42 protein-coding genes are annotated in these 48,157 nt (G+C 72.3%); 22 read left to right on the top strand and 20 right to left on the bottom strand.

Translation table 11 applies throughout. The features are described 5' to 3' along the window. Positions 1-247 precede the first annotated feature (247 nt). Positions 248-1,855 (bottom strand): FadD3 family acyl-CoA ligase, encoded by a 1,608-nt coding sequence (locus ACFWPS_RS43555; protein ID WP_383716844.1) that lies wholly within the window; start codon positions 1,853-1,855, stop codon positions 248-250. 108 nt (positions 1,856-1,963) lie between these two features. On the opposite strand from ACFWPS_RS43555, the gene ACFWPS_RS43550 reads away from it, so the two are divergent. From ACFWPS_RS43550 to ACFWPS_RS43540, 3 genes are read left to right on the top strand one after another with little or no spacing between them, the layout of a single operon-like run. Beyond that, positions 1,964-3,127 carry a lipid-transfer protein gene (locus ACFWPS_RS43550; RefSeq protein ID WP_383716833.1) on the top strand — a complete coding sequence of 388 codons (1,164 nt, stop codon included), beginning with the start codon at positions 1,964-1,966 and terminating at the stop codon, positions 3,125-3,127. Between the two features lies 1 nt (position 3,128). Continuing rightward, on the top strand, positions 3,129-3,542 hold the full coding sequence (locus tag ACFWPS_RS43545; RefSeq protein ID WP_383716830.1) for a Zn-ribbon domain-containing OB-fold protein: 414 nt from the start codon (positions 3,129-3,131) through the stop codon (positions 3,540-3,542). After that, the gene (locus tag ACFWPS_RS43540) at positions 3,539-4,312 is read left to right on the top strand and encodes an enoyl-CoA hydratase/isomerase family protein (RefSeq protein WP_383716827.1); all 774 of its coding nucleotides are present in this window, start codon (positions 3,539-3,541) and stop codon (positions 4,310-4,312) included. Before ACFWPS_RS43545 ends, ACFWPS_RS43540 begins: the two co-directional genes overlap by 4 nt. 302 nt (positions 4,313-4,614) lie before the next feature. Here ACFWPS_RS43540 and ACFWPS_RS43535 read toward each other — a convergent pair whose 3' ends face one another. After that, on the bottom strand, positions 4,615-6,963 hold the full coding sequence (locus ACFWPS_RS43535; RefSeq protein ID WP_383716824.1) for a PQQ-binding-like beta-propeller repeat protein: 2,349 nt from the start codon (positions 6,961-6,963) through the stop codon (positions 4,615-4,617). A gap of 199 nt (positions 6,964-7,162) precedes the next feature. Beyond that, positions 7,163-7,885 carry a VOC family protein gene (locus tag ACFWPS_RS43530; RefSeq protein WP_383716821.1) on the bottom strand — a complete coding sequence of 241 codons (723 nt, stop codon included), beginning with the start codon at positions 7,883-7,885 and terminating at the stop codon, positions 7,163-7,165. Between the two features lie 168 nt (positions 7,886-8,053). Here ACFWPS_RS43530 and ACFWPS_RS43525 point away from each other — a divergent pair, with 168 nt between their 5' ends. Next, complete coding sequence (locus ACFWPS_RS43525) at positions 8,054-8,701, top strand: TetR family transcriptional regulator (protein ID WP_383716818.1); 648 nt, start codon at positions 8,054-8,056, stop codon at positions 8,699-8,701. A gap of 88 nt (positions 8,702-8,789) precedes the next feature. On the opposite strand, the gene ACFWPS_RS43520 is transcribed toward ACFWPS_RS43525, so the two are convergent. After that, a complete protein-coding gene (locus ACFWPS_RS43520) occupies positions 8,790-9,242 on the bottom strand; it encodes an Lrp/AsnC family transcriptional regulator (protein ID WP_093501654.1) in 453 nt (150 codons plus the stop codon). Between the two features lie 82 nt (positions 9,243-9,324). Here ACFWPS_RS43520 and ACFWPS_RS43515 point away from each other — a divergent pair, with 82 nt between their 5' ends. Beyond that, positions 9,325-9,927, top strand: coding sequence for a LysE family translocator (locus ACFWPS_RS43515; protein ID WP_383716815.1), 603 nt, complete (start codon positions 9,325-9,327; stop codon positions 9,925-9,927). A gap of 13 nt (positions 9,928-9,940) precedes the next feature. Here the strand turns inward: ACFWPS_RS43515 and ACFWPS_RS43510 are convergent, their stop codons facing one another. Then, positions 9,941-10,405 (bottom strand): nitroreductase/quinone reductase family protein, encoded by a 465-nt coding sequence (locus tag ACFWPS_RS43510; RefSeq protein WP_383716813.1) that lies wholly within the window; start codon positions 10,403-10,405, stop codon positions 9,941-9,943. Continuing rightward, the gene (locus tag ACFWPS_RS43505; RefSeq protein WP_383716810.1) at positions 10,402-11,589 is read right to left on the bottom strand and encodes an acyl-CoA dehydrogenase family protein; all 1,188 of its coding nucleotides are present in this window, start codon (positions 11,587-11,589) and stop codon (positions 10,402-10,404) included. The genes ACFWPS_RS43510 and ACFWPS_RS43505 overlap by 4 nt, the downstream gene beginning before the upstream one ends. Positions 11,590-11,688: 99 nt before the next feature. Here ACFWPS_RS43505 and ACFWPS_RS43500 point away from each other — a divergent pair, with 99 nt between their 5' ends. Next, positions 11,689-12,858, top strand: a complete 1,170-nt coding sequence (locus ACFWPS_RS43500) for an acetyl-CoA acetyltransferase (protein ID WP_383716807.1) — start codon at positions 11,689-11,691, stop codon at positions 12,856-12,858. Positions 12,859-12,988: 130 nt separating this feature from the next. Next, positions 12,989-13,978 (top strand): expansin EXLX1 family cellulose-binding protein, encoded by a 990-nt coding sequence (locus tag ACFWPS_RS43495; RefSeq protein ID WP_383716804.1) that lies wholly within the window; start codon positions 12,989-12,991, stop codon positions 13,976-13,978. Positions 13,979-14,063: 85 nt separating this feature from the next. Here the strand turns inward: ACFWPS_RS43495 and ACFWPS_RS43490 are convergent, their stop codons facing one another. Next, on the bottom strand, positions 14,064-14,531 hold the full coding sequence (locus tag ACFWPS_RS43490) for a hypothetical protein (protein WP_383716802.1): 468 nt from the start codon (positions 14,529-14,531) through the stop codon (positions 14,064-14,066). 141 nt (positions 14,532-14,672) lie between these two features. Here ACFWPS_RS43490 and ACFWPS_RS43485 point away from each other — a divergent pair, with 141 nt between their 5' ends. Next, on the top strand, positions 14,673-15,344 hold the full coding sequence (locus ACFWPS_RS43485; protein ID WP_383716799.1) for a pyridoxal 5'-phosphate synthase: 672 nt from the start codon (positions 14,673-14,675) through the stop codon (positions 15,342-15,344). Further along, positions 15,335-15,967 (top strand): aminotransferase class IV, encoded by a 633-nt coding sequence (locus tag ACFWPS_RS43480; protein WP_383716796.1) that lies wholly within the window; start codon positions 15,335-15,337, stop codon positions 15,965-15,967. The genes ACFWPS_RS43485 and ACFWPS_RS43480 overlap by 10 nt, the downstream gene beginning before the upstream one ends. Here the strand turns inward: ACFWPS_RS43480 and ACFWPS_RS43475 are convergent. Then, positions 15,964-16,563 (bottom strand): GNAT family N-acetyltransferase, encoded by a 600-nt coding sequence (locus ACFWPS_RS43475; RefSeq protein ID WP_383716793.1) that lies wholly within the window; start codon positions 16,561-16,563, stop codon positions 15,964-15,966. The two genes, ACFWPS_RS43480 and ACFWPS_RS43475, sit on opposite strands and share 4 nt — an antisense overlap. Before the next feature lie 233 nt (positions 16,564-16,796). Next, positions 16,797-17,228 carry a Zn-ribbon domain-containing OB-fold protein gene (locus tag ACFWPS_RS43470; protein ID WP_383716790.1) on the bottom strand — a complete coding sequence of 144 codons (432 nt, stop codon included), beginning with the start codon at positions 17,226-17,228 and terminating at the stop codon, positions 16,797-16,799. 215 nt (positions 17,229-17,443) lie between these two features. On the opposite strand from ACFWPS_RS43470, the gene ACFWPS_RS43465 reads away from it, so the two are divergent. The 6 genes from ACFWPS_RS43465 to ACFWPS_RS43440 all read left to right on the top strand — a co-directional run bounded on the left by ACFWPS_RS43465 (position 17,444) and on the right by ACFWPS_RS43440 (position 26,065). Continuing rightward, complete coding sequence (locus tag ACFWPS_RS43465; RefSeq protein ID WP_383716841.1) at positions 17,444-19,048, top strand: subtype B tannase; 1,605 nt, start codon at positions 17,444-17,446, stop codon at positions 19,046-19,048. Between the two features lie 339 nt (positions 19,049-19,387). Beyond that, entirely contained in the window at positions 19,388-20,545 is a 1,158-nt protein-coding gene (locus ACFWPS_RS43460; protein WP_383716787.1) for a flavin-containing monooxygenase, read from the top strand. Positions 20,546-20,729: 184 nt separating this feature from the next. Continuing rightward, positions 20,730-22,229, top strand: a complete 1,500-nt coding sequence (locus ACFWPS_RS43455) for a flavin monoamine oxidase family protein (protein ID WP_383716784.1) — start codon at positions 20,730-20,732, stop codon at positions 22,227-22,229. A gap of 140 nt (positions 22,230-22,369) precedes the next feature. Next, positions 22,370-24,598 carry an acetate--CoA ligase family protein gene (locus tag ACFWPS_RS43450; protein WP_383716781.1) on the top strand — a complete coding sequence of 743 codons (2,229 nt, stop codon included), beginning with the start codon at positions 22,370-22,372 and terminating at the stop codon, positions 24,596-24,598. Beyond that, positions 24,598-25,380: an enoyl-CoA hydratase/isomerase family protein gene (locus tag ACFWPS_RS43445; protein WP_383716779.1), complete on the top strand. Its 783-nt coding sequence runs from the start codon at positions 24,598-24,600 to the stop codon at positions 25,378-25,380. The genes ACFWPS_RS43450 and ACFWPS_RS43445 overlap by 1 nt, the downstream gene beginning before the upstream one ends. A gap of 85 nt (positions 25,381-25,465) precedes the next feature. Then, entirely contained in the window at positions 25,466-26,065 is a 600-nt protein-coding gene (locus ACFWPS_RS43440) for a flavin reductase family protein (protein ID WP_383716776.1), read from the top strand. A 4-nt stretch (positions 26,066-26,069) separates the two neighbouring features. Here the strand turns inward: ACFWPS_RS43440 and pglX are convergent, their stop codons facing one another. After that, complete coding sequence (gene pglX, locus ACFWPS_RS43435; RefSeq protein ID WP_383716774.1) at positions 26,070-29,567, bottom strand: BREX-2 system adenine-specific DNA-methyltransferase PglX; 3,498 nt, start codon at positions 29,565-29,567, stop codon at positions 26,070-26,072. 206 nt (positions 29,568-29,773) lie between these two features. Between pglX and ACFWPS_RS43430 the strand changes: the two genes are divergently transcribed. Continuing rightward, complete coding sequence (locus ACFWPS_RS43430) at positions 29,774-29,953, top strand: hypothetical protein (RefSeq protein WP_383716772.1); 180 nt, start codon at positions 29,774-29,776, stop codon at positions 29,951-29,953. A 72-nt stretch (positions 29,954-30,025) separates the two neighbouring features. Continuing rightward, positions 30,026-31,555 carry an ATP-binding protein gene (locus ACFWPS_RS43425; RefSeq protein WP_383716769.1) on the top strand — a complete coding sequence of 510 codons (1,530 nt, stop codon included), beginning with the start codon at positions 30,026-30,028 and terminating at the stop codon, positions 31,553-31,555. On the opposite strand, the gene ACFWPS_RS43420 is transcribed toward ACFWPS_RS43425, so the two are convergent. After that, positions 31,552-32,886, bottom strand: coding sequence for an MFS transporter (locus tag ACFWPS_RS43420; protein ID WP_383716766.1), 1,335 nt, complete (start codon positions 32,884-32,886; stop codon positions 31,552-31,554). The two genes, ACFWPS_RS43425 and ACFWPS_RS43420, sit on opposite strands and share 4 nt — an antisense overlap. A gap of 71 nt (positions 32,887-32,957) precedes the next feature. Between ACFWPS_RS43420 and ACFWPS_RS43415 the strand changes: the two genes are divergently transcribed. Beyond that, positions 32,958-33,986 carry a GlxA family transcriptional regulator gene (locus tag ACFWPS_RS43415; protein ID WP_383716763.1) on the top strand — a complete coding sequence of 343 codons (1,029 nt, stop codon included), beginning with the start codon at positions 32,958-32,960 and terminating at the stop codon, positions 33,984-33,986. A gap of 146 nt (positions 33,987-34,132) precedes the next feature. On the opposite strand, the gene ACFWPS_RS43410 is transcribed toward ACFWPS_RS43415, so the two are convergent. From ACFWPS_RS43410 to ACFWPS_RS43395, 4 genes are all read right to left on the bottom strand, one after another. Continuing rightward, on the bottom strand, positions 34,133-35,044 hold the full coding sequence (locus ACFWPS_RS43410; protein WP_383716760.1) for an aminoglycoside phosphotransferase family protein: 912 nt from the start codon (positions 35,042-35,044) through the stop codon (positions 34,133-34,135). Positions 35,045-35,183: 139 nt separating this feature from the next. Then, a complete protein-coding gene (locus tag ACFWPS_RS43405; protein ID WP_383716757.1) occupies positions 35,184-36,233 on the bottom strand; it encodes a Zn-dependent alcohol dehydrogenase in 1,050 nt (349 codons plus the stop codon). Continuing rightward, a complete protein-coding gene (locus ACFWPS_RS43400) occupies positions 36,233-37,387 on the bottom strand; it encodes an acyl-CoA dehydrogenase family protein (protein WP_383716838.1) in 1,155 nt (384 codons plus the stop codon). Before ACFWPS_RS43400 ends, ACFWPS_RS43405 begins: the two co-directional genes overlap by 1 nt. 331 nt (positions 37,388-37,718) lie before the next feature. Next, a complete protein-coding gene (locus ACFWPS_RS43395) occupies positions 37,719-38,633 on the bottom strand; it encodes an SDR family NAD(P)-dependent oxidoreductase (protein ID WP_383716753.1) in 915 nt (304 codons plus the stop codon). Positions 38,634-38,719: 86 nt separating this feature from the next. On the opposite strand from ACFWPS_RS43395, the gene ACFWPS_RS43390 reads away from it, so the two are divergent. Further along, a complete protein-coding gene (locus ACFWPS_RS43390) occupies positions 38,720-39,655 on the top strand; it encodes a cyclase family protein (RefSeq protein WP_383716751.1) in 936 nt (311 codons plus the stop codon). A gap of 333 nt (positions 39,656-39,988) precedes the next feature. On the opposite strand, the gene ACFWPS_RS43385 is transcribed toward ACFWPS_RS43390, so the two are convergent. From ACFWPS_RS43385 to ACFWPS_RS43375, 3 genes are all read right to left on the bottom strand, one after another. After that, positions 39,989-40,465 (bottom strand): ATP-binding protein, encoded by a 477-nt coding sequence (locus ACFWPS_RS43385; protein ID WP_383716835.1) that lies wholly within the window; start codon positions 40,463-40,465, stop codon positions 39,989-39,991. A gap of 553 nt (positions 40,466-41,018) precedes the next feature. Next, positions 41,019-41,891: an acyl-CoA dehydrogenase family protein gene (locus tag ACFWPS_RS43380; protein ID WP_383716748.1), complete on the bottom strand. Its 873-nt coding sequence runs from the start codon at positions 41,889-41,891 to the stop codon at positions 41,019-41,021. A 6-nt stretch (positions 41,892-41,897) separates the two neighbouring features. Continuing rightward, positions 41,898-43,028, bottom strand: a complete 1,131-nt coding sequence (locus ACFWPS_RS43375) for an acyl-CoA dehydrogenase family protein (protein WP_383716745.1) — start codon at positions 43,026-43,028, stop codon at positions 41,898-41,900. 145 nt (positions 43,029-43,173) lie between these two features. Here ACFWPS_RS43375 and ACFWPS_RS43370 point away from each other — a divergent pair, with 145 nt between their 5' ends. Further along, positions 43,174-44,727, top strand: coding sequence for a class I adenylate-forming enzyme family protein (locus ACFWPS_RS43370; protein WP_383716742.1), 1,554 nt, complete (start codon positions 43,174-43,176; stop codon positions 44,725-44,727). Here the strand turns inward: ACFWPS_RS43370 and ACFWPS_RS43365 are convergent. Together ACFWPS_RS43365 and ACFWPS_RS43360 are read right to left on the bottom strand one after the other, a co-directional pair. Beyond that, positions 44,711-45,223 (bottom strand): EF-hand domain-containing protein, encoded by a 513-nt coding sequence (locus ACFWPS_RS43365; protein ID WP_383716739.1) that lies wholly within the window; start codon positions 45,221-45,223, stop codon positions 44,711-44,713. The genes ACFWPS_RS43370 and ACFWPS_RS43365 overlap by 17 nt on opposite strands. Before the next feature lie 175 nt (positions 45,224-45,398). After that, positions 45,399-45,773, bottom strand: a complete 375-nt coding sequence (locus ACFWPS_RS43360; RefSeq protein WP_089101928.1) for an STAS domain-containing protein — start codon at positions 45,771-45,773, stop codon at positions 45,399-45,401. 390 nt (positions 45,774-46,163) lie between these two features. Here ACFWPS_RS43360 and ACFWPS_RS43355 point away from each other — a divergent pair, with 390 nt between their 5' ends. Next, positions 46,164-46,745, top strand: a complete 582-nt coding sequence (locus ACFWPS_RS43355) for an RNA polymerase sigma factor (RefSeq protein WP_383716738.1) — start codon at positions 46,164-46,166, stop codon at positions 46,743-46,745. Continuing rightward, a complete protein-coding gene (locus tag ACFWPS_RS43350; RefSeq protein WP_383716735.1) occupies positions 46,742-48,022 on the top strand; it encodes a maleylpyruvate isomerase N-terminal domain-containing protein in 1,281 nt (426 codons plus the stop codon). The genes ACFWPS_RS43355 and ACFWPS_RS43350 overlap by 4 nt, the downstream gene beginning before the upstream one ends. Positions 48,023-48,157 lie beyond the last annotated feature (135 nt).

The raw sequence follows: 48,157 nt of genomic DNA, 5'->3' as shown, positions 1-48,157 counted from the left end.
ACGCTGAACAGCCACGCCACCAGCGAGCCGCTCAGCGCCACGATCCTCAAGGCGGACGACGAGGACACCACGGTCACGCCGGACAACTCGCACGCCACGGACGAGACCGCCTGACCGGACCACACCGAGACGGGGAAGGCCGCGGCGGCGCGGAGGGGGAGCCGCCGCGGCCTGGTGCGTCCGGCGAAGGAGTGGGGACCACCGGTGTTCGCGGCGGCATGTTCCACCCGCCGGCCCGCCCGATGGGCTACGGCCTGGGGCCGCCGGCCCGCAGCTCCCCCTTCACCACCTTCCCGCTCGCGTTCCGCGGTAGTTCCGTCACGAAGTCCACCGTCCGCGGGACCTTGTAGTTCGCCATCTCCCGGCGGGACCAGGCGATGAGGTCGTCGGCCGTCAGCACCGCCCCCGGCCGCCGCACCACGAACGCCTTGCCGACCTCGCCCAGCCGCCCGTCCGGTACGCCGATCACCGCCACGTCGGCCACGTCGGGGTGCAGGCCGAGGAGTTGCTCTATCTCCGCCGGGTAGGCGTTGAAGCCGCCGACGATGAACATGTCCTTCAGGCGGTCGGTGATGCGGAGGTTGCCGGCCGGGTCGAGGACGCCGATGTCGCCGGTGCGCAGCCAGCCGTCCTCCGTCAGCGTCCCGGCCGTCGCCGCCGGGTCCTCGTAGTAGCCGCGCATCACGTTGAAGCCGCGGACCAGGACCTCCCCCGGCTCCCCCGGCGCCGCCCCGTCCACCCGCACCTCCGTGCCGGGTATGGCACGGCCCGAGGTGGACGCGATCACCGTCGGGTCGTCGCCCCGGCGGCACATCGTCACGATCCCGCTCGTCTCGGAGAGGCCGTAGGCGGTCAGGACCGTCTCGACGCCGAGTTCGCCGCGCAGGCGCTCGACGAGGAGGAGGGGTACGACGGCCGCGCCCGTCACCACCAGCCGCAGGGCGGAGAGGTCGTGGGTGTCGCGGGCCGGGTGGTCGAGGAGGGACTGGTGGAGGGTCGGTGGGCCGGGCAGTACCGACACCCGTTCCGACGCGACGTTCGCGAGGACCGTCGCCACGTTGAACACCGGCTGCGGGATCATCGTCGCCCCGCGCATCAGGCACGCGACGACCCCGGCCTTGTAGCCGAAGGTGTGGAAGAAGGGGTTGACGATCAGGTAGCGGTCGCCGGTGCGCAGGCCCGCCAGGTCCGCCCAGATCTCGTACGCCCGCAGGGTCTGCGCGTGGGTGATCATCGCGCCCTTCGGGCGGCCCGTCGTACCGGACGTGAAGACGATGTCGGACAGACAGCCACCGTCCAGCCCGCCCGCCCGGGCAGCGACCTCGCCGGCCCCCACCCCCTCCCCGCCCGCCAGGAAGTCCTTCCAGGTACGGAAGTCCACCGGCGCGTCCTCCGACAGCACCACCACCTGCCGGAGGGCGGGCAGCCCCGGCAGGGGCCCCCGGCCGCCCCCGGCCGCCTCCCCGTCCCCGTCGCCGCCCCCCGCCGCCCTGCGCAGCGAGGCCACGTACGAGGTCCCCAGGAACGTCCCCGTCACGAACAGCAGCCGGGCCCCGCTGCGGCGCAGCACGTCCGCCGCCTCCGTCCCCTTGAAGCGGGTGTTCAGCGGGACCAGCACCCCGCCCGCCGACACCGCGCCCAGCGCCGCGACGATCCAGTCCAGGGAGTTCGGCGCCCAGATGCCCACCCGGTCGCCCGCCTCGACGCCGGCCGCCATGCACGCGGCCGCCGCCCGTTCCACCCGGACGCCCAGTTCCGCGTACGTGATCCGGGTCCGGCCGTCCACCACCGCCTCGACGTCCGCGTACCGCTTCGCCGCCGACCGCACCAGTCCCGGAACGGTCCCCCACTCCATGTCACCGCGCACAACCGGCCTCCCCGGACGCATAGCTGACTGACCGTCAGATTAGCTGTAGCCTGACGAGCTGTCAGCAAACCGCGACAGCCGTGGAGGTGCGGGCACATGGCCGGTCTCAGGGGCATCAAGGACGCCACCGCCATCGTCGGGATCGGGCAGACCCCCTTCGCCAAACGGCTGGACGAGGACGAGAAGACCCTCGCCTGCCGGGCCGTCCTGGCCGCCCTCGACGACGCCGGCATCGCGCCCGGCGAGGTCGACGCCCTCGCCTCCTTCACCATGGAGGAGACGGACGAGGTGGAGCTGGCGAAGGCGGTCGGCCTCGGTGACCTGACCTTCTTCAGCAAGGTGGGGTACGGGGGCGGCGGCTCCTGTGCCACGGTCGCGCACCTGGCCGCCGCGATCGCGAGCGGGCAGGCGACGGTGGGGGTGGCGTGGCGGTCGCGGAAGCGGGGCAGCGGGCGCCGGCCGTGGACCAACACCGCCGTCCAGCTCCCGACCCCCGCCCAGTGGACCCGCCCCTTCGGCCTCCTCCGGCCCGCCGACGAGATAGCCATGCTCACGCGCCGCTACATGCACGAGTACGGCGCCACCCGGGATCACCTGTTCAACGTCGCCCTCGCCTGCCGCAACCGGGCGAACCAGAACCCCGCCGCCGTGATGTACGACCGGCCCCTCACCCGCGAGATGTACATGACCTCCCGGTGGATCAGCGAGCCCCTCTGCCTCTTCGACAACTGCCTGGAGACGGACGGCGCACTGGCCTGTGTGGTCGTGAGCAGCGAGCGCGCCCGGGACTGCCGGCGGACCCCCGTCTACGTCCACTCCGCCGCCCAGGGCCTCCCCGCCCAGCACCACGGCATGGTCAACTACTGGAACGACGACCCCCTCACCGGCCCCGCCTGGACCGCCGCCCGCCACCTGTGGAAACACTCCGACCTCACCCCCGAGGACGTCGACGTCGCCCAGATCTACGACGCCTTCAGCGCCCTGATCCCGCTCTCCCTGGAGGGGTACGGCTTCTGCGGCCGAGGGGAGGGCGGGGCGTTCACGGAGGGGGGCGCCCTGGAGATCGGCGGGCGGCTGCCCCTCAACACCGGCGGCGGGGGGCTCAGCGAGGCCTACGTGCACGGCTTCAACCTCATCACCGAGGGCGTCAAGCAGCTGCGCGGCACCAGCACCGCCCAGGTGCCGGGCGCCGCCACCTGCCTGGTCACCGCCGGCGAGGGGGTCCCGACCTCCGCCCTCCTCCTCACCAACCGGAGCTGAGATGCTGCGACCGGCCACCGACACCGACGGCGCCCCCTTCTGGGAGTACGCGGCCCGCGGCGAACTCCGCGTCCAGGCCTGCGCCGACTGCCACGAACCCCGCTTCCCGCCCCGCCCCTGCTGCCCGCACTGCCAGTCCTTCGCGAGCGGGTGGCGGCCGACGAGCGGGCGGGGGCGGATCTGGTCGTACGTCGTCCCGCATCCGCCGCTGCTCCCCGAGTACGCGGCGCAGGCGCCGTACAACGTCGTGGTCGTGGAGCTGGACGACGCGCCCCGGATACGGCTCGTGGGAAACGTGGTGAGCGGGGCGGGAGCCCCCCTCGACTCCCTCCCCCCGGACCGGATCCGGATCGGCGCCCGGGTGCAGGCGGTCTTCGCGGACGGTCTCCCGCAGTGGGTCCTGGAGCGGCCGTGAGTCTGCGCCTCGACACGGACAAGGACACCGGCGTCGCCGTCCTCACCCTCGACCGGGCCGAGCGGCTGAACGCCATCGACCTCGCGACCGCCACCGAACTCGTCTCTGTCTGGCGGGCGTTGCGCTTCGACGACGCCGTACGGGCCGTCGTCCTCACCGGCGCAGGCGGGCGCGCCTTCAGCACGGGCCTCGACCGGGACGCCGTCGTACCGCAGCCGTCGTCGCCGTACAGCCAGGACGATCCGCTGATCGCGATCGGGCCCAAGTCGAACGACCTGTGGAAGCCGGTGATCGCCGCCGTGGCCGGGATGGCCTGCGGAGGTGCCTTCTACCTCCTCGGCGAGTGCGACTTCGTCATCGCCGACGAGACCGCGGCCTTCTTCGACCCGCACACCTCCTACGGCATGGTCAGCGCGTACGAGTCGGTGCTGATGGCACAGCGGATGCCGTACGGGGAGGTGGCCCGGATGGTGCTGATGGGCAACGCCGAGCGGGTCTCCGCCCGGCGGGCGTACGAGGTGGGGCTGGTGTCGGAAGTGACCGCGCCCGGTCGGGCCTTGCCGGCGGCCGTGCGGTGCGCCTCCGTCATCGCCGGGTATCCGACCGAGGGGGTGCAGGGGAGTGTGCGGGCGCTGTGGGCGGCGAAGGAGGCGGCGCGGGAGCGGGGGTGGGCCGCGGCCCCGCATCTGATCACGCTGGGCAACCTGCCGGGCGAGCGGCAGGCGGAGCTGTTCGCCGACCGGCCGCGCACGACTCCCCGTACCCGCTGAGGCACCGCGTGGCGGCGCGGGGCGCCCGGGCGTAGCGTTCGCTTTGGGAGCCGACTCCCACCCCGAGCGGCGGCCGCCGTGCGCAGCCCTTCCGTGCGACCAACTGGTACGACGGCCGTCCCGGGCAGCCCCTGAGCGCCGAAGAGAGTGCCACTTGCTGCCGCCGGGCGACTGCGGGTACGTCGTGGCCGTTCGCGCAGTTCCCCGCGCCCCTAAAAGAAAGGGGCGCCGCACCGGCGCCCCTCAGGGGCGCGGGGAACTGCGCGACAAGCCCCCACGGCGGCGCGGTGAACCCACGGCGCTCACGCGGTCCGGGCCGTGCCGGTGCCCTTCTCGGCGTCCAACGCGTACACGCACCGGTCCTTGCTGCACGCGTACACCACCCCGTCCCGCACCACCGGCGACCCGGTGATCTCTCCTCCCGTCGCCAGCTTCCAGCGGAGCCGGCCGTCGTCGGCCTTGAGGGTGTAGAGGAGGTGGTCGGTTGAGCCGAAGTGGATGCGGCCCTCGGCGACCGCCGGGGCGCCCACGACATCGCCGCCCGCCTGGAAGCGCCACTTGGGGGTGCCGGTGACCGCGTCCAGCGTGTACAGGCCCTTGCCGCTGCCGACGTGGACGTGGCCGGCGGCGACGAGTACCGGCTCGATCGAGGCGCGGGCCTCCGTCGCGATGCGCCAGCGGTCGCGGCCGTCGGTGGCGTCGAGGGCGTAGACGGTGCCGAGGTAGTCGGCGAGGTAGATGCCGCCGCCGGTGACGGCGGGACCGGGTACGTAGGTGGGCGGGGAGAGGAAGACGGCGGGGGCCTCGAAGTGCCAGCGGACCCGGCCCGTCGCGGTGTCGAGGGCGATCACGCGGGTGCCCGCGGAGGCGTACACGAAGCCGTCGTCGGCGTGGGTGAGGCGGATCGGGACGCCGCCGCAGGAGGCCGCGTCGCCGACGGGGTAGGACCAGCGTTCGTCGCCGGTCCGGGCGTCGAGGGCGCGCAGGCGCGCGTCCTGCCAGACGTAGACCGTGCCGTCATGGAGGGAGGGACCGGACTCGGGGGTCTCGAAGTCGGTCTGGGCGCCGGACAGCTCCCAGAGCTTCTGCCCGTTGGAGGCCTCCCAGCCCTGGACGCCGCCGCCCCGGGTGCCGGTGACGAGGGTGCCGCGGTCGGCCTTGAGCGAGTACACCCAGGCGTCGGTGGACAGCCGCCACAGGTCGCCGCCCTCGCGGGCCTCCAGGGCGAACAGGGTGGGGCCGTCGGAGGCGTGGATACGGCCGTCCGCGACCGCCATGGACCAGGCGACGTCGCGGGTCTTGAAGCGGCGGCGGCCGGTGGCCACGTCGAGGGCGTGCACCTCGAAGGAGGTGACGTAGACGAGGTCGCCGTCGACGGACGGGGTGCCCCAGACGTCGTTGGACATCCGGAACCGCCAGGGCCGCCAGCCGGACGCCGTCTCCGTGGGCAGGCCGGGGACCGGCGGTACGGCGGGGTCGGCGCCGTTGACACCGGGGTGCGGGCGGGACCAGCTGGCCACCAGGCCGGCCTCGGGCGGCGGCGCCTTCACGGCGGCGGCGCGGGCGTCGGCGACACGCGGGCCGGGGCCGATCGGCACCTGGGCGCCGGCGAGGCGGACCGGCCCGGTGTCGGGGCCGGGGGCGCCGACGGGGACCGGGGCCGGGACCGCGGGGTCGTAGGAGGGCGGCGGGGGGACCGCGAGACGGCCGGCGCTGCGGGCGCCGGACGGGTTGGCGGAGGGTTTCACGGCCGGGCGGCCGCCGCGGCGGGACTCGATCAGGCCGACCGCCTTCTCGGGCAGCCAGGCGGACGCCGTACCGCTGTCGTCGGAGCCGGAGCCGAAGAGGTGGGGCGCCAGCTGGGCCTGGAGGTCGGCCGGGTTGGGGCGGCCCGCGGCCTCCATCTGCATACAGGACTCGATGAGGGGGCGCAGCTCGTCCGGGAGGCCTTCGAGGTCGGGGCCCTCCCGCAGGAGCATGAAGACGGTCTCGACCGGGTTGGCGCCGTGGAAGGGCGGGTGGCCGGTGGCGGCGAAGACGAGCATGGAGCCGAGGGAGAAGACGTCGCTGGCGCCGGTGACGCTGCGGGAGTCCTTGGCCTGCTCCGGGGACATGTAGGCGGGGGTGCCGACCGCGACGTTCGTCATCGTCAGCCGGGTGTTCGAGACACCGGAGGCGATACCGAAGTCGATGACCCGGGGGCCGTCCTCGACGACGAGGACGTTGGACGGCTTGAGGTCCCGGTGGACGAGTCCGGCGCCGTGGATCGACTGGAGCGCCTCCGCGACGCCCGCCGCGAGCCAGCGGACCGCCTGGGCCGGGAGCGGGCCGCAGTCGTTCACTATCTCTTCGAGGGAGGGCGCCGGTACGTACGCGGTCGCGAGCCACGGCACGGCCGCGCGCGGGTCGGCGTCGACGACGGCGGCCGTGTAGAAACCGGAGACCGCGCGGGCCGCCTCCACCTCGCGGGTGAAGCGGACCCGGAACAGCTGGTCCTCGGCGAGCTCGGTCCGGACGGTCTTGATCGCCACGCGCCGGCCGGACGCCGAGCGCGCCAGATAGACCAGCCCCATGCCGCCGGCCCCCAGCCGTCCCAGCACCTCGAACGGCCCGATCCGCCGCGGATCGTGCTGCGTCAGCTGATCCACCACTTGCCTGCCACCTCCCCGTACGGGCCTCGTCCACCTACATATGTACGCGACCCCGTGCAGCGTCTCACCACCGCACCGCCATGGCGGTACGCACCCCGATTCTTCCTGGCTCGGGCACAGGTTGCGAACCAGGTGATCAATCGGGGTGTCCCATGGCAAAATAAGACATTTACCCGCCGAGAGCCGTACTTTTCCGGCCTCAGCGTTCCAGCAGCGCGAAGGACGCCCCTTGATTGTCGGTCACGACGGCCACTTTTCCGTACGACGTGTCGAAGGGCGGCGCCTGGACCCGGCCGCCCAGCTGCTGTACGGCCCCGACCGCGGCCGCCACGTCCCCGGTGCGGAAGTGGACGACGAACTGGGACGGCATCCCGGCCGCGAACACCTCGGTCACCGGCGCGCGGCCGAAGTCCGGATCGGCGTCGGCGCCGAAGAGGGCGTCGGTGAAGAGGTGGCCGTAGAAGGTGTTCGCCGTGTCGGTGTCGCTGGTGTAGAGCTGCGCCCAGGCGAAGCTGCCGGGGGCGTGCCGGACGCCGAAGCCGGGGTGGCGCCCGGCCTGCCAGATGCCGAAGACGGCGCCCGTGGGGTCGGCGGCCAGGGCGGCGGTGCCGAGGTCGCGGACGGGCGCCGGGTCGTTGACGATCTGCCCGCCGGCGGCGAGGATCCGGCGGGCGAGGTCCCTGGCGTCCGGGGTCGCGAAGTACACCGTCCAGACGGTGGGCATCCGGCCGTCCCGCTTCCGGGCCAGCCTGGCGACCACCGCGCCGTCGAGCAGGGCCCATACGGCCTCTCCTCCGGCGTCCTCGAAGGTCCACCCGAAGAGCCCGCCGTAGAACCGCTTGCCCGCCTCGACGTCGGGGAGCTGCACGTCCGCCCAGCACGGGACGCCCTCCGCGTATCCGGATGCCCTGTTTTCGGCCATGTCGTCAAAGTAACCGCCCGGCCCGCCCCGCGCAGACCAGCCGCACCCGCCCGGAGTGACCGGCGCTTTCCCTTCCGTTTCCCTTCCGCGCAGCCACCCCGTACACCTGTGCACCCCATTTGCAGTCGGCCGAATCGCGCTCCGATCACCCCTCGGTAAGCTGACGGCATGACAGGACAAGTGCGTACCGTCGACGGCCGCGTGGCCGGCCGGCGTGGGCAGGCGACCCGGCAGAAGCTGCTCGACTGCCTCAGCGAGATGCTCAGCTCCTCCCCTTACCGGGACGTCAAGGTCATCGATGTCGCCCGGAAGGCGGGCACTTCGCCCGCGACCTTCTACCAGTACTTCCCGGACGTCGAGGGCGCCGTCCTGGAGATCGCCGAGCAAATGGCCACCGAGGGCGGCCAGTTGACCCAGCTGCTGGCAGGGCGCTCCTGGGTCGGCAAGGCCGGCTGGGCGACCGCGCAGGAACTCGTGGACGGTTTCCTGGAGTTCTGGCGCAAGAACGACGCGATCCTGCGCGTGGTCGACCTGGGGGCGGCCGAGGGGGACAAACGGTTCTACAAGATCCGTATGAAGATCCTGAACTCGGTGAACAACTCCCTGACCGACTCCATCGCGGAGTTGCAGTCCAAGGGCAAGGTCGACAAGGACGTGAACCCGGCGGCCGTCGCCGGTTCGCTGGTCGCGATGCTCGCGGCCGTCGCCGCGCACCAGAAGGGTTTCCAGACCTGGGGTGTGAAGCAGGCCGAACTCAAGCCGAACCTCGCGCTGTTGGTGCACCTGGGCGTGACCGGGAAGAAGCCCACGAAGTAGTCCGCGCCCCGGGTCCTGTCTGGCAGGCGGTGGTTCACCCCGAGGTGGGCCGCCGCCTGTTCCGCTACGCGTTCCGGCATGCGTTCCGTCACGCGGGCAGCGGGCGGTCCCGGACCACGTGTTTCATCACCAGCGTCGAGGTGAGGCGCTGCACGCCCGGCAGGGTCGCGAGCCGTTCGTCGTAGAGCCGCTGGAAGGCGGCGAGGTCGGCGGTGGCCACCCGCAGCAGGTAGTCGGGTTCGCCGAACAGCCGCTGCGCGTCCAGCACATGGGGGATCTCCGCGAGCGCCCGCTCGAAGTCGGCGACCGTGTCCCGGTCCTCCTGCCGCATGGACACGAAGACCAGCGCCTCGAAGGTCAGCCCCACGGCGGCCGGGTCCACCACCGCCCGGTACCCGCTGATCGCCCCCGACCGCTCCAGCTCGCGCAGCCGGCGGTGGCACGGCGAGACGCTCAGCCGCACCCGCCCGGCCAGCTCGGTCACGGTCAGCCGCCCGTCCTGCTGGAGCTCGGCAAGGATTTTCCGGTCCACGTCGTCCATGGAGAAGATTCTCCCCCGATACCCCCTTTCCCGAGCAAATTTCGGCAACACTTTCGGGCCAATCGCGCCTAATGTCCCTTCCATGGACACCGGACTGCTGCTCTCCTTCCTCGCCGTCGACCTGCTGCTGGTCTGCGTGCCGGGCGCCGACTGGGCGTACGTGATCGCCGCCGGGGTGCGCGGCCGCTCGGTACCGCGCGCGGTGGCGGGCCTGATGGCGGGGTACGCGCTGCACACCGCGCTGGCGGTGGCCGGCCTCGCGGTGCTGGTGGCGAGTTCCCCGGGGCTGCTCACGGCACTGACCGTGACCGGCGCCGGATACCTGCTGTGGCTGGGCTGGGGCGTGCTGCGCCGCCCGGCGGTCCCGCAGGAGGCGGCGGCCGGGGCGGACGGCTTCTGGCGCGGCGCGGCGATCAGCGGCCTCAACCCCAAGGCGCTGCTGCTCTACCTCTCCGTGCTCCCCCAGTTCCTGGTCACCCGGGGCGGCCACCCGCCCATAGCCCTGCAGACGGCCGTGCTCGGCACCCTCCACATGGCCTGCTGCACCGCCGTCTACCTGACCGTCGGCATCCTCGCCCGCCGCCTGCTCGCGGCCCGCCCGAAGGCGGCCCGCGCGGTCACCCGCACCTCGGGGGCGGCGATGCTGGGCATCGGAGCGCTGCTCCTAGCCCAGCACGCCCTGTGACCACGGCCCGCGTCTACGCCCTGTCGAGCCGGAAGATCCGGATCTCCCGGTCCACCCGCTCCTGGTAGGCGGCGTACGGCGGCCAGAACACCAGCAGCAGCCGCCAGGCGTCCGCCCGCTCCGCCCCCTCCAGCAGCCGGGCGGTGACCGGGATGTCCCGGCCCTTCCAGCTGATCTCGGCGGCGGGATGCTGGAGGAGGTTGTACGTCCAGGCGGGATGGCCGGTGCGCCCGAAGTTGGACCCCACGAGGAACCAGCCGTCTCCCTCGGGCATGCACGCCAGCGGCGTACGGCGGGGCCGCCCGCTGCGCGCGCCGGTGGAGGTGAGGATCACCCCGGGCAGCATCTGTGCGCTGAGCAGCACCCGGCCGCGGCTGAGCCGGTGCACGGCCCGGTCCAGGGCCGGGACCACGTGCGGGGCCACCTTGGCGAACCCCCGGGTGGCGGACACCCGCTGCACCAGCCGTTCGCCGATCACACCGCCACCTCCTGTCCCGCGAACAGCCCGGCCGCCTCGGCCGCGTGCGCGCGCAGCCGGTGCCCCGGCCCGAACAGCAGCTCGTCCCCGGCGGCCCGCTTGAAGTACAGATGCGCCTCGTGCTCCCAGGTGAACCCGATCCCGCCGTGCAGCTGGATGCCCTCCCCGGCCGCGGTCCGCAGCGCCTCCAGCGCCTGCGCGAGCGCCAGCCCGCCCACCGGTTCCCCGTGCGTGGTCGCCCAGGCCGCGTAGTAGGCCGCCGACCGGGCCGCCCGCACCGCCACGTACACGTCGGCCAGCCGGTGCTTGACCGCCTGGAACGACCCGATCGCCCGTCCGAACTGCTCCCGCTGCTTCACGTACTCCACGGTCCGCTCCAGCGCCCGGTCGGCGGCTCCCACGGCCTCGGCGGCGAGCACGGCGGCCACGAGGTCGCCGAGGCCGGCGAGGGCGTCCCGGACGTCGGTGTCCTCGTCGGAGCCGAGCAACTCGGCCTGCACGTCCCGCAGTTGCACACGTCCCTGGCTGCGGGTGGCGTCGAGGCCGGTCCGCCGGGTCCGTACGACCCCGGCCGCGTCCCCCGCCACCAGGAAGAGGAGGACGCGCGAGCGGGCGTACCCCCCGGTGTGCGCGGGCACGAGCAGCAGCCCGGCGCGGTGCCCGTCCAGCACCTGGTCGGCCTCCCCGTACAGCCGCCACCGGTCCGCCGCGCGCCGCGCCTGGACACCTCCGGCCCGTCCGCCGCCCGCCCAGTCGGCGCCGGGCGGCCCGGTGAGCGCGAGGGCGGTGCCGAGCCGGGTGCCGGGGACGGCGAGGGCGGCGGTGAGGCCGCCGTCGGCGATCCTCGGGAGCAGTTCGGCACGCTGGGCGTCGGTGCCGAGGGCGAGCAGCAGCGGGGCGGCGAGCACGGCGGTGGCGAGGAACGGGGTGGGGGCCAGCGCCCGCCCCAGCTCCTCGGCGGCCAGGGCGACTTCGGTGCGGGTGCAGCCGGCGCCGCCGTACTGCTCGGGCAGGGCGAGGCCGGGCAGGCCGAGTTGTTCGCCGAGGGCGGTCCACAGGCCGGGGTCGTACCCCTCCGCCCTGTCCACGGCGGCCCGCACGCCCTCCGTACCGCAGCGCTTGTGGAGCAGTTCACGCAGGGCGCGCCGGATCTCGTCCTGCTCGTCGGTGAAGCGGGCGTCCATGACCGGACCTCCTGACGATCTGACGGCCCGTCATGCTAGGGGCGTCGGCCGCAGATGCACAGGGGCGGCGGCGGGCGGATCTGATGTACCGTCAGATTCATGACTGGACCCCGCAAGGTCGCCGTGGTCGGCGTGGCCCTGTCCGACTGCGGCCGGGTGGACGAGGCCACCCCCTACGCCCTGCACGCCCAGGCGGCCCGCCGCGCGCTGGCCGACGCGGGCCTGGATCGTGAGGTGGTGGACGGCTTCGCGTCGGCCGGGCTGGGCACGCTGGCGCCCGTGGAGGTGGCCGAGTACCTGGGCCTGCGCCCCACCTGGGCCGACTCCACCGCCGTCGGCGGCTCGACCTGGGAGGTCATGGCGGCCCACGCGGCGGACGCGATAGCCGCGGGCCACGCCAACGCGGTCCTGCTGGTGTACGGCTCGACGGCCCGCGCCGACATCCGGGCGGGGCGGCGGACCGGGAACCTCTCCTTCGGCACCCGCGGCCCCCTGCAGTTCGAGGTCCCCTACGGCCACACCCTCATCGCGAAGTACGCGATGGCCGCCCGCCGCCACATGATCGAACACGGCACCACCATCGAGCAGTTGGCACAGGTCGCGGTCCAGGCCCGGGCGAACGCGGCGCTGAACCCGGACGCGATGTTCCGCACCCCGATCACGGTCGACGAGGTCCTGTCAGGACCGATGATCGCCGACCCCTTCACCAAACTGCACTGCTGCATCCGCTCGGACGGCGGCGCGGCGGTGCTGCTGGCGGCCGAGGAGTACGTACGGGACTGCCGTACCGCCCCGGTGTGGGTCCTCGGCACGGGTGAGTGCCTCTCCCACGCCACGATGTCGGAGTGGCCGGACTTCACGGTGTCCCCGGCGGCGGTGAGCGGGCAACTCGCCTTCCGGCGGGCGGGGATCACGCCCGCCGACGTCGACTTCGCGGAGATCTACGACGCCTTCACCTACATGACCCTCGTCACCCTGGAGGACCTGGGCTTCTGCGCGAAGGGCGAGGGCGGGGCCTTCGTGGAGAAGGGGCGGCTGCGGGTCGCGGGCGGGGAGCTCCCGGTGAACACGGACGGCGGCGGCCTGTCGGCCCAACACCCGGGCATGCGGGGCCTGTTCCTCCTCGTGGAGGCGGTACGGCAGCTGCGCGGGGAGGCCGGGCAGCGGCAGGTGCGGCGGGCCGGCGGGGGGCTGCCGGAGCTGGGGGTGGCGTCGGGGACGGGGGGCTGGTTCTGCTCGTCGGGGACGGTGGTGCTGGGGAGGGGGTGACACGGGCTTCGCGAGCGGCTGCGGAAATCCACGGGACGGCGGCAACCTCCTGGGCCCCGGCGGCAACTGTCGTACCGGAAGCTTCGATGTTCGAAGGACGTGCACCGCCGAATCGCGTAAGGATCCCTCCGTGGCCTCCTCCTCACATCGCCGCCGCCCGCAGCCGGACCGGGACTTCGAATGGCGCCCGGTGCGCGGCCCGTTGGTCTCGGTGGCCGCCGTGGCCGTCGTCGCCCTGGTCGTGACCCTGGTCGTGGCCTTCCGCCCCGGCGCCGCGGCCGGCGCCGCCGGGCAGGACCGGTCGGTGTCCGCGGCCGAAGCCGCGCCGCGTTCGACGGCGGCCACGGCGACGTCACCGAAGCCGTCGACCGCGTCACCGAAGCCGTCGGCGAGCGGCCGGACCAGCCCGTCGGCATCCCCGTCGGCGTCCCCGTCCGCCACCCCGGCCAAGCGCCCGGCGACCGGCACGCCCCACGCCTCCTCCGCCACCACCACGGCCCCCGCGGCCGGCCGGATCCGCCCCGGCACCACCTACCAGGGGGTAGCCACCTCCTACGACGTCGGCAACGGCGACGGCGCCTGCTCCTACGGCCCGACCTCCGACGTGATGACCGCGGCGATGAACACCGCCGACTACGAGACGGCGAAGGCCTGCGGAGCGTACGTCTCCGTCCGCGCGGCGAGCGGCACGTCCATCACCGTACGGATCACCAACGAGTGCCCGGCACCCTGCAAGACCGGCCAACTCGACCTGAGCCAGCAGGCGTTCGCGAAGCTCGCCCCCCTCTCCGCGGGCCGGATCGCGATCACCTGGAGCCTGCTCAGCCCGGCCACCTCGGACACGGTCTCGATCCGCTACAAGACCGGTTCCACCCAGTACTGGTGCGGCATCCAGGCGATCGGCCACCGCAACCCGCTGGCCCGCCTGGAAGTCCGCACGAGCGGCGGCTGGCTGGCGCTGACCCGCACCGACTACAACTACTTCCTCTCCGAACAGGGCACCGGCTGCGGCGCCGGGATCCGCCTCACCGACATCTACGGGGAACAGCTCACGGTGCCGGCCCTCGCCGTACGCCCGGACGTGGTGCAGCGGACCGGGGTGCAGTTCGCCCGGCACTGACCGCAGCGCCCCAAAGGGGCGCGGGGAACTGCGCGATCAGCCCCCACCGGCCCGCGGTCAACGTACGGCCCTTCCAGCCCAGCTCTCAGCCGCGGACCGGCACGATCCGGTGGCCGCGGCGGGGCTCGGGGGCGTCGAGGAGGGCGACGCCGATGTGGTGGCGGCCGCGCACCCACGCCGTGGGCGTCAGGACGAGCCCGGCGAAGGCGACGATCACACTGACCGGGAGGAGGGCCGGCGGGGACTGCCCCCCGGGCAGGGCCCTGCCACCCTCGTGGACGGCGTAGCCGACGGCGGCCACGGTGACGAGGAGGGAGACCGCCGACACGGCCGCCCAGACGTTCCGCACCCGCCGGGTGCGCGCGTGGTCGGCGACCTCGGCGAGGACGGACGCCGCGCACACGGGACACTCCAGCTCGACCCGGTCCCGGCCCGCGGCCGGCCGGACCAGCCGGAAGTCGCGGGCGGCCCAGGTGACGGCACGTGTCCTGCGCCGTCCGACATCACCGTTTACATGGCGTACGGCCACTTTCACGGTCTTCGGTCCCCTCATGCCGGACAGTGTGCGGGTGGGGCACAGGTGTTCGCAGCGGTTTGCTCGGTTGTGCCCCGGTGTTCGGCCGCAGGGCCACCCGGCCACCGCACGAGGTGGCTGATGACACGGCTGCGGGAGGTACCGAGTGATACTCGGCACATGGCAGCAACGGATCTTCACGCGCTCCTGAAGTCGCTCCGCGTCTGGTCCCCGGGGACCACGGAGCTACGGCCGTTCGACCCGGACTCGGCGCCCGATGCCCCGCTCCCTCTCTTCACCACGTGGTTCGCGGAGGCGGTGGCGGCCGGGCAGCCGGAGCCGCACACCGTGTCGCTGGCCACGTCGGACGAGGCGGGCCGGGCAGACGTGAGGATCGTGATGCTGCACGGCGCCGACGCGCACGGCTGGTCCTTCGCGTCCCACGTGACCAGCCGCAAGGGGCACCAGCTGACCGCCCACCCGTACGCGGCCCTGGCCTTCTACTGGCCGGTGCTGGGCCGCCAGGTCCGGCTCCGGGGCCCTGTCGCCGCGGCCCCGGCACGGGAGAGCCAGGCCGACCTGCACGCCCGCTCGACGGGCGCCCTGGCCGCGGCGCTCACCGGCCGCCAGAGCGGGCTCCTGTCCTCGCTGGAGGAGCTGCGGGAGGAGTCGGAGGCGGCCTGGGAACGCGCCCGCGCCGACCCGGCCGCCCTCTCCCCGACCTGGACCCTCTACCGCCTGCGCCCGCAGGAGGCGGAGTTCTTCCAGGGCGACCCGGACCGACGGCACGTCCGGCTCCGGTACGTCGCGCAGGCGGACGGCACCTGGCGGAAGGAGCTGCTGTGGCCCTGAGCGGCCGTCCTCACGGCCCCTTCTCCGCGAGGTCCGGGCACCGGGCGGCCGAGGGCCAGGAGGCGGCCGACCAGCGCCTCGGTCTCACCGGCCGTGAGGCGGGTGACGTTCAGGGCGTACGGCGGCGTGTGGAGCAGCGCCGCGCCCACGCTGCCGTCGCTCCGGGCCCCGCCCTGCGGGTGCGCACCGTCGTCTACGAGCGGGAGCTGCCGCACCTCAAGCACCTGGCGACGATGGGGCTGACGTACCAGCGGCGCCGGGCCCGGGAGGCGGGCTTCGACGACGCCCTGTTCGTGGGCCGGGACGGGTACGTGCCCGAGGGCTCGATCTGGAACGTCGCGTTCTGGGACGGGGAGCAGGTCGTGTGGCCCGAGGCCGCGGTACTTCCCGGCATCACCATGCAACTGCTGCAGGGCGGGTCGGCGAAGGCCGGTGTGCCGTGGTCGACCCGTCGCCTCACCACCGACGACCTGCCTTCGCTGCGCGCCGCCGCGGCGACCTACTCCCACTGCCCCGCCCAGCCGCTCGCCGCTGTCGACGACGTGCCCTTCCCCGGCGACGACACCGCCCTGACCGACGCGCTGTGCGCCGCCTGGGCCGAAGTCCCCTGGGATTCGATCTAGGACCCCAGGGCGGTTCCGGGGTCCGTCGCGAGGCGGGCGTGCAGGTGTACGTCACGGAAGGCGTCCTTCCGGCCCGCCTCGAACATCGCGCCCCGCAGTGTCCCCTCGTACCCGTAGGCGCACGTCAGGGCTATCCGGCAGGACGCGTCGTGGCCGAGGGCGTGCCCCAGTTCCAGGCGGTGGAGGCCCAGTTCGGCGAAGGCCCAGTCCGTCGCCAGGGCCAGGGCGTGCGTGGCGACCCGGCGGCCCCGCGCCTCCGGCAGCACCCAGTAGCCGACCCGGGCCGTCCGGAACGTCCGGTCGATCATGTTGATGCCGACATGGCCGAGGGTCGTACCGCTCTCCGCGTCCGCGATCCGGAACGGCTCGCACGTCTCGTCCGCCGCCTGGCTGCGCAGGACGGCGCGGGCACCCGCGAGGTCGGTCACCGGGGTGAGCGGGGTGTTCCAGCGGCGGAAGTCCGGGTCGCTACGGGCCCGCAGCCACGCCTCGACCTGCGCCTCCGCGTCCGGGTCCCAGCGGTCGAGCCGCAGACCGTGACCGTGCGGGGTGGCGTCGGGGCGACGGGCGGCGGGCTGTTCGTCGGTGAGGGCCATTGAACTATTGAAACGTGCGGGCCGGGCGAGGGCCCAGCGGGTTTCCGTACGTCGCGGGGCGGCCGTCCAGCGGGGTTCTGTGCATCGCCGGGCAGCTGTCCAGCGGGTTCCCGTGCAGCGCCCGGCAGCTGTCCAGCGGGTTCCCGTGCAGCGCCCGGCAGCGGTCCAGCGGGTTCCCGCGCGGCGCCCGGCAGCGGTCCGGTGGGGTTCCTTTGCGCGCGGCCCGGCCGGACTCAGTGCGCCGGTGCCGGGCGGAACACCGGTGCCCCCTCCCGGAAGGCGACCTCCAGTTCCAGTCCGGCGCGCAGGGTCTCCGGGTCGGCGGTCACCAGCTCCGTCATCATGCGCGGGCCCTCCGCGAGGTCGACCACGGCGGCCACGTACGGGACGCGGTCGCCGAACGGCGGGAGGTCGTTGCGGTGGACGACGGACCAGGTGTAGAGCGTCGCGCGGCCGGTCGCCCGCTCCCAGGTGACGTCCTCGCTCCAGCAGTGCGGGCAGAACTCCCGGGGGTAGTGGTGGGCCCGCCCGCAGGATCCGCAGCGGCGGAGCAGGAGCCGGCCCTCGGCCGCCGCCTCCCAGTAGGGGCGGGTGAAGGCGTCCGGTTCGGGGCGGTCGTATCGCGGGGACTGTGTGCGTATCCCGTCGGAACTCGTCGCATCCATGAATCTGACGTTACGTCAGAACCTGAAGCGCAGCCTAGACCCGATTGAGGAAAACCTGTGCATTTCCCATGGCCCTGTGGGTCCCCCATGAGATTCCGGCGAATTGTTGACGATTTTGTCGAGCCGAGAATACGTTCGCAGCCGCAAGGCCAAGGAGCCCGGATACGAGGAGCAGCAAGGTGAAGCACAGGGCAGTGAAGCGCAGGACCGTGGTCATGGGAATCGGCGCCACGGCCGGTGTCGCGGCAGTCGGCGGTATCGCCCTCAGCGCTCAGGCGTCGAGCAAGTCCTCCTCGTCCTCGGACTCCCTCAAGTTCGACGTGGACGCGTATTCGAAGCTGACGACGACGATCACGGACACCGAGGGCACCGAGCACAATGTGACATACCACTTCTGGAAGGCGATCACCTACGTCGCCAACCCGGTGGACGCCACCTACCAGTCCCTGATCGTCAGCGCCCCGGTCGAGATCGACGGCACGACGGTCGACCCGACGAACGCCCCGATCCTGCTCGCCAACTCGATCGGCGGCTACATGCCCTCCTCGGTGGCCGACGCCACCGCGGTCGGCGGCGGCGGTTCCGCGGCGGGCGGCGGCACCCCGCCGAGCGGCGCGGCCCCGAGCGGCGCGGCGCCCAGCTCCTCCACCGGCACGACCTCCAACGCCAACGGCAACACCAACGCCACCGGCGGCGCCACCTCCAGCAACCAACTGCTCGCGCTGGCCGCCGGGTACGTCGTGATCGAGCCCGGCGCCCGCGGCCGTACCCTCAAGAACTCCGACGGCGAGTACTACGGCACCGCCCCCGCGGCGATCGTCGACCTCAAGGCCGCCGTCCGGTACATCAGGGCGAACAAGGGCCTGATCCCGGGCGACGTCGAGCGAATCGTTTCTGCAGGCACCAGTGCGGGCGGCGCCCTCTCCTCGCTGCTGGGCGCGTCCGGCGACAGCCCGATCTACGACAAGTACCTGAAGGAGCTCGGCGCGGCCGACGCCTCGGACGCGATCTTCGCGGTCGGCGCCTGGTGCCCGATCACCGACCTGGAGCACGCCGACGGCGCCTACGAGTGGAACTGGGGCACCAACGACCTCTCCACCGGCAAGCAGGTCGACCAGAGCGTCTCCAAGGACCTGAAGGCCCAGTTCGCCGAGTACCAGGCGGGCCTGAAGCTGCGCGGCCTGGACGGTTTCGGCCCGCTGACCGCCCGCAACTACGACGACTACCTGGTCGAGCAGTACCTGCAACCGTCGGCCACCAAGTACCTCGCCGCGCTCTCGGACTCGGATCGCGAGACGTACCTGGCGAAGAACACCTTCATCACCTGGTCCGGCGGCAAGGCCACCTTCGCCTGGGACGACTTCCTCACCCACGTCGGCGCCCGCAAGAAGGACACCCCGGCCTTCGACGCCTTCGACCTGTCGGCCGGCGAGAACAATGAATTCGGAGCGGGTACCACCGAGACCCGCCACTTCACGGCGTACGGCGCGAAGAATGACTCCACCGGCCTCAGCACCAAGCGGGTCGCCGCCGACATCCCCGAGAAGCTGAACCTGATGAACCCGATGTTCCACCTGGTGGAGAAGGTCAACGACCGCCGTTCCAAGCACTGGTGGATCCGCCTCGGCACCAGCGACTCCGACACCTCGCACGTCATCTCCGCGAACCTGGCGGCCCGCCTGGACAACCTCGGTGACGACGTGAACCACCTCTACTACTGGGACGAGGGGCATGGCGCCAACACCGACCCGGGCGACTTCATCACCTGGATCGCCACGGTGACGAGCTACGGCAAGGGCAAGAAGGGCAAGCGGAATTAACAGGCTGCCGCGGAACTGACAGGCCGCCGCGGAAGTAAGAAGCTCTCACAATCGTGATGGCGCTCTCGAAGCCGCGATAACCTCCCGAACGCGGTGTCCTTTCCCGTCTGTCTAAGGACACCGCCCACCCGTGACGTCGGGCCCCAGCGCACCGGGGCCCGACGTCACGGGCCTTTCGCTTTCCGGACCGGTTTCCGGTCGGAATCCGGCCTGTTTCCGGCAGATGAGGTGGGCTACGTCACAAGTCCCACCCACTTCTCCTACGGGTGTGATCAATCCGCAACCAATTCCGGTCTTGACCGAGACCCATCAACGTGAAGCGTGATTACGCTCCCGCTCATGGCCGTGTTCTCCCCCACCGTTACGCCCGTCTACGTCATCGGCGCCGGCCCCGGAGGTCTCGCCGTCGCGTACGCGCTGCGGGCCCGGGGCATCCGTGCCGTGATCCTGGAGAAGTCCGACGACGTCGGCGCGTCCTGGCGCCGCCACTACGACCGTCTCCACCTGCACACCACCCGGCGCCTGTCCGCGCTCCCCGGGCTGCCCATGCCGCGCCGCTTCGGCCGCTGGGTCTCCCGCGACGACGTGGTGCGCTATCTGGAGAAGTACGCCGAGCACCACGAACTGGAGATCGTCACCGGCGTCGAGGTCTCCCGCGTGGAACGCTCCCCCGACGGCGACGGCTGGCTGCTGCACGCCTCCGGCGGACGGGAGCTGACCGGCTCCGCGGTGGTGGTCGCCACCGGCTTCAACCACACCCCGCGGATCCCCGACTGGCCGGGCCGGGACGGCTTCGGCGGCGAGTTCCTGCACGCCGGCGCGTACCGCAACGCCGAGCCCTTCGCCGGCCGGGACGTCCTCGTCGTCGGCCCCGGCAACACCGGCGCGGAGATAGCCGTCGACCTGACCGAGGGCGGCGCCTCGCGGGTGCGGCTGGCCGTCCGCACGGTCCCGCACATCGTGCGCCGCTCCGCCGCCGGCTGGGCCGCGCAGTACAACTCCATCCTGGTACGACGGCTGCCGACGGCCCTCGTGGACCGGCTGGCCCGCACGATGGCCAAGGTCAGCGTGCCCGACCTGGCCGCGCACGGCCTGCCCCGCCCCGACAGCGGCCTCTACAGCAGGGTGAAGCAGGGCTCCATCCCGATCCTGGACGTGGGCCTCATCGACGCGGTGCGGCAGGGGAAGGTCGAGATCGTGGCCGCGGTCGACGGTTTCGAGGACGGCAAGGTCCTCCTCGCCGACGGCACCCGTATCTCCCCCGACGCGGTGATCGCCGCGACCGGATACGTCCGCGCCCTGGAGGGCCTGGTCGGTCACCTCGACGTCCTCGACGGCCGCGGCCGGCCCGTCGCCCACGGCGCCCGCACCCCGAAGAACGCCCCCGGCCTCTACTTCACCGGCTACACCAACCCGATCAGCGGCATGTTCCGCGAGATGGCGCTCGACGCGGAGAAGATCGCGAAGGCGGTCGCCAAGCGTCGGCGGGCGGCGTAGGCCGAACCCCCTCGAAGGGCGTAGGGGACCTCAACCTCCTTACGTAGCAACCCTGTTGCGCATGTGACGCATGCGACGGGAGCTGTTTGTTACCGGCGGTAGCATCACGCGCGTGCCCGGACCAGAATGTGAGCCCTGCTCAACTTTCCGGCTCCACCCCTCTCGCCCAGCACGGAGGACGCACGTGGCACGTGAAAGACAGCTCTCCCACCGGCTCTCCCGCCGTTCCCTGCTCGGCGGTGCCGCCGCCGGGGCCGTCGGCCTCACCGCGGTCTCCGCGGGCACGGCGTCGGCCGCCGCGTCCCGGACCGTCGACGTCGCGATCGTCGGCGGCGGCATCGCCGGGCTCACCGCGGCCCGCGACCTGGTGGCCGGCGGCAAGACGGTGGCCGTCCTGGAGGCCCGGGACCGGGTCGGCGGCCGGGTGGTGAACCTGAAGCTGGCCAACGGCGGCTTCACCGAGGGCGGCGGCGAGTTCATCGGCCCCACCCAGAACCGCATCAAGGCCCTCGCCGACTCCCTCGGCGTGGCCACCTTCACCACCTACAACACGGGCGACAACCTCCTCTACAAGGACGGCAAGCGCACCCCGTACGACACCAGCGGCCTGCTCGGCTCGGTCCCGCCGGTGGACGCGGCCGGCCTCGCCAACGCGGCGATCGTGCAGTCCGAGCTGGACAGCATGGCCGCGCAGGTCCCGGTCGACACCCCCTGGACCGCCGCCAAGGCCGCCGAGTGGGACAAGCAGACCTTCGAGAGCTGGCTGAACGCCAACGCGATCGTGCCCTCCGCCAAGTTCCTGCTGGACCTGGCCTGCACGTCGATCTTCTCGGCCCAGCCCCGCGAACTCTCCCTGCTCTACGTCCTCTACTACATCGCCGCCGCCGGCGACGAGTCCCACGCCGGCACCCTGGAACGCCTCACCGACACCGCGGGCGGCGCCCAGGAGTCCCGTTTCGTCGGCGGCTCCCAGCAGGTCCCGATCAAGCTCGCCGCGACCCTCGGCGACCGGGTGGTGCTGAGCGCGCCGGTGCGCTCCATCGTCAAGTCCGGCAGCGCGTACGTCGTCACGGCCGACGGCATCACGGTCAACGCCACCCGGGTGGTCGTGGCCCTGCCGCCCCCGCTCGCCGCCCGCATCACCTACGACCCGCTGCTCCCGGCCGCCCGCGACCAGCTCACCCAGCGGATGCCGATGGGCTCGATCGGCAAGGCCATCGCCGTCTACGACACCCCGTTCTGGCGGGCCGACGGCCTCAACGGCCAGGCGGTCAGCGACTCCGGCGTGGTCCGCTCGACCTTCGACAACTCCCCGCCTGACGCCTCCTACGGCGCCCTGATGGGCTTCATCGAAGCCGATGAGATGCGGGCGTACGACGCGGCGAGCGAGGCCGACGTCAAGACCGCCGTTCTGGCCGACTACGCCAACTACTTCGGCGACAAGGCCAAATCCCCCACCTCCTTCGTGCTCCAGCGCTGGGACAATGAGGGCTTCTCGCGGGGCGGCCCGGTGGCCTACGCACCGCCCGGTGTGCTGACCGAGTACGGGGCCGCGCTGCGGCAGCCGGCGGGCGGCATCCACTGGGCCGGGACGGAGACGTCGACGTTCTGGACCGGGTTCATGGACGGGGCGGTGCGGTCGGGCGAGCGGGTGGCGAAGGAGGTGCTGGCCGCCCTCGGGTGAGGAGCTGCGAAGAGAGGACCGCTTCCGGCTTCAACTTCCTGCTCCAACTTTGCGTGCAGACCAGTTCCTGACGCAGTGTCAGTTCAGTAATCTGACACTGCGTCAGTTAATTGTGCTGTCACACAGGAGCGGGCGGAACGATGCTTGGATCAACCCACGGCACCCTCACCACCGACTCCCGCCGGGCCCGGGTCATCGCCTGCGGTGAGCAGCGTCCCGGTCCGGCCGTCCACGGCCGCGCGGCCGACACGGAGGAGCTGGACGTCAGCGGGCGGCCGCTGTACGCGGACGTACCGGATCTGGACAGGTTCTTCCGCCCCGAGTCCGTCGCCGTGATCGGCGCCTCGGACGCCGAGGGGCGGCCCAACACCGGCATCACCCGGCAGCTGCTCGACTGGGCCGGGCGGGTCGGGGCCCGGGTGCACCCGGTGCATCCGACCCGCCCGTCGGTCTTCGGCATCGCCTGCGTGCCCTCCGTCGCCGACCTGCCCGAGCAGGTCGACCTCGCGGTGCTCCTGGTCGCCGACCCGCTGCCGGTGATCGAGGAACTGGCCGAGGCCAAGGTGAAGTTCGCCGTGGCCTTCGCCTCCGGGTTCGCGGAGACCGGCGTCGAGGGCGCCGCGGCCCAGACCCGCCTTGCAGCGGCCGTACGACGGTCCGGGCTCCGGCTGCTGGGCCCGAACACCAACCTCAACGCCTTCGAGCGCTTCCGCGGCGACCTGGACGGCCCGGCGATCGCACTGATCACCCAGTCGGGACACCAGGGCCGACCGGTCTTCGCCGCACAGGAGCTGGGCATCCGCCTCTCGCACTGGGCGCCGACCGGCAACGAGGCCGACCTGGAGACCGCCGACTTCATCTCCTACTTCGCCGAGCGCCCCGAGGTCGGCGCCATCGCCTGCTACGTCGAGGGTCTCAAGGACGGCCGCGCCTTCCTGCTCGCCGCCGACCGCGCGGCCCGCCGCGGGGTGCCCGTGGTCGCCGTGAAGGTCGGCCGCACCGAGGCCGGCGCCCGCACCGCCGCCTCCCACACCGGCAAGCTGACCGGCGCGGACGACGTGGTCGACGCGGCGCTGCGGCAGTACGGGGTGATCCGCGTCGACGGCCTCGACGAACTCCAGGACACCGCCGCCCTGCTGGCCCGGGCCCGGGCGCCGCGCGCCGACGGGGTGGTCGTCTACTCGATCTCGGGCGGCACTGGCGCGCACGTCGCCGACCTGGCCGCCGGTCTGGGGCTGCAGCTGCCGGTGCTGTCGCAGGCGCGGCAGACCGAGCTGCACCAGTGGATACCCGAGTACCTGAGCGTGGCCAACCCGGTCGACAACGGCGGGCACCCGGTGGGCGACTGGCGCGGCCGGAAGATCATCGACTCGATCCTCGCCGACCCGGAGGTCGGGGTGCTGATCTGCCCGATCACCGGCCCCTTCCCGCCGCTCAGCGACAAGCTCGTCCAGGACCTGGTGGAGGCGGCCGAGGCGACCGACAAGCTGGTGTGCGTGGTGTGGGGTTCCCCGGTCGGCACCGAGGCCGCCTACCGCGACGTACTGCTCGGCTCCTCCCGGGTGGCCACCTTCCGCACGGTCGGCAACTGCCTCACCGCCGTCCGCGCCTACCTCGACCACCACCGCTTCGTGAGCGCCTACCGCTCCCCCTTCGACGAGGCCCCGCGCACCCCCTCGCCCTCCTACCGCAAGGCGCTCGCGCTGATGCGGCCCAGGCAGCAGCTGAGCGAGCACGCGGCGAAGCAGCTGCTGCGCGCGTACGGCATCCGGGTGCCGCGCGAGCAGCTGGTGACCAGCGCGGCGGCGGCCGTGCGCGCGGCCGGGCTGGTCGGCTACCCGGTGGTGATGAAGGCGTCCGGCGGCCAGATCGCCCACAAGACGGAGCTGGGCCTGGTGAAGATCGGGCTGACCTCGGCCAGCCAGGTACGGGACGCGTACCGCGACCTGACCGACATCGCGCGCTACGAGGGGGTCGCCCTGGACGGCGTGCTGGTCTGCCAGATGGTGGAGCGGGGCGTGGAGATGGTCGTCGGCGTGACCCACGACGACCTCTTCGGGCCGACCGTGACGGTGGGGCTCGGCGGGGTCCTGGTCGAGGTCCTGCACGACGCGGCCGTACGCGTGCCGCCGTTCGGCGAGGACCAGGCCCGGGACATGCTCGCGGAGCTGCGCGGGCGGGCCCTGCTGGACGGGGTCCGCGGCCGGCCGCCGGCCGATCTGGACGCCCTCGTCGAGGTGATCCTCCGCGTCCAGCGGATGGCGCTGGAACTCGGCGACCAGCTCGCGGAACTCGACATCAACCCGCTGATGGTGCTGGAGCAGGGACAGGGCGCGGTGGCGCTGGACGCGCTGGCGGTGTGCCGCTGATGGACACCGTCCGGTACGTGACGGCGGAGCGGGTCGCCCACCTCACCCTCGACCGCCCCGACGCACTCAACGCCATCACCCCCGACCAGCGGGAGCACATCATCCGCCTCCTCGCCGAGGCCTCGGCGGACCCGGAGACCGGAGCGGTGGTCATCACGGGCACCGGCCGCGGCTTCTGCGCGGGCGCCGACCTCCGCGGCACCCCCACGGGCGAGCGCGTACCGGGTGACGTGGCCCGCACCATCCGGCTCGGCGCCCAGCGGCTCGTCGCCGCCGTCCTCGACTGCGAGAAACCGGTGATCGCGGCGGTCAACGGCACCGCCGCCGGCCTCGGCGTCCACCTGGCGCTCGCCTGCGACCTGGTCCTGGCCGCCGAGTCGGCCCGTTTCATCGAGGTGTTCGTCCGCCGCGGCCTGGTCCCCGACGGCGGCGGCGCCTATCTCCTGCCCCGACTGATCGGCCCGCACCGCGCCAAGGAGCTGATGTTCTTCGGCGACGCCCTGTCCGCACCGGAGGCCGAACGCCTCGGCCTGGTCAACCGGGTCGTCCCGGACGCGGACCTGCCCAAGACGGCCCGCGACTGGGCCGCCCGCCTGGCCGCCGGCCCCACCCGCGCCCTCGCCCTCACCAAGCAGCTGGTCAACGCGTCCCTGGACACCGACCGGGCGTCCGCCTTCGCCGCCGAGGCAGCCGCCCAGGAGATCAACATGACGACCCGGGACGCCCAGGAGGGCGTACGGGCCTTCGTGGAGCGCAGGACCCCCGATTTCCGGGGCCGATGAGAGCGTTTCCAGACCGCTGCCGGCGATACCCGGGACGGCCGCACCCCTTCCCATCTGACGGCCCGTCACTTTCAATGGAGAGGTGATGGGACACGCAGGGGCGGCCGCTGCCGCCGTCCGTTATCTGAGGTCGGTGCCCGGGGCGCGGCCGGTGGAGGCGCTGCCGCGCCCGGAGTTGCGGTGCGTGCGCGCGGACGAGCGGGCGCCGGTCGACCCGACGGAGTTCCGGCGCGTGCTCGGCAACTTCGCGACCGGGGTGACCGTGATCACCGCACCGGCCGCCGAGGGCGAGCCCTCCCCCGCCGGTTTCGCCTGCCAGTCCTTCTCCTCCCTCTCCCTCGACCCGCCCCTGGTCTGCTTCATGGTCGGCCGTACGTCGGCCACCTGGCCGCGCATCGCCCGCGCCGGCGTCTTCTGCGTCAACGTCCTCGGCGCCGGCCAGGGCGAACTGTGCCGCGCCTTCGCGGTGAGCGGCGCGGACAAGTTCACCGGCGTGCCGTACGACGCGGCCCCGGTGTCCGGCTCCCCCCGGCTGGCGGACGCCGCCGCGTGGATCGACTGCACGGTCCACGCGGTGCACACGGGCGGCGACCACCTGATCGTGGTCGGGCGGGTGACCGCGCTGGGGGCGGCCGACGACCCGGACCGGGCACCGTTGCTGTTCCACCGGGGGCGCTTCCTGTAACTGATCAAGCGCCCTTGCGCGGCCTGCCTCTTTTCGGAGCAGCAGGACGCCACGACATCACTTCTTCGGCCGACAGGCCAAGGCGGGTGAGGTGTTCGGCATAGAGGCTGCCAAGAGGCTTCTCCCATGCTTTCGTGTGAGCAGCGTGTTCACCGCCGGGCTCCGTGATCGAGGGCAGTTGGTCCACGAGTGCCCTGAGCAGCGGCAGGGCTGATGCCGGACGGTGGGCGTGAGCATGGGAGTCGGTGTCGAGCAGGTCCAGTACGGCCAGGGCGCGCTCGTCCCCGCTCCAGCCCGCCCAGCCGATCGTCGTGGTGAGGGACAGCGGCGAGGCCGACGACGCGAACGACACGAAACGCTCGCTCGGCATGTCGTACTTCCCACGCCGTCTCCAGTAGGAGGGCCTGAGGAAGTCCGCCGACGTGAAGCGCGGCGGGACCGGGTGCGGCACCTCACCGCCGACGTACCCCTGGCCGTCGTCCCAGCGCTGCGCCTCCCACAACTCCTCCCACTGGCGCCGTTTGTCGAGACCGGATGCCTTGTACCGAAGCGGCGCGGCCTGGGGAACGTGCTCATCGGCAAGAAGGTCGAGGAGCACCTCGCCCACGTTTGCCGCTCCCAGCGAGTGCGACCGCGAGTAGAGCGTCGCCACAGAGACGAAGTCCTCGTCCTTGCTGAGCAGTTCGGCCAGTTTCCGGACCGTCAGAGTGACAGGACGGCTGCCCTGGACCGCGTGCTCGTACCACAGTCGCGACGACTCGCACCGGTCGAGCAGACGCTCCTTGAGGATGCCGTGGATCAGGACCTCCCAAGGCGGAGCGGCCCAGCGACGCTTGTACTCAGGCCTTTCCAGCAGAGCCAATACAGGGTTCTGCCGGATGGCGTGCACCCGCCGCTCCACCAGGTTCCGGTACGCCGAGGGCCAGTGCCCGGGAATGCCGGTGACCGGTGTCGTCGTGTGGCGGGTGAACCAATCGGACCGTTCCTCTCCCGCCGCGACCCGCCTTGCCAGCGCGATCTCGAACGCTCGCTCGCCCAGGGCGACACCGGGAACTTCTCCCCGAGCGGTCAGCTCCTCCTCTCCGACCAGGCCGTACAGGGCGTATACCCGCCAGTCGAGTTCCTCCTGGACTGCGACCATCCGGGACCGGACGGTGTGCCACCGCTCCCGGGCCCGGCCGAGGTACCGGTCGTCGAGTCGGGTGGCGGGATCGGCGATGTCCGCCAAGAGGTGCCCCGACTCGGCCGCCAACCGGTCCAGTTCCGCCGCTTCCGCATGCGGGAACGCCTCGGGAAGCGGTAGGTCGAGAAGTCGGGTGGAGGTGTACTCGTAGATCTTCTCCCAGGCTTCGCCGCCTCGGAGCTGACCGGTGCGCGGCTGCCCCTTGCTCTGGCTCATCTGCTTGAGCCAGAAGCAGACGGCCGAGCTGTTGAGCGCACCGAGCAGCCCGAGGTGGGAGTCCTCCGTCTCGCTTGGTGAGAGCTTGATCTCCGGTGCGGAATTCAGCGGGACGGCGGAGCCACGGAGAAGGGTGAAGTGAGGGTGGGTGGCCACCCAGGGGAACACGATCGACCACGGGTGTGTGTCCCAGCCGGAAGAGATCTGGTGCCAGTCGTACCACGGTGCCGTCTTCTTCGTACCCGGCCGTTCACGCAGCACCGTGCGGTAGGGCCACAGACGCCGGTGGTGTCCCGGGAGTCCGCGGATGTCGACAGGTGTCCCGTCGCTTCCGGTCCGCGGAAAGAACGCCACGAGAGTCGGGTCCGCCGACCAGTCCCGCACCTCGGATCCGGTCAGCACCGGGACGGTCGCGCTCTCCTCTGCCCCGGAGCGCCGGAAGGTGTCGGCGGCGGCGCAGAAGAGGTCGTCGGAGCCGGTGTTGGCGGCGTATCCGATGCGGACCGCACGGTCGCGGAGCCGTTGCCCCGTTTCCATCCGGCGCAGCGTTTCCCGGGCGTCCGTCGGGGTGAGGGTCCAAGGGAAGGCACGGAGCTGCTCGCGGTCCTGAGCGTAGGACTCCGCCCATTCGCTCGTCCCCCGGGGGGGCTCGAACGCCAGGCGACGCAGCGATCGCCAGACGGCGCCCTCGGCAGGCTCGACCGGCGCCTCAGGCTCGCCTCTGCGGCCGACGACAACATGCACGGGCAGCTCGGGATCGGGCACCCGATTGCGGCCCACGAGGACGACCGTAGGCGTGCCGTGTCCGGGGATGTAGGCCCCGGACGTGTCGATGACGTGGGAGATCTCGACTGTGGGGAAGAAGCGCTCGACGAGATTCCGTCCGAACTCGCGTTTCATGAAGGCGTTGGAGGTCAGCAGGCCCACCCGGCCCGCCGTCGCACCGGGCCGCGCGAGCCGGAAGGCGAGTTCGGTGAAGGGGACCGAGAGCGCGTAGGGACCGCTGCAGCTGTCGTAGGCGTCTCTGTAGGCCGCGAACAGGGCCTTGTCCTTAACCGTGACGTACGGCGGATTGGTCGTCACCACGTGATAGGAGGCCCGGTCGAGGAGTCCGTGGCGGTCGGCATACTCGGCGACGTCGGCCGCGGAGTCGACGTCCGACAACGTCGGTGCGCCTTGAGCTCCCGAACCGCCGCGCAGGAGGGAGTCGCCGGCCGCCACTACCAGTGGCAGATCCGGAACGTCGTCAATGCGCGGCTCCTGCGTGCTATTCATCGCGGCCAGCAGCAGACGGAATCGCGCGACAAGCACGGCGCACGGGTCGATGTCGCATCCATGCACGGATCTCAGCGCCCGCGCCGCGCGCTGCCAGGGACCCATCTCCGGCCTGAGCTCGGTCCACCGGCGAAAGAGCCGTTCGTATGCCCCGAGCAGGAACGCGCCCGTGCCGCAGGCTGGATCGACGAGCCGGAAGCCGGACAGCCTCGCCGCGTCGGACGCCTGCTCGGCGAGGGCCGGTTCGAGGGTGAGGTCGTGGACGAGATCGACGACGAACCGAGGTGTCGGCACCTGGCCGTACGACTGACGCGCGCCATGGTCCAGCGAGGAGTGGAGGTCCGCCAGAAAACTCGTGGACCGCGCCGCGTCCGTGAAGTCGTGTACCGGCGCGCCGTCGGGTTTCCTGCCGCGCCAGAAGTCGAGCAGTTCGGCGCATGCCCGAGCGCCCGGGCGCATCCCGCTCAGGAGGCTGCTGCCGCCTCCGAACACCATGCCCATGACGGGGTGATCACGGAACCGGTCGACGGCCTGCAGCACGGGGTCACCGGACGGCGCGTCCCCGGTGAGGGAGATGCCGAGCAGACCGTTGTCCTCGCAGAACCTGATCATCACGGTGACGAGCACCCAGGCCGTCGCGGTCCGGGACACCCGGTCGTCCCGCCAGGCGTTCCAGGTCCTCGCCGTCATTCCGCGGGTCCTGGCGGACTCGTACTCCGCTCGCCACCGCTGCACGGCCGGATCAGCCGGGGCTCGCGCCGCCAGATCCGCCCCTACGCGCGCGGTGAGCCGCATCAGGTCTGCGGTCAGGCCATGGTCGACAGGCATGAGCCCCTTTCTGGTCATTCCTCGCGCAATGCTCTGCGAGGGAACCCTATCACTGTGAGAGTGTCATAAATATTGGTGAGTGTTGGACTCACTGCTACGCTCCTCTTCGTTGGTCTTCGTTGGTCTCGACGGTCCGGAGCGGTTCCCGACGGAAGGGGTGGGCGCCTCACATGGGCGGCGGCAGCAGTGGAGGCAGAGGGGTGTGGGTGGCGATCGCCCTGATCGGTGCGATGGTGATCGGCACCATTGCGGCGGGTGTCGTCTGGGTGGCGCAGGAAGGACACCCGGCCGGGGACCGAGTCGTCGGCGCGCTCGCGGCAGGTGGTGCCACCTTCCTCGGAGTGGCGACGCTGGCGTTCGTCATCGGAGGCTTCCTGAGCGGATAAGTCATTAGGGATACACTCCTTAGAAGTGCATTCCTAAGAGTAAGTAGCGAGAGCGAGACCCAGGGAGTGGTCATGCAGCAGCCGAGGCCGGCCAAGCCGTCACGCGTCTTCGACCGGGGCGCCGAGTGGGACGCGCTCACGGCCTTCGCCGACCGGCCCGTGCCGCACGCCACGCTGGGAGTCCTCAGCGGCAGGCGTCGCATGGGAAAGACGTATCTGCTGCGGGCACTCGTCGAGCAGTGCGGCGGGTTCTACTTCGGAGCCACCGACGCCACCGAGACAGAGTCCCTTCGGCAGTTCAGCGCCGCGCTGGCCGAACACCTGGGTTCTCCTGTGCCCTTCTCCTTCGCCACCTGGGACGACGCGGTGTCATACCTCTTCGGACTCGCGGCGCCAGGCGCCCGGACGCCAGGCAGCCCGGCGCCGGATGCCCCGTTTCTCGTGGTCATCGACGAGTTCCCGTACCTGGTGCGGGCGGCACCGGAACTGCCCTCCCTGATCCAGCGCGCGATCGACCGCGGTCAGGTGGCGGAGAGCCGCATGCGACTGCTGCTGTGCGGCTCGGCGATGTCCGTCATGGGCGGACTGCTGGCCAGCAGTGCACCGCTGCGGGGCCGGGCTCAGCTCGAACTCGTCGTAAGGCCCTTCGGGTACCGGGCAGCGGCGGATTTCTGGGGTGTCGCCACGGATCCCGCGTTGGCGGCCCGGCTGCACGCGGTCCTCGGCGGCACCCCCGCCTACCGCCGCCAGTTCCTGGCGGACGATGTCCCCGCCGATCTGGATGGCTTCGGCGAATGGATCTGCCGCACGGTCCTCTCGCCGTTCAGCCCGCTCTTCCGGGAGGCCCGCTACCTGCTCGCCGAGGAGGCCGACATCCGGGACACAGCGCTGTACCACTCGGTGCTGGCCGCCGTGGCGCAGGGCAACACCACGCGTGGAGGCATCGCGGGGTACATCGGCCGCAAGTCCGTCGACATCTCGCACCCGCTCAATGTCCTGGAGGACAGCCACCTTCTGGTGCGGGAGGCCGACATCTTCCGGGCCGGAAAATCCCAGTACCGCATCACCGAACCCCTGATCACCTTCTACGAGGCCGTCATGCGTCCCTCCTGGGCCCGGCTGGAAGCGGGCCAGGCCACCGAGGTGTGGGCCCGGGCGGGACAGCGTTTCGCGGCGCAAGTGGCCGGTCCGCACTTCGAGGCGATGTGCCGTGAATACGTGCTGGGGCCGGGGCGAACCCTGCTGAGCACGTCTCTGGGCGAGGTGGGCAACGGCGTCGTGACCGATCCGAAGGAGCGTCGGCAGATCCAGGTCGATGTGGCGGTTGTCGAGCCGGGGTCCGGGGGAAACCGCGCGTCGGTCGCCCTGCTCGGCGAGGCGAAGTGGGGCACGGTCATGGGAGTGAACCACCTCGAACGCCTAGCGCGTGCAAGGGAACTGCTTGCCGGGCGCGGCATGGACACCTCGCACTGCGGGTTGGCCTGTTTCAGCGCGGCCGGTTTCAGCGACGCTCTGCGAGCCGAGGCGGCTCGGAATGGAGTGCTGTTGATCGGCTTGGACGAGTTGTACGGCCGGTCCGTGCCCACAAGGTTTCTGCCCTAAGCCGACACGGACCGGTTCACGGCACCGAGTCCCGCCACCGCGGTCACCGGCCGCCGCCGGATCAGCAGGGCCATCAGGGCCGCCGCCGCGCACAGGGTGCCGGAGGCGTACCAGACCATGTCGTAGGTGCCGAAGACGTCGCGGGCGACGCCGCCGAGGTAGGCGACGAGGGCCGCGCCGATCTGGTGGGAGGCGAGGACCCAGCCGAAGACGATGGCGCTGTCGTCGCCGTACCGCTCCCGGCACAGGGCCAGGGTGGGCGGGACGGTGGCGACCCAGTCGAGGCCGTAGAAGATGATGAAGAAGATCATCGAGGGGTGGACCGACGGTCCAAGGAGCATCGGCAGGAACAGCAGGGAGATGCCGCGCAGGGCGTAGTAGACGGCGAGCAGGCGGCGCGGTTCGAAGCGGTCGGTGAACCAGCCGGAGGCGATCGTGCCGACGACGTCGAAGACACCGATGACCGCGAGCAGCGAGGCCGCCGTCGTGACCGGCAGGCCGTGGTCGTGGGCTGCGGGCACGAAGTGGGTCTGGACCAGGCCGTTGGTGGAGGCCCCGCAGATCGCGAAGGTGCCGGCGAGCAGCCAGAAAGGGCCGGTGCGGACGGCGGAGAACAGCACGCCGAGGGTCCTGCGGGCCGCCCCGGTGACCGGTGCCGGCTTCGGTACGAACTCGGTCGCGCCGTAGGGCTTCTGGTCCACGTCGGCCGGGTGGTCGCGCAGCAGCAGCCACACGAAGGGGACGACCGCGAGGGCGGCGAGGGCGACGGTGACGGCGGCCGGGCGCCAGTCGTACGTCTCGACCATCCAGGAGAGCAGCGGGAGGAAGATCAGCTGGCCCGAGGCGGAGGCGGCGGTGAGGATGCCGCTGACCAGGCCGCGTCGGGTGGTGAACCAGCGGTTGGTGACCGTGGCGGCGAAGGCGAGGGCCATCGAGCCGGAGCCGAGCCCGACCAGCAGGCCCCAGCAGAGCATCAGCTGCCAGGCCGCCGTCATCCACACCGTCAGACCGGACCCGAGCGCGATGACGGTCAGGGCCACTGCCACCACCCGGCGGATGCCGAAGCGGTCCATCAGCGCCGCCGCGAAGGGCGCGGTGAGCCCGTACAGCGCGAGGTTGACGGAGACGGCCGCGCCGATCGTGCCGCGCGACCAGCCGAACTCCGCGTGCAGGGGGTCGATGAGCAGGCCGGGCAGGGAGCGGAAGGCGGCCGCGCCGATGATCGTGACGAAGGTGACGGCGGCGACGAACCAGGCACGGTGGATACGCGGCGATCGGGTCGGCTTCGGGTCCTCGCCGACGGCGGCTGCGGCTTCGCTTGTCTGGGTCACGCCATAAATATCCGGCCAACGGCCTCGCTCCATCGAGTGGCCTGGAGGACAGTATTCGCTAGGATCGGGCCATGAGCAGTGACCCCGGCTTCCACCCGCACCGCGTCGTCGTCCTCGCCCTGGACGGCCTGCTCCCCTTCGAGCTGGGCATCCCGCACCGCATCTTCGGCCGCCCCAAGGACGCCCGGGGCCGCCATCTCTACGAGGTCGTGACCTGCTCGGTCCGCCCGCCCGGCCCGGTCGAGACCGACGCCGACTTCGCGATCCAGGTGCCCAACGGCCCGGAGACGCTGGCCACCGCCGACACCGTGATCATCCCGGCGTCGTACGAGCTGGGCCCGGTCTTCGAGCAGGGCGTCCTCACCCCCGAACTGGCCGCCGCCCTCGCCCACATCCGCCCCGGCACCCGGCTCGCCTCCATCTGCACGGGCGTCTACGTCCTCGCCGCCGCCGGCTACCTGAACGGCCGCCCGGCGACCACGCACTGGGCCGAGGCCGACCACCTCCAGCGGCTGTTCCCACAGATCGAGGTGGACGCGGACGTCCTGTTCATCGACGACGGTGACGTGCTGACCTCGGCGGGGGTGGCCGCCGGCATCGACCTGTGCCTGCACATGGTCCGCCGCGACCACGGCACGGCCGTCGCCAACGACGTGGCCCGCCGTACCGTCGTCCCCCCGCACCGGGACGGCGGCCAGGCCCAGTACATCCACCGTCCGGTCCCCGACCCGCAGGTGGCCACGACCACCGCCGCCCGCGCCTGGGCCCTCGGCCGCCTCCACGAGCCCGTCCAGCTGCGCGACATGGCCGAGCAGGAGACCATGTCGGTACGGACCTTCACGCGCCGCTTCCGCGAGGAGACCGGCATCAGCCCCGGCCAGTGGCTCACCCAGCAGCGCGTCGAACGCGCCCGCCACCTCCTGGAGTCCACCGACCTCTCCGTCGACCAGGTGGCCCGGGACGCCGGCTTCGGCACCGCCCAGTCGATGCGCCAGCACCTGCAGACAGCCCTCGGCGTCACCCCGACCGCCTATCGCCGTACCTTCCGGGCCGGGGCGAGCGCCGGCGACAGCCCCGGCACTGTCGGCGCCCCGCGCTGACCTCCTGACCCGCCGCACCTCGCTCCACCGGCCGATCACGCCACGCGCCGGGGTCACCCCGGCCCGGCCGGGGCGCCCGTGGACAGCCGTGACCAGCTGTGGACGGCCGTGGACGGCGCCGGACCAGGACCTGCCTGGGCGCGGCGTCACGGCAGGTCACGGCCCTCTTCCAGCACCGTCCGGATCACGTGCCGGGCGTTGTGTGCCATCGCCGGGTTCGTCGTCCGGTAGTACGGGAGTGCGATCAGCGCCTGCGAGAGCGTCCGTCCACGGCCGCGGATCCAGGTCGCGTCGTCCACGCCCAGCGCCTCGCGGAAGACCTCCCTCGCATCGGCGGGCAGCAGATTCCACGCCGGAAACAGATCGCACGCCGGATCGCCCACCCCCAGGCACCCGAAGTCGATCACCGAGGTCAGCCGGCCGCCGTCCACCAGCAGGTTGCCCGGCATGAGATCGGCGTGCAGCCACACCGGCGGCCCGTCCCAGTCCGGGGCCCGAAGTGCCGTCTCCCACACCGCGGTTGCGGCATCGCAGTCGACGCCCTCCTGGGGGATCCCGCGCAGTTCCTCGATCGCGGCCCGGGTCTCCGCGTCGAGCGAGGCGACCGGCCCGCCGCGATGAGCCTGCGGCGCCCCCGGCAGAGTGATGCCGCGCATCGCCGCCACGAACGCGGCCAGGCCCTCGGCCAGCAGCACCGGCTCGCTCAGGGCTCCTGCCTCGGGATTCTCCCCGGCCAGCCACCGGTACACCGACCACGGCCACGGATAGCCCTCGGCGGGCCGCCCGCCCCCGAGCACCTCGGGGACGGGCACGGGCAGGTGGGGCGCAAGCCGCGGCAGCCACGTACGCTCCGTCGACACGTCGTCGACCCCGCCCTGCACCAGCGGCAGCCGTACGGCCAGGTCGTCGCCCAGCCGGTACATGGCGTTGACCGTGCCGCCGGACGGGAACCGCCTCACCGCCAGCCCCGCCCACTGCGGGAACTGTCCGGCGATCAGGCGCCTTACCAGGTCGTCGTCGATGGGGTGCGTGCCGGGATGCATCTGCCCTGTGGTCATGACACGCCATCCGACCGCCGGACCCCGGCGAGCGTCAAACGCCTTTCCACGAAGCCGAAGCCGGAGCCGAAGCCGAAGCCGAAGCCGGAGCCGGAGCCGATGTCCCCGACGACCGGGGCTCCTCCCCGGCACGCGCTCGTCAGAAGGTGAGCACCCCCCGCGCCACCCGCCCCGCCTCCGCGTCGGCACGGGCCTTCTCGAAGTCCTCCACCGGGTACGTCTCGGTCACCAACTCGTCCAGCAGCAGGCTTCCCTGGCGGTACAGCCCGGCGTAGAGCGCGATGTCGTGCTGCGGCCGCGAGGAGCCGTACCGGCACCCCAGGATGGACTTGTCGAGGAACATGGAGGCGACGACGAAGGACGCCTCGGCGGTGGCGGCGGGCATGCCGAGGAGGACGGCCTGGCCGTGCCGGTCGAGGAGGTCGACAGCCTGCCGGACCAGTTCGACCCGGCCGACGCACTCGAAGGCGTGGTCCACCCCGGTCGGCAGCAGGTCCTTCACGCCGTCCGTCGAGGTCAGGAAGTCCGTCGCGCCGAACTGCCGGGCCACCTCCTCCTTGGCCGGGTTGGCGTCCACGGCCACGATCCGCAGCGCGCCCGCGATCCGCGCGCCCTGGATGACGTTGAGACCGATCCCGCCGGTGCCGATGACCACCACGGTGTCGCCGCGGTCGACGCGGGCGCGGTTCAGCACCGCGCCCACACCGGTCAGCACCCCGCACCCGATGAGGGCGGCCGACGTCAGGGGGATGTCCTTCGGAATCCGTACCGCCTGCACGGCCTTGACGACAGTCCGTTCCGCGAAGGCCGAGTTGCACGCGAACTGGTACACGGCCTGCCCGCCGCGCGTGAACGGCTTCTGCGGCCGGCCTATGGCCTTGCGGCACATGGTCGGCCGGCCCCGGTCGCAGTCGGCGCAGGCACCGCAGTTGGCGAGCGTGGACAGGGCCACATGGTCCCCTGGCGCCACATGGCTGACGCCCACACCGACCGCCTCCACCACACCCGCACCCTCATGCCCGAGCACCACGGGAACAGGGAAGGGTATGGTCCCGTCCACCACGGACAGATCGCTGTGACACAGCCCGGCCGCCGACACCGCGACCAGCACCTCCCCCGGCCCCGGCTCCCGTACGTCCAGGTCATCGACGACCTGCACCTGTTTCCCGTCGAACACGACCCCACGCATCACGACTCGACCCCCTTCGGTTCCCTCGGCAGACCGAGCACCCGCTCGGCGATGATCGTGCGCTGGACCTGGTCCGAGCCGCCGTAGATGGTGTCGGCCCGGGAGAAGAGGAACAGGTGCTGGGCGGCGTCCAGTTCGTAGGGCGCGGCGGCCGACCAGCCGGCCGGGCCGACGCTCGCGGCCGCGCCCCGCACCAGTACGGCGAGCTCTCCGAGCCGCTGGTGCCAGCCGCCCCACAGCAGCTTGGCCACACTGGGCGCGCCGGGCTCCGCAGCCGAATTCCCCAGTGTCCGCAGGGCGTTCCACCGCATCACCCGCAACTCGGCCCACTGCCGAACCAACCGCTCCCGTACGACGGGATCGTCAACGGCCCCACTCTGTACGGCATCTCGCACCACCCGCCCCAACTCCTCCGCGAACCCGATCTGCTGGGCGAGCGTGGACACCCCGCGCTCGAACCCGAGCAGGCTCATCGCGACGCGCCAGCCGTTGCCCTCGCCGCCGACGACGTGCTCCACGCGCGCGTGCGCCCCGTCGAAGAAGACCTCGTTGAATTCGCTGGTGCCCGTCATCTGCCGGATGGGGCGGACCTCGATACGGCCCGGCTGGTCCATCGGCACGAGCAGGAAGCTCAGCCCGTGGTGGCGCCGCGAGCCCGCCTCGGTCCGCGCCAGCACGAAACACCAGTCGGCCTCGTGGGCGAGCGACGTCCAGATCTTCTGCCCGGAGATGCGATATCCGTCCCCCTCCCTTGCCGCCACGGTCCGCACGCCGGCCAGATCGGACCCGGCGCCGGGCTCGCTGTACCCCTGGCACCAGAGCTCTTCCCCGGCGGCGACGGCCGGCAGAAAACGCGCCTTCTGCTCTGCGCTGCCATGCGCGATGAGTGTCGGGGCAAGCAGATTCTCCCCGATGTGCCCGGACCGCGGCGGCGCGGCCGACCGCGCATACTCCTCGGCCCACGCAACCTGCTGAGTGAGCGTGGCGGTCCGATTCCCGTACCCGCCCTCCGCCCACCCGATCCCGATCCACCCGGCGGCCCCGAGCGCCCGCTCCCAACCGCGCCGGTCCACATCGGCTGTGACGTGCGCGTCGAGCCACCCCCGGACTTCCCGACGAAACTCTCCATCCTCCGGCGCAAAGCCGAACTCCACGGTGACCTCCAGAGATGCGTCGGGGTTAGGACCGTACGAAAACCGCCGGTCACCGCCGTGGCGGCTGATCACCATCGCGGCGGAGAGAAAAGAGGGGCCGACAGGGAGTGGGTGGGGAGAACAGGAGGACAGGGTGGGAACGGCAGCGAGTGAACTGCTCTTCGGGAAGCCGAACTTCTGAACCCCGGGGACCGAAACCCCCAGGGGCGCGGGGAACTGCGCGACCAGCCACGACGGTGCCGCAGTCGCCCACCACCCGCCCCCGCCACGGCGGGCAGGCGCCCGGTCCTCGCCCATCTGCAGCCGCCGGAACGCACACGGCCCACCCCCCTCAGGCGTTCGGCCGGCTTCCGCCCCGCGCAGCGGCTTCCATCGCCGCCAGCCGCGCCAGCATCGGCATCGGATCCGTCCCCACGCCCCCCGGCAGCGCCTCCGCGATCCGCTCCGGCGTCCAGGAACCCCCTTCGGCGTACGCGGCCCGCAGCTCCATAGGCTGGGCCCACACCGCGATCTTCGGCCCGGCCACCGTGTAGACCTGCCCGGTGACCCCCGCGTCCCGCGCCGCGTCCGACAGCAGGTAGACGACGAACGCCGCCACGTCCTCCGGCTCGCCGATCTCCGTCAGTTCCGTCGGCACGCCCGCCGACATCCGGGTCCGGGCCACCGGCGCCACCGCGTTCGCGGTCACCCCGTACTTGTTGAGGCCCAGCGCAGCGCTCCGCACCAGCGAGATGATCCCGCCCTTGGCCGCGCTGTAGTTGGCCTGCGAGACCGAGCCCTGGTGGTTGCCGCTGGTGAAGCCGATGAGGGTGCCGGCGCGCTGAGCACGCATCACCGCCGACGCCGCGCGGAACACCGTGAACGTGCCCTTGAGGTGGGTGGCGACCACCGGGTCCCACTCCTCCTCGGTCATGTTGAACAGCATCCGCTCACGCAGGATCCCCGCCACGCACACGACCCCGTCGAGCCGGCCGTACGAGGACAGCGCCGTGTCCACGAGCCGTTGCCCGCCCGCCATCGTGGAGATGTCGTCGGCGACCGCGACCGCGTCCCCGCCCGCCGCCTCGATCTCCTTGACCACGGACTCGGCGACCTCACTCGTGGGCGATCCGCCGTCGACCGCGACGCCGTAGTCGTTGACGACGACCTTCGCCCCGTCGGCCGCCGCCGCCAGCGCCACCGCCCGTCCGATACCGCGCCCCGCACCCGTCACGGCGACGACCTTGCCTGCCAAGAAGTTCCCCACGCCCGGCCCCTTCCCGCGGTTTCTGACGGACCGTTAGATTTTATGACCCGTCAGATGTGCGGACACAAGGCCTGGGGAGGACCCAGATGTCACTGCCGGCGCTTCATCCCGCGTTCCATGACATCGCCAAGCGCGTCAACAACTGGGGGCGCTGGGGCGCCGACGACGAGATCGGCACGCTGAACCTGGTCACCGACGAGGTGGTGCGGGAGGCGGCGGCGACGGTCCGGACCGGGCGCCGCGTCCCGCTCGCCCTCCCGCTCCGGGAGGACGGCGTGCAGACCGGGATGATCCCGGGGCGGGTCAACCCCCTGCACACCATGGTGCAGATCAACCAGGAGCTCTTCGGCCCGGGGACCGTGGCGTGCAGCGACGACGCCGTGACCATGGGGCTGCAGGCCGGCACCCACTGGGACGCGCTCACCCATGTCTCGCACTCGGGGAGGCTCTACAACGGCCGCCCGGCGCACACCGTCACCGCGCACGGCGGCGCCGAGTTCGGCGGGATCGACAAGGCGCGGCACATCGTCTCGCGCGGGGTGCTGCTGGACGTGGCGCGGGCGCGGGGCGTGGACCGGCTGGCGGGCGGGCACGCGGTCACCCCGGAAGACCTGGACGCGGCCGAGGAGTTCGCCGGGACGGCCGTCCGGAGCGGTGACATCGTCCTCGTACGGACCGGGCAGGTGCAGGTGTACCTCGCGGGGGACAAGCACGGGTACGGCTATCCGTCGCCGGGTCTTTCGGTGCACACCCCGGAGTGGTTCCACGCGCGCGATGTGGCCGCGGTCGCCAACGATACCCTCACGTTCGAGATCTTCCCGCCCGAGATCGAGGACCTGTGGCTGCCCGTGCACGCCCTGGACCTGGTCGAGATGGGGATGCTGCAGGGCCAGAACTGGAATCTCGAAGAGTTGTCCACAGCCTGTGGAGAAACCGGCCGGTACGCGTTCCTGCTGTCGGCGATGCCCGAGCCGTTCGTCGGGGCGACGGGCACTCCGGTCGCCCCCGTGGCCGTCCTCTGAGCACCACGGCCGCCCTGCCGGAAGCCGGTGTCACACCCGAGGGGGCGTGACACCGGCCCTCCCCCATTCCCCCTGTTCCCCCTGCATCCGGACGACCACGCGCACCGGCCCGCCCCGAGCCCGGTCCCGCGCGCCGCCGTCCGACTCGACCCACACTCGACGAGGGCGTCCGTCACCCAGGACCCTCGCCGTCCCCTCGCTGCGAATCGCAGACCTCAAGCGTGAGCAAACGGTCACAAGGCGTCAACACCCGCGCGGGGTTTTACGACTTATGCCCCGGTTCACCATGGGCGCGCACGGATGCAACCCCCGGCGCATGGCCGCACACCGGGATCACACCGCTTCGAAGGCCAGCCCTTCGTACGAGGCCAGCCCGCCCCCGTACGCCACCGCCGCGCCCTGCTGGGGCTGCGAACACCGGTCGAGTTCGCACCAGATGCGCTTGCCGGCACCTTCGGGGCTCCAGCCCCAGCGGTCGGCGAGCCCGTCGACGAGGGCGAGTCCGCGGCCGCCGGTCGCATCGCCGTCGGCACACCGCGGCACGGGCGCGCGGTCGCTGGCGTCGGCGACCTCCAGGCGGACGGTGACCGACTCGTCGGCGCCCCTGCGGTCCACGCCCGGCAGCAGGAGCCGCAGCACGGCCGGACAGCCCGTGTGCACCACGGCATTGGTGACCAGCTCGGAGACGAGCAGGATCAGCGTCTCGGCCAACGGCTCGTCCGCCGCTATACCGGACCCGGCGAGGCGCGAGCGGGCCCACCTTCTGGCCCGCCCCACCTCCGCGGGGTCGGGCCGGATCTCCAGCTGCACTTGAAGCACCTGCACCGCTCACACCATCCGAACCGGCGGACACATGAACCCGCGCCGAGCCAACGCCACGACGAGGGCCGCGACGAAAAGGACGACGAGGGCCACGATCGTAGCCATTTTCTGCATGGCCAGAACAACGGCCAGAGCAAGGGTCACGGAACGTGATTCCCTTACGAGACAGCATGGTTGACGTACAGTCACCCCAACAAGCGCTTCGGGCATATTCCAGCGCGAAGGAGTACGCCTCCGGCATACTGTGCGACGCTCGCGGCGGGGAGTCGAACAAGCGGGGGCACAAGCCCTTACCGCCCTGCGAGCGGCGGTGCGCACCATGAGTGGCGGGGCCGCTTCGACGGCTCCGCCGGCATGGCTCGTCCTCGGAACCACTCGCATCCCACAGAAGGTACCCGAGGGGACGGTCGACTCCAGGCCGTGACGAGTCACGCGTTGGACACAACCCGGTATCAACGCTCCGTGATTCCGGTATGCCACAATCCGCGACATCCTGACCGGCCGAATCCATGATTCCGCAGGCCAGAGCCGTTTCGAACGCTCAGCCGAGCAGCTCCGCGGCGAGCATTTCCTCACTCTCCGTATTCGCACCACCACGCTGTGTCCGCACCCATGTCCGTTTCAGATGCAGATGCACCTCCGACTCCCAGGTGAAGCCCATCCCGCCGTGCACCTGGAGGCAGTCCCGGGCGCCGCGCACGGCGGCCTCGTCGGCGAGCAGCCGGGCCGCCGCAATGTCCGCGGGGGCGGAGGTCACGGCGGCCGCGTAGACGGCCGCCCGCGCGGTCTCCGCACGCACCAGCATGTCGGCGCACAGATGCTTGACGGCCTGGAACCCCCCGATCGGCTGCCCGAACTGCACGCGCGTGCGTGCGTGTTGCACGGCCAGCTCGCACGCGCGCGTGGCCGTGCCGAGCTGCTCGGCGGCGGTGAGGAGCACGGCGACCGGGTCGGGCGGCCCGGAGACCGGCCCCGGGACCCGGTGCAGGGGCGTCAACGGGTCCACCGAGCGCACCGGTACGGCCCCGGAGGCGTCCCCCGTCACCTCGTCGGCCTCGGCCAGCCACTCCACCAGGCCGCCGTCCACACGGGCCACCACGGCCTCCCCGGTGGCCGCGCCGGGCACGTCGGCCGCCGCGAGGTGGGTGGCCACCAGCGGGCCGGGCAGCAGCGCCCGCCCAGCCTCCTCGAACACCAACACGGCCTCGGGCAGGCCGAGTCCGACACCGCCGTCGGCCTCGGGCAGCCGCAGCGCGAAGAACCCGGCGGCTCCCAGCTCCCGCCACAGGCCCCGGTCGAGCCGGCCCGGCGCACCGGCGGCCGCCCGCAGCACCGCGCCGTCGAACCGGCGCCCGAGCAGCTCCCGCATGCCCGCCCGCAACGCCTCCTGGTCACGGGTCAGTCGAAAGCGCACGTCCGCTCACCGCCCCTTCGGCAGCCCGAGGATCCGCTCGGCCACGATGTTCCGCTGGATCTGCGAGGTCCCGGCCGCGATGGTGTACGAGAGCGAGGAGAGCCGGTCGAGGACCCACGGCCGGTCCAGGTCGAGGGCGTCGGGGCCGAGCACGGCGGCCGCCGCGTCGTACAGCTCCTGGCGCGCGTGCGAGTACCGCAGCTTGAAGACCGAGCCCCCGACACCGGGCACGCCCCGGCCCTCCGCCTCGCTGACGTTCCACTGGGTGAGCCGCCACAGCGCCCGGAACTCGGCGTTCAGGCGGCCGAGGCGGCGGCGCAGTTCCGGATCGTCCCAGGTGCCGTTCTCGCACGCCACGCGCGCGAGGTCGCCGAGCACCCGGCGGCAGGCGACGACCTCGCCGACGAAGGCGGTACCGCGTTCGAAGGAGAGGGTCACCATGGTGACGCGCCAGCCGTCGTTCTCGGCGCCCACCCGGTTGGCCACCGGCACCCGTACCTCGTCGAGGAACACCTCGGCGAACTCGTGGGACCCGGCGAGCGTGCGCAGCGGCCGTACGGTGATGCCCGGGGCGTCCATGGGCATGGCCAGCCAGCTGATGCCCCGGTGCCTGGGCGCCTCGGGGTCCGTCCGCACCAGCAGTTCGCACCAGTCGGCGACCTCCGCGTGCGAGGTCCAGATCTTGGACCCGCTCACCACGTAGTCGTCGCCGTCACGCCACGCGCGCGTGCGCAGCGCGGCCAGGTCCGAGCCGGCGTCCGGTTCGCTGAAGCCCTGGCACCACACCTCGTCGCCGCGCAGGATCGGCGCCAGCCAGCGGGTCCGCTGTGCCTCGCTGCCCTCGGCGGCGATGGTGGGGCCCGCGTGCAGCAGGCCGACGAAGTTGGCGCCCACATAGGGCGCGCCGGCCTTCTCGGTCTCCTCAAGGAAGATCAGCCGGGTGGTCGGGGACGCGTCCCAGTGGACGTCGGCGTACCCGGCGTCGTACAGCGTGCGCTGCCAGCCGAGGTCGTAGGCACGGCGGCCCGGCCAGTCCTCGGGCTTCGGCTTCGGCGGAAGGCCGGGCAGCGCCTTGGCGAGCCACTCCCGCAGCCGCGCCCGGAAGTCCTCCTCCTCGGGCGTGTACGACAGGTCCACCGGCAGACACCCCCCACGGAGCTGATGGTTCGTCAGACATCGTCAGCCATCGCAGGCTAGCCCCGCACCCCTGGACCGACAAGGCGCCAGGACCTACGATCTGACGACTCGTCAGTTCCGTGGTTCCGCTGGGCAGGAGGACGCCATGAACGCCACCGCACACGAGCTGAGCACCTCCCGCACGCTCTGGGAGCTGGTCGCCCGCCGCGCCGGACTCACCCCGGACCGGCCGGTGTTCCTCCAGGGCGACCGCACCCTGAGCTTCGGCGCGCTGCGCGCGCGTGCCGAACGCGTCGCGGCCGGGCTCCACGGCATGGGGGTGCGCCCCGGCACGGTGGTCGCCTGGCAGCTGCCCACCCGGATCGAGACGGCCGTGCTGTCCTTCGCGCTGGCCCGGCTCGGCGCCGTCCAGTCCCCCGTCATCCCCTTCTACCGGGACCGCGAGGTCGGCTTCGCGCTGCGCGAGTCCAGGGCCGAGTTCTTCGCCGTACCGGGCGTGTGGCGCGGCTTCGACCACGCGGAGATGGCGCGCCGGCTGGGCGCGAAGGGGATCTTCGAGGCCTACGACGAGCTGCCCGACGGCGATCCGGCCGTGCTGCCCGCCCCGCCCGCCGAGGGCACCTCCGTCCGGTGGATCTACTGGACCTCGGGAACCACCTCGGACCCCAAGGGCGTTCTGCATACGGACCGGTCGCTCATCGCGGGCGGATCGTGTCTCGCGCACGCGCTGCGGCTCACGGCGGCCGACGTGGGCTCGATGGCGTTCCCGTACGCGCACATCGCCGGCCCCGACTACACGGTGATGCTGCTGCTGTACGGCTTCCCGGCGGTGATGTTCGAGCAGTTCGCGCTGCCGGACGCACTGCCGGAGTACCGCAGGCACGGGGTGACGGTGGCGGGCGGGTCGACGGCGTTCTACTCGATGTTCCTGGCCGAGCAGCGCAAGCAGCCGGGGGTGCCGGTCATTCCCTCGCTGCGGCTGCTGGCCGGCGGCGGGGCGCCCAAGCCGCCGGAGGTGTACCACGCGGTGGTGCGCGAGATGGGGGTGCAGCTGACGCACGGGTACGGCATGACCGAGGTGCCGATGATCACGATGGGGGCGCCGGACGACACGGTGGAGAACCTGGCGACGACCGAGGGACGGCCGCCGGAGGGGATGGAGATCCGGATCGCGGAGGGCGGCGAGGTGCGGTTGCGGGGGGAGGCGGTGTGCCAGGGGTACCTGGACCCGGCGCAGTCCGCCGCGGCCTTCGACGAGGACGGGTTCCTGCGCACCGGCGACCTGGGCCGGGTGACGGGAACCGGCCATCTGGTCCTCACCGGGCGGCTCAAGGACGTGATCATCCGCAAGGGGGAGAACATCTCGGCGAAGGAGATCGAGGATCTGCTCGCCGCGCATCCGGCGGTGGCCGACGCGGCGGTGGTCGGGCTGCCGGACGCGGACCGCGGTGAGCTGGTCTGCGCGGTGGTCGAGCAGCCGCCGGGAGCCGTCGCGTTGACGCTCCCGGAGGTGGTGTCGTACCTGCGCGCGGAAGGGCTGTCGGTGCACAAGCTGCCGGAGCGGCTGGAGGTGGTGGCCGCGCTTCCGCGCAACGAGACGCTGCGCAAGGTGCTCAAGTACAAGCTGCGCGAGCGGTTCTCCGAGGCTCCGGCTCCGGCTCCGGCTCCGGCTCCGGGGAGCCCTACTCCGGGATCGTGAAGTACCGAGCGAACGCCGGGACGATCTCGGCCTCCGCGACCTTGCCGTCGCCGTCGGTGTCCAGGCCCGCCGCGACCGCCTGCGCGAGCTCCGGGGCGACCCCGAGGACGCGCAGCACGCGCACGGTGTCGGCGACGGTCGCCGTGCCCGTGCCCGCGGTGTCCGCGAGGGCGAGGGCCGCGTGCAGGAAGGGGCGGGCGATCTCGCCGAACCGCTCGGGGTTGTCGTGCAGCCGCTTGACCGCGCCGCTCACGAACTCCTGGCGGGTGATGCGCTGGTCGCCGTCCCGGTCCGCCATGCCGGCCATGCCCTGCCAGAAGGCCTCCGCACCGGCGTACAGGGCCTGGCCCTTGTCGGAGCGGGCGGGGAGGCCGAACTCGGCGAGCAGCGCCTTGGTTGCCGCGTTGAAGTCCTCGCGGTCGATCCAGCCGTTGCCGTCCTGGTCGAAGGTTGCGAACCGGGCGGCGATCCGTCGCTCGTACTCGGTGCTGACCATGTCTGTTCGGGCCGCCTTACGTGACGTGGGGGTTCATCTCGCAGGGAGCGTACGACGCGGCGGCGGCCGGAGAGCGGGAAAACGACGGTTGTGCCAAGACCGGGGGAATTCCGCGACAACAACGTGGCTATGTCGTGATCGTCGGCTATGGGCCCGCGAAGCCCGGCTGCCCCGGCTACGCGGACAGCGGGTCCTCCTCGTCGGCGGTCGCGCTGTCGATGTCGGCGTACACGTCGAACAGCCGCCGTACGCCGAGGGCGCCGAGAACCCGGTTGACGTGAGATCCGTCACTCGCGCCCTGGGCGGGCAGTATCAGCCGCAGCCGACCCCGGCAGGAGCGGATCAGGCGACGGGCCGCGATGAGGACGCCGACCCCGCTGGAGTCGCAGAAGAAGACGTCGGACAGGTCGAGGACCAGGCTGTGGTGGCCCTCGGCGACCACGTCGTGCACCCGCTGGCGCAGCACCGGCGAGGTCACCAGGTCCAGTTCGCCCGACACCCCGAGCACCGCCCACTCGCCCTGTTCGACGCCGGTCACCTTGAAAGCCACGGCTCAGCCCTCCGCTCGCCGGATCTCCGGAACCGCCCGGAAACGGAGCCAGTTCCTACGCTTCTTGTCGCGCGGCTGCCCAGCGGCCGTTCCCCGAAACCCCGGATGACAAACGAGCATCGATCGGAGAGGGTCTTGTTTCGGTCACTGTCGATCCTGTTCGATCAGAAACAGAAGGTTCGGCCGTAGACGAGCGGGAGAGCCGGGGAACACGCGGAGAAGGGCGGGGGAAGGGGAGAAGGGCGGGGAGAAGTACCGGAGCTCCTACTACCACCCGCGGTCCGTCAAGGGGCGCGCATTGCCACAAAGGGGCGTGCGTCGCCGGACGTGCCGACTACATTCGAGGAGACGGTGGAGACACGCTGGACACGGACACGGGGAGGGGGCCGCATGGCGAAGAAGGACGTACCGCCCCGCTGGGACCGCAAGATGCAGCAGCGGCTCGCACGCGGCGAGGCGGCCGCCCTCGGTGAGCTGTACGACCGCTTCGCCTCGCTGGTGCACGGGCTCGCCCACCGCGTCCTCGGGGACGAGCGGGCCGCGGACGGCATAACCCGCGAGGTCTTCGCCCAGGTCTGGGAGCACCCCGACGCCTACGACCCCCGGCAGGGGCCGTTGCGCTCGTGGCTCGCCGCGCTGGCCCACCGGCTCGCCGTGCAGCGCCTCAGGGCCACCGAGACCGCCGCGCTCGCCCCCGGAGACGGTTCCTCCCCAAAGGCCGCGGAGGAACTGGAGCACAAGGTGCGGCGGGCGTCCGTCGCCGCCCGCGCGGACTACATCGTGCACTCCATGCCGGCACCGCTGCGCGCCGCCCTGGAGCTCGCCTACTTCCAGCGCCGCGACTACCGGCAGACCGCGGTGGACCTCGGCGTCACCGAGGACGAGGCCCGCCGCCGGCTGCGCCTGGGCCTGCAACTGCTGTCCACCGCGCACGACGCCGGGACGCCGCCCGGATACGGAGGTGGGGCGTGAGCGGCGCCGAGTTCTCCGAGGCGCACGACGGCAGCGGCTCCGGGGACGGCGACGTGCCGCGCGACGGCGGCGCCGGCTTCGGCCGGTCGCCGCGCATACCGCTGCCCCGGGCCTCCGTCGAGGACGGCGGGCAGCCGCTGCCCGAGCCGGCCGACCTGCCTCCCGTACCGCTGGAGTTGTCGCACGACGTCCTGAAGTCGCTGCTCGGGGCGTGGGCACTGGCCGCGTGCTCGACGGCCGAGGCCCTCGCCGTCGAGGTCCATCTCGGGGACTGCGGGGCCTGCGCGGACGAGGCGCGGCGGCTGCGCGAGGCGGTCGGCCTGCTGCACCAGCCGGAGAGCCTGGACCTCGATCCCGGCCTGCGCACCCGGGTCCTGGAGGCCTGCCTGGACCGTCGGCCGGCCAGGATCCCGATCCCCGCGTGGGCGGCGCCCTACGACGCGGAGACCGCCCGCCTGGACGCCCTGCTCCAGGACATCGGCGACGCGGAGTGGCACGCGCCGGTGCGGCTGCGCTGGTTCGACGGCGAGGCGGCGGCGACCCGCCGTACGACGGTCGCCGGCGTGATCGCGCACCTGCTGACCGTCGACGGGCTGGTGGCGACCGCGCTGGGCCTGGAGGACCCTCTCGGAGAGGCCCGCGCACAGGGCCCGGCCGCCCGTACCGAGGCCTTCTGGCAGGCCTCGCACTTCCCGCCGACGCGTGCGGTGCGGGTGCCCTGGCGGGAGCAGAGCCACCGGCTCGTGCAGACCGTCTCCTTCACCGGCGGCGGCGCCGGGCGCCTCGGGGTGTCGTACGGCGACTTCGAACTGCCGTTGCACGACGCGATGCTGGACCGTGCCTTCGAGTGCTGGGTGCACGCGGAGGACATCGCGGAGGCCGTGGACTATCCCTACGGGCCGCCGGCCCCGAGGCACCTGCACCGGATGATCGACCTCGCGGCCCGGATGCTGCCCGCTGCGCTGGCCGAGCGCCGACGGGCGGGGCTGGCGTCGCCCGGCCAGACGCCCCACCTGGTCCCTGCGGGACGGCCCGGCCGGAGCCTGCGGCTGGAGATCGAGGGCAGCGGCGGCGGCGAGTGGCTGATCCCGCTGGACTCGCCGGGGGCGGTGGGCTCGTCGGAGTTCGAGGTGGCGCACGTGGCGCTGGACGACGTGGAGTTCTGCAGGCTGGCCGCGGGCCATGTGCCGCCGGAGGACGCTGCGGCGGGGCAGCTCGGGGATCGGGCGGCGATCAGGGACGTGTTGTTCGCGGCGGCGAGTCTGAGCCGGATGTAGGGACGTTCGCACAGGGGGCGGGGCGGTTCCGTGCGACGGCGACTGCGGGTGGTTCGTGGTTGCTCGCGCAGTTCCCCGCGCCCCCAAAAGCCAAAAGCGGGGCGCAGCCCCGTCTTTTCCAGGGGCGCGGGGAAC

It is taken from the genome of Streptomyces sp. NPDC058457 (assembly GCF_042720695.1).
Lineage (GTDB): Bacteria > Actinomycetota > Actinomycetes > Streptomycetales > Streptomycetaceae > Streptomyces.
This window is presented reverse-complemented; position numbering and strand designations above follow the sequence as displayed.

What these genes read in the sequence shown, in the direction of transcription:
- ACFWPS_RS43490 (WP_383716802.1), bottom strand. Translation starts at nt 14,531, where the DNA reads ATGAGGGGACCGAAGACCGTGAAAGTGGCCGTACGCCATGTAAACGGT.
- ACFWPS_RS43445 (WP_383716779.1), top strand. Translation starts at nt 24,598, where the DNA reads ATGGACACCGTCCGGTACGTGACGGCGGAGCGGGTCGCCCACCTCACC.
- ACFWPS_RS43425 (WP_383716769.1), top strand. Translation starts at nt 30,026, where the DNA reads ATGCAGCAGCCGAGGCCGGCCAAGCCGTCACGCGTCTTCGACCGGGGC.
- ACFWPS_RS43405 (WP_383716757.1), bottom strand. Translation starts at nt 36,233, where the DNA reads ATGCGTGGGGTCGTGTTCGACGGGAAACAGGTGCAGGTCGTCGATGAC.
- ACFWPS_RS43515 (WP_383716815.1), top strand. Translation starts at nt 9,325, where the DNA reads ATGGACACCGGACTGCTGCTCTCCTTCCTCGCCGTCGACCTGCTGCTG.
- ACFWPS_RS43450 (WP_383716781.1), top strand. Translation starts at nt 22,370, where the DNA reads ATGCTTGGATCAACCCACGGCACCCTCACCACCGACTCCCGCCGGGCC.
- ACFWPS_RS43465 (WP_383716841.1), top strand. Translation starts at nt 17,444, where the DNA reads ATGGGAATCGGCGCCACGGCCGGTGTCGCGGCAGTCGGCGGTATCGCC.
- ACFWPS_RS43355 (WP_383716738.1), top strand. Translation starts at nt 46,164, where the DNA reads ATGGCGAAGAAGGACGTACCGCCCCGCTGGGACCGCAAGATGCAGCAG.
- ACFWPS_RS43500 (WP_383716807.1), top strand. Translation starts at nt 11,689, where the DNA reads ATGACTGGACCCCGCAAGGTCGCCGTGGTCGGCGTGGCCCTGTCCGAC.
- ACFWPS_RS43470 (WP_383716790.1), bottom strand. Translation starts at nt 17,228, where the DNA reads ATGGATGCGACGAGTTCCGACGGGATACGCACACAGTCCCCGCGATAC.
- ACFWPS_RS43390 (WP_383716751.1), top strand. Translation starts at nt 38,720, where the DNA reads ATGTCACTGCCGGCGCTTCATCCCGCGTTCCATGACATCGCCAAGCGC.
- ACFWPS_RS43410 (WP_383716760.1), bottom strand. Translation starts at nt 35,044, where the DNA reads ATGACCACAGGGCAGATGCATCCCGGCACGCACCCCATCGACGACGAC.
- ACFWPS_RS43415 (WP_383716763.1), top strand. Translation starts at nt 32,958, where the DNA reads ATGAGCAGTGACCCCGGCTTCCACCCGCACCGCGTCGTCGTCCTCGCC.
- ACFWPS_RS43525 (WP_383716818.1), top strand. Translation starts at nt 8,054, where the DNA reads ATGACAGGACAAGTGCGTACCGTCGACGGCCGCGTGGCCGGCCGGCGT.
- ACFWPS_RS43370 (WP_383716742.1), top strand. Translation starts at nt 43,174, where the DNA reads ATGAACGCCACCGCACACGAGCTGAGCACCTCCCGCACGCTCTGGGAG.
- ACFWPS_RS43485 (WP_383716799.1), top strand. Translation starts at nt 14,673, where the DNA reads ATGGCAGCAACGGATCTTCACGCGCTCCTGAAGTCGCTCCGCGTCTGG.
- ACFWPS_RS43440 (WP_383716776.1), top strand. Translation starts at nt 25,466, where the DNA reads ATGGGACACGCAGGGGCGGCCGCTGCCGCCGTCCGTTATCTGAGGTCG.
- ACFWPS_RS43530 (WP_383716821.1), bottom strand. Translation starts at nt 7,885, where the DNA reads ATGGCCGAAAACAGGGCATCCGGATACGCGGAGGGCGTCCCGTGCTGG.
- ACFWPS_RS43505 (WP_383716810.1), bottom strand. Translation starts at nt 11,589, where the DNA reads ATGGACGCCCGCTTCACCGACGAGCAGGACGAGATCCGGCGCGCCCTG.
- ACFWPS_RS43555 (WP_383716844.1), bottom strand. Translation starts at nt 1,855, where the DNA reads ATGGAGTGGGGGACCGTTCCGGGACTGGTGCGGTCGGCGGCGAAGCGG.
- ACFWPS_RS43520 (WP_093501654.1), bottom strand. Translation starts at nt 9,242, where the DNA reads ATGGACGACGTGGACCGGAAAATCCTTGCCGAGCTCCAGCAGGACGGG.
- ACFWPS_RS43460 (WP_383716787.1), top strand. Translation starts at nt 19,388, where the DNA reads ATGGCCGTGTTCTCCCCCACCGTTACGCCCGTCTACGTCATCGGCGCC.
- pglX (WP_383716774.1), bottom strand. Translation starts at nt 29,567, where the DNA reads ATGCCTGTCGACCATGGCCTGACCGCAGACCTGATGCGGCTCACCGCG.
- ACFWPS_RS43545 (WP_383716830.1), top strand. Translation starts at nt 3,129, where the DNA reads ATGCTGCGACCGGCCACCGACACCGACGGCGCCCCCTTCTGGGAGTAC.
- ACFWPS_RS43550 (WP_383716833.1), top strand. Translation starts at nt 1,964, where the DNA reads ATGGCCGGTCTCAGGGGCATCAAGGACGCCACCGCCATCGTCGGGATC.
- ACFWPS_RS43475 (WP_383716793.1), bottom strand. Translation starts at nt 16,563, where the DNA reads ATGGCCCTCACCGACGAACAGCCCGCCGCCCGTCGCCCCGACGCCACC.
- ACFWPS_RS43365 (WP_383716739.1), bottom strand. Translation starts at nt 45,223, where the DNA reads ATGGTCAGCACCGAGTACGAGCGACGGATCGCCGCCCGGTTCGCAACC.